The sequence below is a fragment of the Kocuria sp. NPDC057446 genome, assembly GCF_042802875.1.
Classification (GTDB): Bacteria; Actinomycetota; Actinomycetes; order Actinomycetales; family Micrococcaceae; genus Kocuria.
Window position 1 is genome coordinate 3109 of record NZ_JBHVDI010000002.1, and the last position, 57045, is coordinate 60153.

Annotated in this window: 52 protein-coding genes and 2 pseudogenes (1 of these 54 only partly in view); 31 read left to right on the forward strand and 23 right to left on the reverse strand. The window is 62.0% G+C overall.

Features of this window, described 5'->3' with window-relative positions:
* A partial coding sequence (locus ACFU0Y_RS00425) for a hypothetical protein (RefSeq protein ID WP_380212467.1) occupies positions 1-2969 on the reverse strand: 2969 nt, incomplete at its 3' end.
* 134 nt (positions 2970-3103) lie between these two features.
* Positions 3104-3553 (reverse strand): DUF4193 family protein, encoded by a 450-nt coding sequence (locus tag ACFU0Y_RS00430; protein ID WP_380212468.1) that lies wholly within the window; start codon positions 3551-3553, stop codon positions 3104-3106.
* Between the two features lie 25 nt (positions 3554-3578).
* On the opposite strand from ACFU0Y_RS00430, the gene ACFU0Y_RS00435 reads away from it, so the two are divergent.
* On the forward strand, positions 3579-3824 hold the full coding sequence (locus ACFU0Y_RS00435) for a hypothetical protein (protein ID WP_380212469.1): 246 nt from the start codon (positions 3579-3581) through the stop codon (positions 3822-3824).
* 91 nt (positions 3825-3915) lie between these two features.
* Here ACFU0Y_RS00435 and ACFU0Y_RS00440 read toward each other — a convergent pair whose 3' ends face one another.
* Positions 3916-4920 carry an excalibur calcium-binding domain-containing protein gene (locus ACFU0Y_RS00440; RefSeq protein WP_380212470.1) on the reverse strand — a complete coding sequence of 335 codons (1005 nt, stop codon included), beginning with the start codon at positions 4918-4920 and terminating at the stop codon, positions 3916-3918.
* Positions 4921-5308: 388 nt separating this feature from the next.
* Positions 5309-6157 carry a hypothetical protein gene (locus tag ACFU0Y_RS00445; protein WP_380212471.1) on the reverse strand — a complete coding sequence of 283 codons (849 nt, stop codon included), beginning with the start codon at positions 6155-6157 and terminating at the stop codon, positions 5309-5311.
* Between the two features lie 678 nt (positions 6158-6835).
* On the opposite strand from ACFU0Y_RS00445, the gene ACFU0Y_RS00450 reads away from it, so the two are divergent.
* Complete coding sequence (locus ACFU0Y_RS00450; RefSeq protein WP_380212472.1) at positions 6836-7405, forward strand: hypothetical protein; 570 nt, start codon at positions 6836-6838, stop codon at positions 7403-7405.
* Between the two features lie 597 nt (positions 7406-8002).
* Here ACFU0Y_RS00450 and ACFU0Y_RS00455 read toward each other — a convergent pair.
* Both ACFU0Y_RS00455 and ACFU0Y_RS00460 read right to left on the reverse strand, forming a co-directional pair.
* Positions 8003-8743 carry a cache domain-containing protein gene (locus ACFU0Y_RS00455; RefSeq protein ID WP_380212473.1) on the reverse strand — a complete coding sequence of 247 codons (741 nt, stop codon included), beginning with the start codon at positions 8741-8743 and terminating at the stop codon, positions 8003-8005.
* Positions 8740-9507 carry a FadR/GntR family transcriptional regulator gene (locus ACFU0Y_RS00460; RefSeq protein ID WP_380212474.1) on the reverse strand — a complete coding sequence of 256 codons (768 nt, stop codon included), beginning with the start codon at positions 9505-9507 and terminating at the stop codon, positions 8740-8742. Before ACFU0Y_RS00460 ends, ACFU0Y_RS00455 begins: the two co-directional genes overlap by 4 nt.
* Positions 9508-9689: 182 nt before the next feature.
* Between ACFU0Y_RS00460 and ACFU0Y_RS00465 the strand changes: the two genes are divergently transcribed.
* From ACFU0Y_RS00465 to ACFU0Y_RS00495, 7 genes are read left to right on the forward strand one after another with little or no spacing between them, the layout of a single operon-like run.
* On the forward strand, positions 9690-10862 hold the full coding sequence (locus ACFU0Y_RS00465) for an NAD(P)/FAD-dependent oxidoreductase (protein ID WP_380212475.1): 1173 nt from the start codon (positions 9690-9692) through the stop codon (positions 10860-10862).
* A gap of 11 nt (positions 10863-10873) precedes the next feature.
* Positions 10874-12415, forward strand: coding sequence for an aldehyde dehydrogenase family protein (locus ACFU0Y_RS00470; RefSeq protein WP_380212476.1), 1542 nt, complete (start codon positions 10874-10876; stop codon positions 12413-12415).
* Positions 12412-13596, forward strand: a complete 1185-nt coding sequence (locus ACFU0Y_RS00475) for an aspartate aminotransferase family protein (RefSeq protein ID WP_380212477.1) — start codon at positions 12412-12414, stop codon at positions 13594-13596. Before ACFU0Y_RS00470 ends, ACFU0Y_RS00475 begins: the two co-directional genes overlap by 4 nt.
* Positions 13593-14387 (forward strand): amino acid ABC transporter ATP-binding protein, encoded by a 795-nt coding sequence (locus ACFU0Y_RS00480; protein ID WP_380212478.1) that lies wholly within the window; start codon positions 13593-13595, stop codon positions 14385-14387. Before ACFU0Y_RS00475 ends, ACFU0Y_RS00480 begins: the two co-directional genes overlap by 4 nt.
* Positions 14387-15025: an amino acid ABC transporter permease gene (locus ACFU0Y_RS00485; RefSeq protein WP_380212479.1), complete on the forward strand. Its 639-nt coding sequence runs from the start codon at positions 14387-14389 to the stop codon at positions 15023-15025. The genes ACFU0Y_RS00480 and ACFU0Y_RS00485 overlap by 1 nt, the downstream gene beginning before the upstream one ends.
* The gene (locus ACFU0Y_RS00490; protein ID WP_380212480.1) at positions 15022-15678 is read left to right on the forward strand and encodes an amino acid ABC transporter permease; all 657 of its coding nucleotides are present in this window, start codon (positions 15022-15024) and stop codon (positions 15676-15678) included. Before ACFU0Y_RS00485 ends, ACFU0Y_RS00490 begins: the two co-directional genes overlap by 4 nt.
* A gap of 37 nt (positions 15679-15715) precedes the next feature.
* Positions 15716-16564 (forward strand): substrate-binding periplasmic protein, encoded by an 849-nt coding sequence (locus tag ACFU0Y_RS00495; RefSeq protein WP_380212481.1) that lies wholly within the window; start codon positions 15716-15718, stop codon positions 16562-16564.
* Positions 16565-16774: 210 nt separating this feature from the next.
* On the opposite strand, the gene ACFU0Y_RS00500 is transcribed toward ACFU0Y_RS00495, so the two are convergent.
* Genes ACFU0Y_RS00500 through mobC form a run of 3 tightly spaced genes read right to left on the reverse strand, consistent with a single transcriptional unit; the run spans position 16775 to position 19448 of the window.
* On the reverse strand, positions 16775-17545 hold the full coding sequence (locus ACFU0Y_RS00500) for a hypothetical protein (protein ID WP_380212482.1): 771 nt from the start codon (positions 17543-17545) through the stop codon (positions 16775-16777).
* Between the two features lie 2 nt (positions 17546-17547).
* The gene (locus ACFU0Y_RS00505) at positions 17548-19062 is read right to left on the reverse strand and encodes a relaxase/mobilization nuclease domain-containing protein (RefSeq protein ID WP_380212483.1); all 1515 of its coding nucleotides are present in this window, start codon (positions 19060-19062) and stop codon (positions 17548-17550) included.
* On the reverse strand, positions 19059-19448 hold the full coding sequence (gene mobC, locus ACFU0Y_RS00510; protein WP_380212484.1) for a plasmid mobilization relaxosome protein MobC: 390 nt from the start codon (positions 19446-19448) through the stop codon (positions 19059-19061). The genes ACFU0Y_RS00505 and mobC overlap by 4 nt, the downstream gene beginning before the upstream one ends.
* A gap of 214 nt (positions 19449-19662) precedes the next feature.
* Here mobC and ACFU0Y_RS00515 point away from each other — a divergent pair, with 214 nt between their 5' ends.
* From ACFU0Y_RS00515 to ACFU0Y_RS00545, 7 genes and pseudogenes are all read left to right on the forward strand, one after another.
* Entirely contained in the window at positions 19663-19992 is a 330-nt protein-coding gene (locus ACFU0Y_RS00515) for a hypothetical protein (RefSeq protein ID WP_380212485.1), read from the forward strand.
* A 761-nt stretch (positions 19993-20753) separates the two neighbouring features.
* Entirely contained in the window at positions 20754-20978 is a 225-nt protein-coding gene (locus tag ACFU0Y_RS00520) for a hypothetical protein (protein ID WP_380212486.1), read from the forward strand.
* Positions 20979-21179: 201 nt separating this feature from the next.
* A pseudogene (locus ACFU0Y_RS00525) lies at positions 21180-21407 on the forward strand (IS256 family transposase); the annotation flags it as partial.
* Positions 21408-21724: 317 nt separating this feature from the next.
* On the forward strand, positions 21725-25144 hold the full coding sequence (locus ACFU0Y_RS00530; protein ID WP_380212487.1) for a CHAT domain-containing protein: 3420 nt from the start codon (positions 21725-21727) through the stop codon (positions 25142-25144).
* 563 nt (positions 25145-25707) lie between these two features.
* Positions 25708-26037 (forward strand): hypothetical protein, encoded by a 330-nt coding sequence (locus ACFU0Y_RS00535; protein WP_380212488.1) that lies wholly within the window; start codon positions 25708-25710, stop codon positions 26035-26037.
* A 147-nt stretch (positions 26038-26184) separates the two neighbouring features.
* Positions 26185-27099 (forward strand): hypothetical protein, encoded by a 915-nt coding sequence (locus ACFU0Y_RS00540; protein WP_380212489.1) that lies wholly within the window; start codon positions 26185-26187, stop codon positions 27097-27099.
* A 2-nt stretch (positions 27100-27101) separates the two neighbouring features.
* A complete protein-coding gene (locus ACFU0Y_RS00545; protein ID WP_380212490.1) occupies positions 27102-30962 on the forward strand; it encodes a CHAT domain-containing protein in 3861 nt (1286 codons plus the stop codon).
* A 90-nt stretch (positions 30963-31052) separates the two neighbouring features.
* On the opposite strand, the pseudogene ACFU0Y_RS00550 reads toward ACFU0Y_RS00545, so the two are convergent.
* A pseudogene (locus ACFU0Y_RS00550) lies at positions 31053-31582 on the reverse strand (recombinase family protein).
* Between the two features lie 412 nt (positions 31583-31994).
* Here ACFU0Y_RS00550 and ACFU0Y_RS00555 point away from each other — a divergent pair.
* From ACFU0Y_RS00555 to ACFU0Y_RS00590, 8 genes are all read left to right on the forward strand, one after another.
* Positions 31995-32525, forward strand: a complete 531-nt coding sequence (locus ACFU0Y_RS00555; protein WP_380212491.1) for an NYN domain-containing protein — start codon at positions 31995-31997, stop codon at positions 32523-32525.
* Positions 32522-34651: an N-6 DNA methylase gene (locus ACFU0Y_RS00560; RefSeq protein WP_380212492.1), complete on the forward strand. Its 2130-nt coding sequence runs from the start codon at positions 32522-32524 to the stop codon at positions 34649-34651. The genes ACFU0Y_RS00555 and ACFU0Y_RS00560 overlap by 4 nt, the downstream gene beginning before the upstream one ends.
* 173 nt (positions 34652-34824) lie before the next feature.
* Positions 34825-36396 (forward strand): type I restriction-modification system subunit M, encoded by a 1572-nt coding sequence (locus ACFU0Y_RS00565; protein WP_380212520.1) that lies wholly within the window; start codon positions 34825-34827, stop codon positions 36394-36396.
* Positions 36393-37310 carry a restriction endonuclease gene (locus ACFU0Y_RS00570; RefSeq protein WP_380212493.1) on the forward strand — a complete coding sequence of 306 codons (918 nt, stop codon included), beginning with the start codon at positions 36393-36395 and terminating at the stop codon, positions 37308-37310. Before ACFU0Y_RS00565 ends, ACFU0Y_RS00570 begins: the two co-directional genes overlap by 4 nt.
* Entirely contained in the window at positions 37307-38545 is a 1239-nt protein-coding gene (locus ACFU0Y_RS00575; RefSeq protein WP_380212494.1) for a restriction endonuclease subunit S, read from the forward strand. The genes ACFU0Y_RS00570 and ACFU0Y_RS00575 overlap by 4 nt, the downstream gene beginning before the upstream one ends.
* Positions 38542-41643: a type I restriction endonuclease subunit R gene (locus ACFU0Y_RS00580; protein WP_380212495.1), complete on the forward strand. Its 3102-nt coding sequence runs from the start codon at positions 38542-38544 to the stop codon at positions 41641-41643. Before ACFU0Y_RS00575 ends, ACFU0Y_RS00580 begins: the two co-directional genes overlap by 4 nt.
* A gap of 83 nt (positions 41644-41726) precedes the next feature.
* The gene (locus ACFU0Y_RS00585) at positions 41727-42056 is read left to right on the forward strand and encodes an Lsr2 family protein (RefSeq protein WP_380212496.1); all 330 of its coding nucleotides are present in this window, start codon (positions 41727-41729) and stop codon (positions 42054-42056) included.
* Positions 42057-42406: 350 nt separating this feature from the next.
* Positions 42407-43522, forward strand: coding sequence for an endonuclease NucS domain-containing protein (locus ACFU0Y_RS00590; protein ID WP_380212497.1), 1116 nt, complete (start codon positions 42407-42409; stop codon positions 43520-43522).
* A gap of 104 nt (positions 43523-43626) precedes the next feature.
* On the opposite strand, the gene ACFU0Y_RS00595 is transcribed toward ACFU0Y_RS00590, so the two are convergent.
* The 4 genes from ACFU0Y_RS00595 to ACFU0Y_RS00610 form a co-directional block, all read right to left on the reverse strand.
* Complete coding sequence (locus tag ACFU0Y_RS00595) at positions 43627-44016, reverse strand: hypothetical protein (RefSeq protein ID WP_380212498.1); 390 nt, start codon at positions 44014-44016, stop codon at positions 43627-43629.
* A 32-nt stretch (positions 44017-44048) separates the two neighbouring features.
* Positions 44049-44840 carry a ParA family protein gene (locus ACFU0Y_RS00600; protein ID WP_380212499.1) on the reverse strand — a complete coding sequence of 264 codons (792 nt, stop codon included), beginning with the start codon at positions 44838-44840 and terminating at the stop codon, positions 44049-44051.
* An 82-nt stretch (positions 44841-44922) separates the two neighbouring features.
* A complete protein-coding gene (locus tag ACFU0Y_RS00605; RefSeq protein ID WP_380212500.1) occupies positions 44923-45252 on the reverse strand; it encodes a hypothetical protein in 330 nt (109 codons plus the stop codon).
* A gap of 79 nt (positions 45253-45331) precedes the next feature.
* Complete coding sequence (locus ACFU0Y_RS00610) at positions 45332-45595, reverse strand: glutaredoxin domain-containing protein (protein WP_380212501.1); 264 nt, start codon at positions 45593-45595, stop codon at positions 45332-45334.
* An 18-nt stretch (positions 45596-45613) separates the two neighbouring features.
* Here ACFU0Y_RS00610 and ACFU0Y_RS00615 point away from each other — a divergent pair, with 18 nt between their 5' ends.
* On the forward strand, positions 45614-45811 hold the full coding sequence (locus ACFU0Y_RS00615) for a hypothetical protein (RefSeq protein ID WP_380212502.1): 198 nt from the start codon (positions 45614-45616) through the stop codon (positions 45809-45811).
* Between the two features lie 133 nt (positions 45812-45944).
* Here ACFU0Y_RS00615 and ACFU0Y_RS00620 read toward each other — a convergent pair whose 3' ends face one another.
* The 5 genes from ACFU0Y_RS00620 to ACFU0Y_RS00640 form a co-directional block, all read right to left on the reverse strand.
* On the reverse strand, positions 45945-46112 hold the full coding sequence (locus ACFU0Y_RS00620) for a hypothetical protein (RefSeq protein ID WP_380212503.1): 168 nt from the start codon (positions 46110-46112) through the stop codon (positions 45945-45947).
* A gap of 464 nt (positions 46113-46576) precedes the next feature.
* Positions 46577-47836, reverse strand: a complete 1260-nt coding sequence (locus ACFU0Y_RS00625) for a Y-family DNA polymerase (RefSeq protein WP_380212504.1) — start codon at positions 47834-47836, stop codon at positions 46577-46579.
* 14 nt (positions 47837-47850) lie between these two features.
* Positions 47851-48291 (reverse strand): LexA family protein, encoded by a 441-nt coding sequence (locus ACFU0Y_RS00630; RefSeq protein ID WP_380212505.1) that lies wholly within the window; start codon positions 48289-48291, stop codon positions 47851-47853.
* Between the two features lie 128 nt (positions 48292-48419).
* Positions 48420-49523, reverse strand: a complete 1104-nt coding sequence (locus tag ACFU0Y_RS00635; protein WP_380212506.1) for a hypothetical protein — start codon at positions 49521-49523, stop codon at positions 48420-48422.
* Positions 49524-49793: 270 nt separating this feature from the next.
* Entirely contained in the window at positions 49794-50009 is a 216-nt protein-coding gene (locus tag ACFU0Y_RS00640; protein WP_047802221.1) for a hypothetical protein, read from the reverse strand.
* A gap of 249 nt (positions 50010-50258) precedes the next feature.
* Here ACFU0Y_RS00640 and ACFU0Y_RS00645 point away from each other — a divergent pair, with 249 nt between their 5' ends.
* Genes ACFU0Y_RS00645 through ACFU0Y_RS00660 form a run of 4 tightly spaced genes read left to right on the forward strand, consistent with a single transcriptional unit; the run spans position 50259 to position 52715 of the window.
* Positions 50259-50672 (forward strand): hypothetical protein, encoded by a 414-nt coding sequence (locus ACFU0Y_RS00645; protein WP_368797563.1) that lies wholly within the window; start codon positions 50259-50261, stop codon positions 50670-50672.
* Entirely contained in the window at positions 50672-51673 is a 1002-nt protein-coding gene (locus tag ACFU0Y_RS00650; protein WP_380212507.1) for a hypothetical protein, read from the forward strand. Before ACFU0Y_RS00645 ends, ACFU0Y_RS00650 begins: the two co-directional genes overlap by 1 nt.
* Positions 51670-52263, forward strand: a complete 594-nt coding sequence (locus ACFU0Y_RS00655) for a hypothetical protein (protein ID WP_380212508.1) — start codon at positions 51670-51672, stop codon at positions 52261-52263. The genes ACFU0Y_RS00650 and ACFU0Y_RS00655 overlap by 4 nt, the downstream gene beginning before the upstream one ends.
* 11 nt (positions 52264-52274) lie before the next feature.
* Positions 52275-52715 (forward strand): hypothetical protein, encoded by a 441-nt coding sequence (locus tag ACFU0Y_RS00660; RefSeq protein WP_380212509.1) that lies wholly within the window; start codon positions 52275-52277, stop codon positions 52713-52715.
* 55 nt (positions 52716-52770) lie between these two features.
* Here the strand turns inward: ACFU0Y_RS00660 and ACFU0Y_RS00665 are convergent, their stop codons facing one another.
* The 4 genes from ACFU0Y_RS00665 to ACFU0Y_RS00680 are packed head-to-tail and all read right to left on the reverse strand — an operon-like array spanning position 52771 to position 56141.
* Positions 52771-53355, reverse strand: coding sequence for a hypothetical protein (locus ACFU0Y_RS00665; protein ID WP_380212521.1), 585 nt, complete (start codon positions 53353-53355; stop codon positions 52771-52773).
* Positions 53352-54464, reverse strand: a complete 1113-nt coding sequence (locus ACFU0Y_RS00670) for a transglycosylase SLT domain-containing protein (protein WP_380212510.1) — start codon at positions 54462-54464, stop codon at positions 53352-53354. Before ACFU0Y_RS00670 ends, ACFU0Y_RS00665 begins: the two co-directional genes overlap by 4 nt.
* Positions 54464-55882, reverse strand: a complete 1419-nt coding sequence (locus tag ACFU0Y_RS00675; RefSeq protein ID WP_380212511.1) for a chromosome partitioning protein ParA — start codon at positions 55880-55882, stop codon at positions 54464-54466. The genes ACFU0Y_RS00670 and ACFU0Y_RS00675 overlap by 1 nt, the downstream gene beginning before the upstream one ends.
* Positions 55883-55898: 16 nt before the next feature.
* Positions 55899-56141 (reverse strand): helix-turn-helix domain-containing protein, encoded by a 243-nt coding sequence (locus tag ACFU0Y_RS00680; RefSeq protein ID WP_251356605.1) that lies wholly within the window; start codon positions 56139-56141, stop codon positions 55899-55901.
* Between the two features lie 170 nt (positions 56142-56311).
* Here ACFU0Y_RS00680 and ACFU0Y_RS00685 point away from each other — a divergent pair, with 170 nt between their 5' ends.
* Positions 56312-56935: a DUF6668 family protein gene (locus ACFU0Y_RS00685; RefSeq protein ID WP_380212512.1), complete on the forward strand. Its 624-nt coding sequence runs from the start codon at positions 56312-56314 to the stop codon at positions 56933-56935.
* On the forward strand, positions 56932-57045 hold the start of the coding sequence (locus ACFU0Y_RS00690) for a hypothetical protein (protein ID WP_380212513.1). Its footprint extends 186 nt past the window's final position; the window shows 114 of its 300 coding nt (coding positions 1-114); its start codon is at positions 56932-56934; the stop codon falls past the right edge of the window. Before ACFU0Y_RS00685 ends, ACFU0Y_RS00690 begins: the two co-directional genes overlap by 4 nt.

The following is a 57045-nucleotide window of genomic DNA, read 5'->3' on the forward strand; positions in this document are numbered from 1 at the left end:
TCTTCTGGGTGTGTTTGAAGCCATTGGTGGGTTTCCGTCACCAGATGGGTCAACGGGACCGGCGAGTCCTTACCGAGTCCTTCCACCACGCCCAGCAATTTGATGCGGACATAAAGGTCTTCTGGGTGTGTTTGAAGCCATTGGTGGGTTTCCGTCACCAGATGGGTCAACGGGACCGGCGAGTCCTTACCGAGTCCTTCCACCACGCCCAACAACTTAGTGCGCACAATAACATCTTCAGAATGTGACCGCACCCATCCATGAATATTCGTTAATACAATTTCACGAAAATTAATACAGGCGGAATCACTTAATTTAAGCGACAACATACCAATTAAGACCCGTTCCGAATCATCAACGGCGTCAGCCCAGCCCATAAAGTCGGCCATGATCGCCGACAATAAATCATTATTACATTTTGCCATAGACCTTGTGTACTTATCAAACACCCCCAGGCAAAAAAATACATTTTCAGGCGCGACATGGGCCTCTCCAACCCACATGCCCACTTCGTTCAATACGAACTCATGAACACTCTCATCCATCAAAGCATCCATTGATTTATACCAAGAAACCAACGCAAGGACACTCTCGTGACGTACTTCAGCATGAGAAAACCAATTTTTAAAATCAGTTAGGTGATTAAGCAATAACTTAGAATCAATGGATATTAGCCATGAGACTAGTGGGTCTGCAAGTTTCCACCGCGAAAGCCCAAGTAAAGAATCAATCATTTGTTCTTTTGCAACTTCAGTATAGTTTTTATTTCGAGCTACTTGTATCGCTATGCGGGGTTCACACGACAAGTTACCGCGGCGGAGATGGTATGGAAACTTCACTTCACGAATGTGGGAATGTTCTGAACTTCCCCGTCTTGCTATTCTTCCGAGTTCCCACGCAGCGAGCCAACTTTGTGCGTCCTCTCTGTTCATTCGCTTTCTCAACACATGTCGCAGTTGGGAATTAAAACGGTTATCAATACTCCGAGTAAGTCTACAAAGGTTACGCGTGGATACCGACATATTATCCCACCCTTGAGGAGAGAAAAGCTTACTAACAAACCCTCTGTCGTATCTGTCAGAAGTTCTGCTTCCCACGTTTGCAATATGTGCAAGAAACGGACCACTGTTAGATAACTTTAAGGAAGCTGGAATAACCCATTCCGCCACGTCAAACCCTTGAGACGGCCTTAATTCCCAAATGCGTTGAGCCACCCTAGCGTGGATGGTCGACACAACTTTGAGTTCGCCGTCAGGACCGTTCTCCGTAGTGATTCTAAAAATTGACCACCCCTCAGCCAATTCCATTTCCGATAATTGTTGTACGTAGTCGTCAAAATTTTCCATTTTGTCGGAAATGGACAATGATTTGACCAATAGCTCAACCGGGCAAGACATTGAAAATCTATGAAAATAAGCAACTACCATAAGTGCGCGAACCAGCCATAAAAGTTGGTCAGGTCTCACACGGGAGTCAATTACGTTACCATCGTTTAATGTAGACCAAATTCGAGCAATAATGTCATCAAAGGAGGTGTCCGCGGCAGCTTCCATTGCCAGGACTATAAAATCGTCCTCGCGGTTTTTAAAATAGGAAGGATCACGCCCAAATGCCGCAGCAAGATCCTCCCGTTCCGCCACGCTTGGCGCCTCGAGTTCATAGTTAACACGGTGTATATGATGGTCTCTAATTGCGTATCCGTATGCGTCTAATAAGAAAGTAGGACTGGCCGCAATAATACCGACTTCTACATGTCCCCGAGATTGAATTCTTCGAGCCAGTTTTTTTAGGAAATCTGCCCATCCCGAGTTGGCGAATAAGGGGTCGTCCATCAGAAGGATGACCGGACGTCCACTTTGGGCCATCATGCCAATGGCTTGCATGTAGGTTTTACTGTCCTCCGGAGAAATAGCTCCATGATTAACCCCTAAATCCATGACAAAAACTTCGCCTCGGGTAACCATGTCGGCTAGAACTCGTCTCACAATAGTTGATTTACCACTGCCTGGCGCGCCGTGCACAAAGAGTGCTGGAAGTCGCATATCTGTCTGCTCGAGAAGAGGTGCAACTATACAACGACGGACGACATCCATCAGGGGCTGAGTAGCGGCTCGTTCAATAAACCTACTACCTGGCCCTGGGCCTTGGACAACATCAGCCCAGGTAGCGGGACGAGCTTCAAATTGAATTATTTTCCTGCGACTTTCCGCCGTTAAAAACCCACGTTCAATGATGCGAAACGGCGGCGCGTCTCCAAAGTTTCGGGAAGCCAAGAAGAGAGCGCCTCGGACGTCATTCCGATCAAATTCGCTGAACACTCCTTCGGTGTCTGGTTGAAGAACACTCGAAATCAGGTTGCGTATAGCGTTTAGGGCATCTTGCACTCCTTCGGGATCTATTGAATTATGTGTGATTAGTTCTTGTATTGAGTGAGCTTCTGTGGAATTTAAGTTTGTAAGGTGACCAACATCCACACTCCTCATGTCGACATATTGAATGATGGATGAATTCCAAAATTCCTTAATTTTGCTTTCCGGCGCCGAAAACTGATTAAGACTACTACCGTGAGATGAAAATTCAGATAATGGAGGTAATTCACCATATAAGTCCACGAGCAGTTTGTGTTTTGGGTTTTCACTTTCGGTGTCCGCTATATACAGGTTTAACTTTAAGAATTCACCCCCATATGTTTCGTGCTGAAATTTATTGTATACTATTTCAGCCAATTTTTCACCGACGACTTTTTTTGAAAGGCCCGTGGAAAGCACGAAGTTGACCTGGGAGTCCGTTTCGCTTGAACGAACTTCGAAAGAGTTATCGCTTAGCTTTCGAAGCGTCCGCGGGTTATTGGATGTGCCCTCTCCCAAAAAAATGGTTACTAGTGACTGGAAAATAACAGTGTTGAGTAAATTGGAGTGAAAGAAGCTGTTGTTGCCGTACAGTTCCTCGGATGCAATCTGCTTATTCATATCTGTCCTTGGTCAATGTTGGACTTGCGGGAGATTGTACCGACGTTCATTTCAAATGGGCGACCAACGACTCAGGCCCCGGAGCATCCTGCGCCAGGGTCTGAGTCGTTGGTGCCGTCCGCAGCCGGTGTTGCTCAGGCTTTGCAGTCAGTGCAGTAGCCTGTCTCGCCGGCCTGGTGGGCGAGCTGGGAGCAGCGGCGGACCAGGAAGCAGGAGGCGCAGATGAACGCGTCGACTTGCTCGGGAATGACGGTCACGGTGAGTTCTTCATGCGAGAGATCGGCCCGGTCCGGTCGATGCCCTCGGCAGGGTCGACGCCCTCGGTGTCGATGACCGCGGTCTAGGTGGCCCCACTGGCCCGGACCTGGAACGCGCCCAGAGACTCGTTGGCCGGCTCGTCCTCGCCCCGGGCGCGCGCAGAGTCGTCGTCGGTGACCATGATGTGCAGGCGTCCTCCTAGAGCGGGGCGGGACCAAGCAAGAAGCTCCTGTCCCGAGAGACCAGAGTGCAGCCCCGTCTCGCCACAGCCTGCGGCGCCTCCGGGCCGGTGCCTGTGGGCCAGCTACGCTCGAGCTCACTAACATCCCACCTCAGCAGAGGAGCGCCCCCGTGTCCGTGGAGATCGCCGAGGGCGGTACTGTCGTGGCCGCCGGCCATCCTGTCGACTACGCCACCGCCTACACCTGGGCCGTGGACAACCCGGAGAAGATCACCGCCCTGGTGGAGGACACCAAGGCGTTCGTCACCGTGATCGCCGCAGCCGAGGCAGCACCACAGGAACAGCAGCAGGCCGCGGTGTACGAGGCGTTCACCGCTGGGCGCCCGAAGCGCCCCGGCGCCTCCTGGAGCGCCTGAGCACCACAGGCACGATGGTGAAGCCCTCGTCCTCCTGAGCCCATGGGGGCCAGGAGGACGAGGGCTTCACCGCACTCGTCGAACGATCCTGCTACTCGCAGGCGACCCCTTCACCGTCACGGTCCAGTTTCGGCGCGTAGCCGGGAGACCCGACATAGAGCGGCGCTGCCCCGGCCGGCCTGGCCGCGGAGCAGTTGGCGAACCCGCCGGCCGGGGCGGCAGGCGCCGCCGGAACCGGCTCAGGTGCCGGCGCGACCGGGGCGGGTGCGACCGGTGCGGGCGCCACGGGCTCCGGAGCAAGCGCCGGGGCGTTGCCGGCGATGTCGCCGACGGCCATGGTCGCTTCGGTCGGCAACTCCTGGCCCTGGCAGTCGGTGAGTACCTCAGTCATGGCGTTCTTCTCAGGGGCGCTCACCCACAGCTCGTACTTAGCCTTCACCGCGATCTGGATGGCGACGAACTCGCAGTGGACGTTTACGTTGTCCGGCAGCCACTCATCGGCCGGCTTGTCGGACTTCGCCTGGTTGGCTGGACCGTCCACCGCAAGCAGGTTCAGCGGATCGTTGGACAGCTCCACCCGCTGATTCTGGGAAAAATTCCGGGCACCGGTGATCCAGGCGTTGCCGAGCGAGACGACGTGGTCGATCTGGACGTCCGAGGAGGTCGCTGGCCCGCGCACGAAGTTGATCGTGGCCCCGGTGTAGGGGTCCGGGGCCAACACCCCGGAGTCGAACTTGCACCCGTCGGCGGAGACGACGTCGTCGAGATCGCGGGCTAGGACTTCCTGGCGGGTGTCCGCACAGTCACCGTTGGCATCGATCCAACCGCCGAAGGAGCTCTCACGGTCGTAGCCGGACATGGTGCCCCGGGCCGCGACCGTCAGCCCGTTGAGCGCGGTCAGGGCCTCGGAGGAGGCAGCCGCCGTCACCGTCTCCTGGGCCGGAGCCGTGGCGGTGGGAGGCTCGGCCGGAGCACTGGGTGCAGCGGGGGAAGAAGCCGCGGGGGAGGAGGTGGTGACCGTGCTCGCAGCAGTGTCGGGGCCACCGCTCGGTTCGCCCGGGGTATCGGCGCAGCCGGTGAGCAGGGCTAAGGTCATGGCCGCCGACGTCCAGTCCGCAACGGTGCGGCCACGGGCGTGGAGGGGGAGGGGATCATGTGACTCCTGGGGGGAAGATGCCGGGCGACCGCAGGGGAACAGATCCGCTCAGCACGGGGGATCGAGGCGGCTCCCATCCTCCTACCGACCAGTGACATAAACGAACGGAACGCCACTGTGACGGTCCCCCGATGGGGTGCCACGTGCTCGGATTCCCGAACAGTCATGAAACGGTCCTTCCAGACGGTGACGGAGACGACGGGGCGGTGTGACCCATGACCTCCCCGCATCCGACTCCAAGTCGTCCTCGATGGACCGCTGGCCGCGATCATGGTGTCGTTGTCAGCTTCCCACCCGTAGGGGCCTGCGTTGAGCTCTATGCCGGGGCCTACCGGTAGTTAGCCTCCAGCACCACGTCCCCGCGTGAACCGTCGCCACCCAGGGCCCAGCACAGCTTTTGAGGCGAGCCTTCGGTGCGCTCCACGTCACTGCTCTCATAGCACTCGTAGTCAGGGGTGATATGACTACGGGCGCCGGCGGGCTCCCCGGTGTCCATAGTTACTTGCATGATCGACTTGGCCTCATCGCAAGTGACGCCCTGCAAGTTCTCATAGGTGTACTTGGCACCCACACAGGTGCTTGCGCTGAGTTCTCCCGGTGGATCAGCGGGCGTCTCGCTTTCCACGGAGTTGTTCGCCTCACCCGGTGTGGGAGGTGATGAGGCGGTCAGGGACTGGATGATGGGGAGGATCTCGTTGCGGAACCGAGAGCTGGCCGCGAACTGTTCTGCTTCGGCTTCCAGATCGACTTGGTCATTGGGCCCCAGTTCCTGGATGCCGCTGAAGGACAGGAGATAGTCATTGCCCCATCGAAGGTCGAAGAGCGTGGTGTCCGCCCCGGTCCCTGCGGCCAGGCCGTAGATCAGGCTTCCATTGCCGCCCACGCTTTGGCCCGGTGTGGCCGCCACGATTGCTTGGGACGGCGTTCCCAACCCGTCCAGCACCCCGGGAACAGCACCCTGGGGCAAGACCGTGATGAGCGGGGGCGGACCCGCCGGTGCGGTCCAGGACCGCACAGTCAGCGCCAGCACGTCTTGACCGTCGGTGTCGCTGAGCGTCCATGTCTTATGGATGGTGTCCCGGTACTGCTCATCCATCGTGTCCGTGACCGTCCACCCGGTCGGGTAGCGGAAGCTCAGGGTGCCGTCCGGGGACGTGAACGTCTCGTCCAACGCCACATCTGACTCCACTAGGGCCGAAGGCGAAGGACTGTTGGTTGAGTTCGCAGCAGCAGTATTCGACGGCGGCGTAGGGGTGGCTGAAGGGGAGCTACTCGCCGGAGCATTGGCCTTCACCGTGCCTGTCAGTGCAACATCTGGCGTGTTCGCCCCCACATCGGAACACCCACTCACTGCCAATGCACAAGACAGCACGGCAGGGAGCACGAGGCTGCGGGGGGCGGTCATCATGGCAACAGTTTGGCATGTGCAACACCATGAAAGCGTTTCCTGGTGCCGACGACGGCGAGCACCTGTGTCGCCGCGACGCCCCTCGTGCCTCCGTCATCCGAACTTGGATGCGTTGCGCGCTGAGGTCCTTCCGCAGTGGGACATCGCCTCAGTTGATGAGCTCAGTGGATAGCGCGCAGCGGATGCCAGGTTACGAGAACAGCCACCTCATGGTGACGCCCGTGGCGGATCCGAAGGTGGTGCTGTCCAGTAGGGCATCGCCGTTGAACTGCGGGCTTCTCCTTCCTCGAACCGCCACTGTGGAACCGCTCTTCCTGTCCGGTGCAGTAAGCGTCGACCGGTGTCGGCCGCAACAGAGCCTCATGGGCGCGCCGCATGCACGAGGAGCAGGTTAGTGTCATGGGCGACAGCACACCATGGCCCTCGTGCCGCTGCCTGAAAGAGAGCATGACCCAGCAAACCAAGGTCCGGTTCCGCGACTATCTCGGCAAACCCCGCAGCCAGTGGACCAGAGAACAACACGAGCACGCTACCCGTGCTCTAGCCCTCCTCGTCGCTCTGCTCGTTCTCTACATCATCGGCTCAGCCATGACCAGCGGCGGGAGCTCACCAGAGAGCGCGCGCCAATCAGCTTCTGGTTCTCAAGCCACCCAGGAGGAGTTGAACACGTGGGTGACCGAGATGAACCAGTCAGCGCTGGACTTCACGGTCGCCAGCTCCTGGGACGAGCGGTGTGGAACCCAGATGCAGGCGATCCAGGCGGACATCAAGGACTTCGGGTCTTCCCACACAAGTCCATGGGCGTGTCAGAACCCGCAGTTGACTGTCAGCACCATTGGAGAGCTGGACGTGAGGCTCGATGTTGACGACGTGGAGATGGCTGAGGGCGCGTCCGAGTATTTGATGGCCTCTATCGGGCATGCCCGGGAGGATATCCAAGTGGTGCGTGTCTACGACTCCCATGGCGGGTTGCTCTCTGAAACAGAACGAGCTGACGTCCCTGCGTTGAATCTTTGATCACCTCATACGGGACAGTCAGAAGATGATCGTGGGAACCGGGATCCTGTCGTAAACAAGACTATCGGCCGGGACAGCCGCACCATCAGTCGTCATCTGACCTGGCTTGCCCGTGGGGGGGCGTAGCCGAGGTCCGCGCGTGCGACTGTGCAGTCGCTGATCGGCCTGTGAACACCGGATGCAGGGGCGACCCACTCCCTCAACTTTACATAATCACGATTATCGGCGTTAAAGCAGGACGAGTAGAAACAGGTGAGAGAACTCGTCCTCCTTGGCCTACGGGCGTCTGCCGAGGTAGCGACCGGGTGCGCGGCGGATCGGCTTGATCGCTGAGCCGGCGCGGTGCGGTGCGGTTCATCCGCGCAGCCCAGCATGGAGATCTCTCGTTTTCGCATGAGCTGCACAGCTCCCCATCGCTCGGCTTCACCGCGTTTCCGCGATGCACGGCGACTCGCAGAACTGCGCGGGACATCGGGCCCTGACCACGGGGGTGTTGCTTCGACGCTGGTCAGCGCATGACCCCAGAAATCACGAGGGGACTGCCTTACCGTGCGCATAGATGTCCCCGTCCGCCTGAAGTCTATGTAGCAGATGTCATCAGCTGTTCGGACTCGGATTGAAGCGCACAGCGGACCATTCGGCATAGGCGCAAGGGTGCCGGTCCCCCACGGTCTGGCTGGATCGACGCAAGAAACCACGGATGGGAATGCCAGGTGTCAGGACCGGAATCGAAGAGGCAATGACGCGATCTTCGTGATCGACGATGGTGATGTCTTCGCCGCGCTGCAGGATGCGGATGAGTTGGTCGCAGAAGTTTTCCGTTTTGAGGTCTGCAGCCACGACACCAAGGAATGTCCCGCCTGTAAACACTGGAATAGAGGCCGTCATGGTGAGGCTGTCGGTACCCCAGGCATCGATATAAGGAGACGTGATAAACGGGGCGGTGCCGTGCCGTGCTTCGCGAAACCACTGAGCGTTGCTGTAGTCATAGAACGAGTCGGATTCACGGTTGAGCACGTGCTGCTTTTGCTTGATGGCAGCACCGGATCGGATCCACCAGAGCATCCATGCTCCGATGGGGCCGGTTCGATCGATGTCTGCAACGAACCCGACCCCTGTGATGGGGGTATCGATGGTGGCGAGCACGTCCCGGCAAGGTTGCTCCAATGCTCGGTGCAGGGCATTGGCAAGTTCGTCATCCAGCGTGTGATCGCCCAGGACGGCAACAGTCGTCGTGGCTAAGGGTTGCAGTTGGTCGAAAATCGTTGCAACAGCAAGGTTGATCTCTTGGACGACGTCGACCATATGCTGGTCGACCTCGGCTGCGCGTCCGCTCATAGGTCAGCCCCCTGTGTTGCGAGAACCAATGCGTTTCGGAGAGTGAGCAGCTCATCTCCCACTGCTGCAGCTGCTTCTACCACGCTCTGCTGCGCCACTAATCCCTTGTTCTTTTCGACGGCTCCGACGGCGTTGGAAAGGCAGGTGGCAACCAGTGTTCGGGTGGCCGGTTCCGCATAGGCGAGGGTTTTGATCGGGGCGAAGTGCACTTGGAGCTCAACGGCTGCGGCACTGAGTCGGGTGGATTGCGACGCTACGGCAAGCTCAATGAGGAGGCGTGATTCGGCTCGACGGAACGGGGCTGCATCACTCGTGGTTGTCATCGTCTGGATGATCTCCGCTAGGACCCTCCGACTATGGTCGGAGGCCCGCTCAGCAGCCAGTGCGGCTGCATGGCCGGAAACGGCGCACGCCCAATCCGTCAGGTCGCGGATCTCGATGCTCGACAAGCCACGAAGAGAATCCTCCAAATAGCGTTGGCCGGCTTCCTGCAGCGGGGCCACGAACGTGCCCCCTTGCCGACCGCGGGTGGTGCGCACCAAGCCCTGCTCGCGCAACATCTGCAAGGCGTCCCGCAGCGTCACTGGTGAGACGTTGAACTGCCGAGCCAGGTCCACCTCGTTGGGCAACTGTTCCCCGCTGCTCAGCACCCCGAGGGTGATGGCTGTGCGTAGCCGATCAGCGACCGTCTCTGTCCGGCGGGTTTCGTCCAACGGCGCGAAGAGCACACGCCTGGTCAGCGTGTGCAGCCTGTCCGGCTCCATGCGTTGGTCCTTTCCCGTCACGGGGGCGTGGGTCGGGGTACGAGTTCTCATCGTACTGAGCGGGGGTAGTGACACAGGTCACGAATCATGTTTACATGTCCCTAACCTACAGAAGTATCGTTTATGTCTACATTTTAGACCCTTCGCGGTCTCCGCCTTCGACAGAGAAGAGAGCTTCGTCCATGGCACCTAGGGTCGTCATCATCGGCGCCGGCATCGCCGGCCTGACCACAGCACTGGAACTCCACCGTGCCGGCTATGAAGACATCACCGTCTTGGAGCAACACGGGCCTGGGTACGGGTCGTCGGGCAAGTCCGCCGGAGTCGTCGAGACCCAGTACCTGGATCGGGCTGGTATCCATGTGCGCGACTTCGGGCTTCGCTTTTTCGAGGACTTCGCCCGGGAGCACGGAGGCACTCTCGTGCGTTCCGGCTACCTGCGTCTGGGCGCGAGCACCGATGACCTGGAGATGTTCCAGCACAGCGTGGAGATCCAGCAAGAGTTCGGGATCACCGATCCGGTGGTGCTCACGGCAGACGAGATCGCTGCTAGGTGGCCGCGGCTCATCTTGGAGGACCGGCCAGGAGGCGTGTTCGGGCCCTCGGACGGTCACATCGACAGCTACGAATTCTGCCTGCGGGCAGCGGCCGTGCTCGTGACTCGAGGAGTTGTCGTCCACAACGGCGTCAAGGTGCTTGCCGCCGAGCAGACACCGACCGGCGGCTGGTGCATCACCACGACCAACCGCCAGATCAGTGCCGATGTCGTCGTCAACGCCGCCGGTCCCTGGGCTCAGCAGATCGGCCGTCTCTTCGGTGCGGAGATGCCGTTGAACAATCAGCTCCGCCCCAAGGTCAAACTCACCCATGAGGAGGAGCTTGATCCACTGTTGCCCTTCGTCATGGACTATGTGCCCGGGTCGGGCCGGGACGGCGTCTACTTCCGATCCGAGACGGCCAACGAGATCTTCATCGGCATCCACACCGACGAGAGCCTTCTAGAAGAGCAGGACCCCGAACGCCCGCTCGAGGAAGCCCCCCAGGAGTTCATCGATCGGGCCCTTCAGCTGCTGCCGACCCGTCTCCACTGTCCCCGCGGATTGCGCCTGGGGCGCACCTGGACCGGCCTCTACCCCATCTCCCCGGACAACAAACCGATCGTCGACATCCACCCTGATGCACCCAACGTCATCCACGTCATGGGAGCCGGTGGATCGGGAATCCAGCTGGCCCCGGCTATGGCGCGCATGGCCGCCGAACTCGCAACCACAGGCGCAACCCAGTCCTTCCCCGAGACCAACTGGTCACTGTCGCGACTGCATGGCAACGACCACCTGCAGTCCACCTCACGCTAAGGAGCACCATCATGGCCAAAGTCGACTACGCGTCCTCCTCCTTGGGCAACGAGACCCTCGAGCAGGAGTACGAGCGCCAGCTGCAAACGATCCGCGAGCAGCACCCCCCTGTGGAGGCCTGCCTGGTGGGCGGACGACGGATCACGTCCGGGCCCGTCTTCCACCGATTTGATCCGTGTGTACCCGACACCACTGTCGGGGCCGCCCATGCTGCAACCGAAGAGACGGTGCATGAGGCGGTGGCGGCAGCCCGGTCCCAGGCCAAGGCATGGCGGAGGACGGACTACCGGAAACGGAACGCGATGCTACGCGCCGTGGTGGAGGACATGGCGCAGGACCTCGCCCTCCTTGCTGCGATCATCTCGGCCGAGACCGGCAAGACACGTCTGGAAGCATACGGCGAGGCCCAGGAAGTCCTGGACATGATCGAGCACTACTGCGCCCAGGTGGAACAGCACAACGGATTCGTGGCACAGCAGAAGTCCACCGCCACCGAGAAGAACTACGACCTGCTGGTCCCCTACGGGACCTTCGCGGTCATCGCCCCGTTCAACTTCCCGGCAGCACTCACCGTGGGTATGTCCGTGGGAGCCCTCGTCACCGGCAACACGATCGTGGTCAAACCCTCCGACAAGACGCCCCGATCCGCCGCCTACGTCACGGACGCTTTCGCCCGCCATCTTCCCGACGGCGTCATCAACGTCGTGCACGGCGGCGCTGACGTCGGGCAATGGCTGGCTGCCGCCGACGTTGACGGCATCACCTTCACGGGTTCGGCTGAGGTCGGCTGGGACCTGTACAACCAGCGGGGGCCACGCGGCTTCCAAAGGCCCGTGCTGGCGGAGATGGGTGGGCAGAACCCCGCAGTGGTCGCCCGCAGCGCTGATCTCGACGACGCCGCCGCCGGCATCGTCCGTTCGGCCTTCGGGCTCTCAGGTCAGAAGTGCAGCGCCTGCCGACGCGTCATCGTGGACGCAGCCGTGGCCGAAGAGCTCACCCAGAAGATCATCGAGCGCGCCGAACAGCTCCGCGTGGGAGATCCCCTACGGTCCGACACCGGCCTGGGCCCGGTCATCGACGACTCCATCGCGGCACGCATCGACGAAGCCCTGACAGTTGCACACCGTGACGGCCGTGTGCTGACCGGCGGACGCGTCGAAGACCTGCCGGGGAACTACTACCGGCCGATCGTGGTCGATCGCCTCCCGCAAGACCACCCGCTGACTCGGGACGAGCTCTTCGCCCCCTTCCTCACCATCATCACCGTGGACTCCTTTGCCGATGCCCTCCAGGAAGCCAACGCCGTCGATTACGGGTTGTCTGCTGGCGTGTTCTCCGGTGACCCGGAAGAGGTTGAGCAGTTCCTCGAAGACATCGAGGCGGGGGTGCTGTATGTGAATCGAGCCGCCGGAGCGACCACGGGTGCATGGCCCGGCGTCCAGTCCTTCTGCGGGTGGAAGCTTTCGGGCACCTCCGGCAAGGGCGGCTTGGGCATCTGGTACCTCCCGGGATTCATGCGGGAGCAGAACCACACGGTGGTGACGGACGCATGAGCTTCGTCGACGACATCGTCGCCGAGTCGACAAACCTGCGGGAACGTGCCGTGAAGGTGATGCCCGGCGGCATCACCCGCAGCACCCTCTTTCTCGCACCTCATCCTCCGTACGCCGTGCGTGGGGAGGGGGCGGTGATCACCGACAACACCGGCCACCAGGTGATCGACTGCAACAACAACTACACCTCCCTGATCCATGGCCACGCCCACCCTGCAATCACATCGGCTGCCGTGAAGGTGATCTCCGAAGGAACAGCCTTCGGACTGCCCACCGACCGAGAGGTCGTCTTTGCTGAGCTTTTGGCCGAGCGAGTGGGACTTCCGCACTGGCGCTTCTGCAACTCCGGCACGGAAGCCGTCATGATGGCGATCCGGGCGGCCCGCGCCTACACCGGCCGAGACCTGTTGATCCGATTTTCCGACAGTTACCACGGCACTTCCGATGCTGTCGTCGCCCCCGACGCTGCCGGGGTCCCGACCGGCACCACTCGAGATGTGCTCGTGTTGCCCCAGGCAGATTCCGCGGCGTTCAAAGAGACCATGGCTTCCCAGGGATCTCGGGTGGCGGCTGTGCTGATCGATCTCATGCCCAACCGCGCCGGCCTAGTCCCAGTCCCGCAAGACTTCGCCGGCTTGGTACGAGAGCAGACCGACCGCCACGGGGCCTTGATGATCGTCGATGAGGTCATCACCCTGCGCCTTGGAACAGACGGACTAGCGGGGCGATACGGAATCCGACCCGACCTCGTCACAGCGGCCAAAATCATCGGGGGCGGATTTCCCGTCGGAGCAGTGGGCGGGCGAGCCGAGGTGCTCGAGCCTTTCAACCCGCTGGGCAACGGTTCAGTGAGCTGGGGAGGGACCTTCAGCGCCAACCCTGTCACCCTCGCAGCCGGCCTGGAAGCCATGCGCAGCTTCAACCGCACGCAAGTTGAGGCGCTGAACACCGCAGGTGATGAACTCCGCGCCACCCTGCACGCAGCCCATATCCCCGTCAGCGGCCTCGGGTCCTTACTCCGACTGCGCCATCCGGACCTGGAGCGGCTGTGGTGGAGCCTGTACGAACGCAACGTCATGGTTGGCACCAACGGCTTGATCGCTCTGTCCACGGCCATGAACGACACCCACCTCGACAACATCCGCGAGGCAGTCCTCGCCGCATATCAGGAGCTCTCATGACGAACAGCCCTGAGGCCGTCTCGCAGCGGCCCGAACAAATGGCAGCTCCGGCTCTGGCACTGCGTTCCATCCGGAAAAGCTACGGGGACCATGTAGCGGTCAACGACGTTTCCCTGGAATTGGCCAGTGGAGAAGTACTGGCCATCATCGGCCCCAGCGGGTCGGGAAAGAGCAGCCTGCTGCGTTGCATCAACCTGCTAGAGCGCCCTGAGTCCGGTGTGCTGGAAGTATTCGGCAAACCCATTCCCCTGGACCGGGACGTCCCCGCCAAGGACCTGGCGCTGCTGCGCAGAAACGTCGGGATGGTATTTCAGTCGTTCAATCTCTTCCCGCACCTGACCGTTCTACGCAACATCACCTTGCCTCAGGAGCGAGTGCTCAAGCGCAATCCAGAGAAAGCCGCCCAGCGGGCGCGTGAACTGCTGGAACGCGTCGGGTTGGCGGACAAGGGAGACTCCTACCCGGGCAAGCTCTCCGGAGGCCAGCAGCAACGGGTCGCGATTGCCCGCGCTCTGGCCATGGACCCTCAGATCCTGCTGTTCGACGAGCCCACCTCCGCCCTCGACCCGGAGTTGGGCCTGGAAGTACTGGCTGTCATGCGCGGCCTGGCGGAGGCCGGCACCACCATGGCCGTGGTCACCCATGAGATTCACTTCGCGGCCGAAGTGGCCGACCGCATGATCGTCATGGCGGACGGGCGGATTATTGAGCAGGGACCTCCGGAAACCGTCCTGGATTCGCCGACCTCGGCCCGCACCCAGCGATTCCTCAGAGCTGTCAGGGGACGCTGATGGAGTACCTGGAGGCCATCCTGCTGGGCATTCCTATGACCATCGCCGTGACCGTGGTCAGTTTCGTCATCGGCATGGTCCTGGCGGTCTTCCTCACCCTGGGCACCACCGCGAAACCGCCCCTGGTGCGAGGTCTCGCCCGTGCGCTCATTGATGTGTTCCGCGGTATCCCCCCGGTGGTGTTCCTCTTCATCATCTTCTTCGGCCTGGGCAACGAGTTGGGAAGGATGAGCCCGTTCACGGCAGCCGTGATCGGCCTCGGACTGATCTCAGCCGGGCACCTAGCTGAGTCCTACCGCGGGGGCCTCTCAGCGATCCATCGAGGACAGTTCGAGGCGTCTTCCGCGCTGGGGTTGAACGGTACGGACACGATGACGAGGGTCATTGCACCGCAGGCCGTCCGCGTCGCGCTACCGAGCATGACGACCTATGCCATCTCGTTGCTCAAGGACTCCTCGATCGTTTCCACGATTGGAGTCGCGGAGATCATGTTCGTCGCCAACCAGACCGCGCGCTCGAGCGCAGACGGATTGATGCCCTTTTTCATCGCCGCGGCGATCTACATCCTCCTGGGGCTGCCATTGGCATGGATCACTAAGCGGATCGAGTCCCGGCTTCACTCAAGGATCAGCAGATGAATTCCACGCTCACCATGATCGCAAGTTGGATGCCGCAACTGCTGGACGGGTTGCTCCTGAGCTTGCAAGTGACTTTCTTGGGCTTGCTCATCGGGGTGCCAGGAGGCCTCGTGCTGGCGGTGCTCGCCCTGTCGCCCAACCGGGCTCTTCGCATACTGTCCATGGTTCTGACTGAAGTCGGGCGTGGAACCCCAGCTCTGGTGATGTTGCAGTTCGTCTACTTCGGGCTACCGAACGTCGGCTTGTCCCTGGAGGCTTTTGCCGCTGCCTCGTTTGCCCTGACTCTCACCACCGCCGCGTACACCAGCGAAATCATTCGCGCTGGGCTCAAAAGTGTTCCTCAAGGCGAGCTCGAAGCCTCCGACGCCCTTGGCATCTCCCTCTGGGACCGGATGCGGTTCGTCGTCATTCCCCAGGGATTGCGAATAGCGATCCCGACCTTGCTCGGCTTTGCCATCCTCATGTTCCAGGCGTCCTCTCTGGCCTTCACCATCGGACTGCCTGAACTGCTCAGCCGGGCCTACTCGATCGGCGCCAGCAACTTCCGATACCTGGAAGTACTGGCCGTCGCCGGACTCCTCTACCTACTGGTCACCATTCCAGGAGCCTGGCTGACCCGCCGCGCCGAAAGCCGCATGGCCCGCCATCTCTGACCACTCCCACCGCCCACCATCAAACAAAGGAACCACAATGCTGCAGAAGAACGTCACCAAAATCCTTGTGCTTGGCTCGGCCCTGGCTCTCTCTGTCACAGCGTGTGGAGGCTCCGGTGACCCCGATGCCCAAGCCGCCGCGGACAACTGCACACCGGCACACGACTTCTCCACGGCCAAGGACGGTGTGCTGACCGTGGCACTGACCAACACCCCGCCCTACTCCTATGAGGAGAACGGCGAACTTGCCGGCATCGACAGCGATATCCTGCAGGACTTCGCCGCCCAGGAGTGCCTGACCATCGAGTACACGCCCTACACCTACGCGACCGCGGTGCCGGCCGTGCAACAAGGCCAGGCTGACGTTGCCATCGGCGGTTTCTACCGCACAGCCGCACGTAACGAGGTAGTCCGTCTCAGCGCCCCCGTGTACCTCGACGAGCTCACGGTCATCTCCAAAGAGGGCCACTCCACCGTCGACGAGATCCTGGGCAAGCGGCTGGGCACGGTCGAAGGATATCTTTGGGTCGAAGAGCTTCAGCAGCTGCCAAACACAGAGACCCGTACCTTCCCCGACTCCCTCAACCTTGCTCAGGACCTCAAAGCCGGTCGCCTCGACGTCGGGCTGGACGGCTACGGCGCCGCTGCCCGATCTGCCGAAGGCACCGACTACCAGGTGAAGGTTCTGGAGCAGGATGATCGTGTTCCAGCAACAGTCGAACCCTCCCAGACCGGATTCCTGATGGACCCCTCCAACACCGAGATGGGAGATGCCATCGACGAGACGATTGGAGGACTCCGAGACTCCGGCAAGCTGGCCGAAATCCTTGAGAACAACGGATTACCCGCTTCGGCTGCGGAGGTCGGAGACTCCCGTCTCATCTGACTAGCCCCCCCACTCCCCCGCGGAGACCAGATGAAGATGCCCTGAGGCCAACTCAGCATTGAACCATCGCGGTGCGCTCTCGGTCCCGGTTCCTCCAGCGCCCATCCTGGCGCTTCAGGAACCGGGACCCTCCGTTTCTTCCTAACCGCGGGCGTGATGCGGTCCGGCGGCTAATCGTCCGCGGCTAGTGGACGCTGGGCCGAGTTGGCCTCAGCCCAAACCCATGTCTCTCTCGCGCCCCGCGCCGCGCCCCGCGTTCTTGCGAGCCTTAGGCCCACGTTTGGTGGAGCGCACCGCGTCAACGGGAGGGGTGCTCTGGTCCCGTTCGGCAGCCAGGCGGGCCTGCACACCGTCGCGGCCTTCCTCGGTACCGCCGAGGGTTGCCATGAGCTTTTCTGCCAGGCGTGCTCGGCGGTCTCCGGAGTCCCAGAGTTCTTCGGCTTCGGCGGCCGCGTGGCGGGTGTCCGTGTCGTTGTGCAGGTCACCTTGTGCGGCCGCTGCGGCGTGGCGGGTGGCTTCGGCGTGGTCGCGCTGCGCGTCTTTCGCTTCGCGGGCGGCCAGCTCGTGTTCGGGAGAGTCGGTGCGCTGCTGTTGGGATACGTGGTCGTTCAGGTAGTCCTCCACGTCCAATCCGTAGCGGTCCTTCACTTCCTTCTCGATCCTCCCCCGGGCGGCCTTGGCGACGTCGTCGTGCTGCTCCCACTGCCGGGCCAGCCCGTAGTGGCCGACGATGTCCTCAACCTTCGCAGACTCCCAGAACCGGTCCTGGTCCACCGGCGCCAGTTCGGTGCGCATCACGGCGCGTTCGGCCTCGAAGCGCTCCTCGAGCTCGCGCCGCCGGTGCTGCTGTTCCATGACACGTTGGCGTAGTCGCTCTGCGCGTTGGCGGGCCATCATCTCGCCCCAGCGCCCGGCCACAGCCATCGCCGCCTGGAGGTCCCGGGAGAGCAGGTCGTTCACGCCGTCGGGTTGTGTGCTCACTACTACAGCTCCATTCCGTGCTCGTCTCGGGTGTGGTTCACGTAGGGGCGCACCGTGGCGGTGGGGCCCGGGGTCTCCTGCAGGACCCCGCGGTCCCGGGTGGGGCCGGCGTGGGAGGCCGAGCGTGTGGGGGCGGAGGGCTCCACCTCGGGCAGGGGTGCGGCCACGGCGGCCAGGTGCTGCTCGAAGGCGTCGTTGATCAGCCGGGTCTCGCGCAGGTCCTGGTTGGCCTGGTGCATCTCGTAGAACGCCTGGGTCATCCGCAGCATCTGATTCATGATCAGCGCCTGCGCCACCGGGGACGGGGCCTGGGTGGCCGCCAGCAGGAAGGCCGTGGTCCCACTGGTGCGCAGCGGCGCCTGAAGCGGGGTGGTGATCTTCGCCCCGGATCGGTGCGCGGACCGGGCCAGCACCCGGGCGGTGCGCCCCAGTGGACCTTGGCCCTCCTCGGTCGCATGGGACCACGCCGCGAACACCCCGGAGGCTTCACGAGCCGCGTGCGCCCACGACTGGTGGTCGTCCGGGGCGATGGTGACCAGCCGCCGGCGCACCTCTTTCAGCTCCCCGGCCAGCCGCCGGGCGGTCTCCTCATCCAGCACCGCACCGGGGGCGTCGGGGTGCACGATGCGGCGGTGCCGCTTGGCCGCCGCCCATTCATCCGACGTCTCCTGCGCCGAGCCTGGAGTGTCCGCCCAGCGGGTCCGCAGGGACGGCAAGGTGAGGTCCTGGGCGAGCTTGCCGCCACCGAACCACAGCGGCCGCATCCCCTTCGGCGGACGCTCCGCCACCGAGTACCCGGTCACCACCGAGTCAGTGCCGGCGGCGAACCTCGGGTGCACGAGCAGCTTCGCCCGACGCATCTGGCGCACGAACTGCGCCTCCGACTCGGCGGCCACCGCGCACGCGCGCACGGTGCGCTCCAGCGCGAACCGGGTCGGCTCCCTGGTGCTGTCCCGAGTGATCTCGCCCTGCTGCAGCCACCGTTCTGAGTGGTTGCCGAGCTGGATGAGGTTGAAGTCCTTCTCGATGCCCCGGGCGACCTTCTGCGCCCGGGAGAAGTCATTGCCATCGGCCCACTTCGTGCCGTCACTGCGGATCGTGGAGGCCATGATGTGGATGTGGTCGTTACCCTTGGTGGAGCGCCCGTGATGCACCGCAACCCACTGGCAGCCGGCCTTGGCCCCGGCCTCGGTGAAGTCCATTTCGTCCATGAATCGCTGGGCGATGTCCGACCATTCCTGATCGGTGACTTCACGGTCCTGGTACGGGATCGACAACGAGCAGTGCCAGATGTGCTTGGCGTCAGCGTCCACCCCGAAGGCGCGTCGGTTCAGGTCGATCTCGCGGGCGATCGACACCGCGGCGTCCTCGTTGAGCTGCACGTCGTCGTGCCACGCCATGATGAGCGGGGAGCCGCCCACCAGGTGCGGGTCGGTGTGCTCGTTGGCCCGGCCCGGACCCACCAGATACTTCATCAGCCCGACCGGCTTGTCGCCCTTGGTGATGTTCGGGATCACGGGATCAACTCTTCGATCTTGGCCAGTACGTCCGCTCCAAAGCGGCGGGCTTCCTGCAAGGTCTCGACCGTTTCGGGGAGCACTTCACCGGTGCTGTTGGCGTGCCGGGCGATCTGGTTCACGTTGTTGGCGATAGTGGCCATCTGGTGCCGCATCTGGATCAGCTCGGCCAACTGGTTCCGCCGCAGCTGCACCGCCACCGGATCCGCCGACCCGAACACCGCCTGCACCATCAACGCCGACGGCGACAGCCCGGTCTGCTGTTCCAGCACCATCAACTGAGCACGCTCGGCCTCCGACATGGACACCCGGACGTACTGGGTCTTGCCCTCGATCCGCTTACGCCTGGACTTCCACACGTGGCGCGGATTCTCCTGCTCCACCACAGCACCTCCCCTCCTTGCCGGCCCAGCGCAGCGCCCCACAACGGTGGGCCCCACACGACCAGTGTGCCACCGCAAAGACCGCAGGGCCAGCGGTGGACCCGTTTTATGGCACATAAAACATAGCTTTGCTCCGCTGGGGCACCACGGGTGCGAAGCGCCGGCGGAGCGCGTGGTGGTTCTGGAACGGATCGTGTGCGTCCGTTAAGGTGGGGGCATGGCGAAGCTCACCGACCCGCAGCAAGCAGAAGCAGCCGCCCAGCGGCTGCTCAACGACCGGATGGACTACGTGCGGCGGGCGATCACCGCGCGCGGCGCCCTCGACGAGGCCCGCGAGGCCCTCAAGGAGGCCGAGAAGAACGACGTCGCCGCGTTCCAGGCCGCCGTGAACAACGGCGGCTGGACCGCCGACGAACTGAAAAGGATCGGACTGGCTGCACCGGAGAAGGTGCAGCGCGTGCAGCGCCGTCGAAAGACGGCGAAGAACAACGCCAGCGCCGAGGGCGCCCAGGAGCAGACGGAGGAACCTGAGACCGCATCCTCCTGACCGCGATTGACCGTGGTGCAGTAGCTGGCCCCGTGCCCACATGGGCACGGCATAAGCTCTTTTCGCTCCGCGGCTTTTCCCGCACCCATGCTGGACACCGGGGCCCCCACCGACCACCCGACCACAGCCGGCAGCCCACCTCGCACACTCACGTGGCATCTCCGTAGCCGCCGACTGTGGACGGCATCCACTGACACACGGTCACCGAAAAGAGCCGGGGGCGCCCCGCTTCGACGGTGCACTCCCGAGCTCGTGCGCCGTCACATCGTGACGCTCTTCCGGTGCCTATTCTCATGCACCACCATCAGATCTAAGTTGGGGCCCACCATGTACCAACGCCAGGGGGGAAGCATGAGCAACTGGACATCGAAACTGAGCACCGCGACACTCGCCACTGCCCTCGTCGTAGGCGCCACCACCCTCGGAACCGCACCAGCTGCAGCTGCTCCACCGGACAACGCCAGCTGCACCGGACGCACCGTATCCAACGCAGCACAGAACGCCCCGGGGCCTTTCGGCGGCATCGTCCACCAGTACGCGACCTACTACGGCGATGAATGGGGCCAGAGCATCTCCCGAGAAGCACGCACCAAAGGGGTGTGCCCCCCGCCTCTGGACTTCCCACCCGCGGAGTAGACACAACGACAAGAGCACCAGCGCCCCTGCCCCCACCGAACAAGAGCAGGCAACCCCACAAGCACCCCCGGGCTATCCCACTTTTCTGCGGGGATCACAGAACACCCAGTGCAGACGGAGATGACATGAGAACCATCCACGGCATCGGCTCCGCTCTCGCCGCAGCAACGCTGCTTGCAACCGGGGTCACCGGATCCGTCGCCGCCGACCTCCGACCGCTCACCGACGACGAACGCGCCGCCGCTCGGGAAAAGGCAACGAGAGCCAGAACCACCTCGGAACAACCACAAGAGAGCACCTTCGCCTCCCTGCGCGTCAACGAGAAAGAACCCAGAGAACGGCTCCTGTAACTTCTCCCCACGCCCCAGCCAGCGACCCACCATCATCCCGACAGAGCCACCCCACGTCGAAGTCCACCCAACGGTGCATGCCCTCTCCGGAGGCGGGCACCGTTCGCCCAAGCTCTGCTCAGCAGGAATGCTGACAAAACGGGACTATCGCAGTAACGGTGTAAGAGGCCCAATCACCCCGTGAGGGGCTGGAGGGTCGACATGAGCAAAAGCATCGAGACACTGGTGGACGTGAGCCCACCGACACCCGGTGACGAGCCGGAAGAGAGCCCGCAGCTGAGCGCGGCCGACCAGGTCACGGTCCGGGAACTGGTCCGTGCCGACCGGACCAGTGGGGCGGCGTTGACCGGCCCCGGCGGGCTGCTGAAGCAGCTGACCAAGATGGTCGTCGAGGCCGCCCTGGACGAGGAGATGAACGAACACCTCGGCTACGAGCAAGGCGAGCCCGAGGGCCGCAACTAGCTTCTGCGAGCCACGTCGACCGACGAATGAGCCTTGGGTGACATATTCACTCAGTCCCTGTTCCAGGGCCCCATCCAGGCCCATACCCAGTTCACGACCTAACCGAACCGCGAGGACTAAACATGCATAACAGGCCTTTTGCCGAGCAACGTCAAGCAGTAACCAAATTCCTCCGGCATCGCCTTAACTCAAATGCCATGGCATTCCTCATATTGACATACCGTGGCAGAAAAGCTCTGGAACATGCATTAAGTACGGGAGATCGCGCTAGCCTTGACGATGCTGTGAACTTCCTCGAACGTGCCAGGGACAGTGTTGCCCACAGCCACCCCGCCCAAGTTGAAGTATCGGGTAACCTCGGGGTCGCTCTGGCGTTCCGATTTCAGCAGATGGGGCGCGGCGAAGACTTGGATGCGGCAATTGATTTTATCCGCCAGGCAGTCCGTTCCAGCCCACAGGACCACCCCGGTAGACCCGGATACTTGTCAAATCTCGGAAACGCCCTGAGTTCCCGGTTCGAACGTATCGGACACCTGGAGGACTTGCACGAGGCGATCGATCTCGCCCACCAAGCGGTCCACGCTACCCCGCAAAGCCATCCTGACCGGCACATATATATTGCCACCCTTGGAGTCGTCCTGCAACGTCGATTTGACCGCACCGGACAACTCAAGGATTTGGATGAAGTGATCGATCTCGTCCGCCAAGCGGTCCGCGCCACACCGCCGGATCACGCCAACTATCCCATGTACCTGTCCAATCTCGGAGTCGCCCTGCGATCCCGATTCGAGCACACCGGACAGTTGGCGGATTTGGACGAGGCAATCGCGATGGGCCATCAAGCGGTCGTCTCCACCCCGCCGGACCATCCCGACCACCTCGGCTATCTATCCAACCTCGGCGTAGCCTTTATTCGCCGCTACGAATCCGCAGGACAGATAAACAATTTGGACGAGGCAATCGAGGTGATTCGGCATGCCGTTAACATCGCCCCGCGCGATAACCCCAACCGCCCTGTATGCCTATCCAATCTCGGAATCGCCTTAAGGGCCCGGTTCGAACACACCTGTCAGGGTGAGGACCTGGACGAGGCCATCGAGGTGAGCCGCCAGGCGCTCGACACCATTCCGCAGGACCACCCCGACCGGCCCAGATATCTTTCTGGCCTCGGAACCACCCTGGAGACCCGGTTCGGGAACACCGGGCAGTTGGCGCACCTGGACGAGGCTATCGAGGTGAGCCGTCAGGCGGTCGCCGCCACCCCGCAGGACCACCCCAACCAATCGGCATACCTCTCTAACCTCGGGTTTATTTTAAGAACTCGATTCGAGCGCACCGGACAGTTGGCGAACCTAGACGAGGCCATCGAGGTGAGCCGCCGGGCGGTCGCCACCACCCCGCAGAACCACCCAAACTATTCCTCCGTCTACCTGCCCGTCCTCGGGGCCGCCCTTCTTCGCCGATTCGAGTTCACCGGACAGTCGACGGACCTGGACGAGGCCATCGAAGTGGGCCGCCAAGCAGTCACTATCACCCCCCAGGGTCAGCTTATGTACCCACCTATTCTCGGGTCCGCCCTTCTTCGCCGGTTTGAGCGCACTGAGCAGATGAACGATCTGAGTGAAGCGGTCGAGGTGGGTCGTCAGGCGGTCGCCCTCATCTCGCAGGACCACCCCAACCGAGCCGGTTATCTGTCCAATCTCGGGCTTATCCTCCGGACCAGGTTCGAGCACACCGGACAGTCGGCGGATCTCGAGGAGGCCATCGAGGTGGGCCGCCAAGCAGTCGCCACTACCCCGAAGAGCCAGCCCAAACGGCATATGTACTTGTCTAATCTCCAACTTGCCCTGCGGTCCCAGTTCGAGCGCAGCGGACAGTTGGCGGACCTGGACAAGGCCATCGAAGTGGGTCGTCAGGCGGCCCATGCAGCCCCACCGCACCACCCCAATCAGCCCATATTCCTGACCGATTTAGGAACCACCTTGCGGGTGCGGTTCGAGCGCACCGGCCAGGCGGAGGATCTGGACGAAGCTGTGGCGGTGTTTCGGGAGGCTGCTCAGGTAGCCTCGGCCCCGGTACATGACCGGATGCAAGCGGCCCGGGAGTGGGGGCGGTCGGCGGTGTTGGGTCAGCGATGGGCCGAGGCGATGGATGGGTACAGCGCTGCCATTGATATGGCAGGACTAGTGGTGTCCCGTGACCTGGGGCGGGCCGATCAGGAGCACCGTCTTCGTCTACTGGCTGGATTGGGCACGGAGGCCGCAGCGGTGTGCCTACAGGCTGATCAGCCCGGTCGGGCGGTGGAGGCGTTTGAGCATGGGCGGGCGGTACTGTTCTCCCAGGTGCTTGAGACTCGCTCAGATCTGACCGACTTGCACCAAGCACACCCGCAGCTGGCCGAGCGCTTCGCCCATTGGCGCGACGAGCTCGACCGCCCGGGACCACGCCTGCCCGGCCTTTCAACTGAATTTTCAACAGCAGAGGATGCCAGCGGAATTGCGGCGCGGATGGAGACAGAGCGGCGACGCGAGGCAGCCACTGAGCTCACCCGGGTCCTGGAGAAGATCCAGGCCCGTCCCGGTTTCGAGCGCTTCCTGAAACCTCACAGGGCGAAAGAACTGCTGCCGGCCGCGGCTGCCGGGCCGGTGGTGCTGCTCAACGTCGCAGAGCTCCGCTCGGATGCCCTGATCCTCACATCTGAAGGGATCAAGGTGCTGCCCCTCAAGGAGATTGATCCTCAATGGGCGTCTGAGCAACTGACGGTGTTTTTGGATGCACTGGACACGGTGCACCACTCCTCGAAGGCCCCACGCACCGCTGCGGAGGCCGCGCTGGCGAAGGTGCTGACCTCGATGGGTAAGCGGGTCACTGCTCCGGTCCTGGACTGTCTGGGCTACACCACCACCCCTGGTAAGGATCAAATGTGGCCACGGGTTTGGTGGTGCCCGTCCGGGCCCCTGTCTTTGTTTCCTCTGCACGCCGCGGGTCACCATCAGCTTCCCGAGGGGCCGCCAAATGCAGTGATCGATCGAGTCATTTCCTCCACCACTCCCACCGTCCGGGCCCTGTTGCAAGCCCGCCACACCCTGCCACCAGCCGAAAGACGGGTACTGGCAGTGGCCATGCCTTACACACCTAATCAAGATGAACTGCCCGGGGCCACCATGGAAGTCGAGACACTGCGCCAATTGTTCGGCGAGAGTGTGAGTGTATTGGGCCTGCCCGGTACCGGGCAGGCCACTCACGACACCGTCCTCGTTGCCCTACCCCAACACCCTTTGGTGCACTTCTGTTGCCACGGTGAGAGCGACCTGACCAATCCCTCGGCCAGCCACCTCTTGCTGACCGACTACCAGGCCCGGCCACTGACCGTCTTGGACCTCACCACAGCTCACCTGCACGGGGAGCTGGCGTTCCTCTCCGCCTGCACCACCGCACGCACTGGCATCACCCTGCCCGATGAACCCATCCACCTGGCCGCCGCGTGTCAGCTGGCAGGCTACCGCCATGTCATCGCCTCCCTATGGCCCATTAACGACACTGACACCGCAGCACTCACGGAGGCCTTTTACACCACTTACGCCAAGACATTCCCGGACACTGGTGTGGTGGCCACCGCGTTGCACCAGGCCACCCGCAACCTCCGCTCCGTCCACCGCACCCGTCCCAGCCGCTGGGCCCCCTACACCCACACCGGCCCCTGAACCCACCACCTAGTTGTATCCGGTCACTGGGTTGGTCGCAGACGGGTGATCGGCGGGAGCGCACCCCATCACCCGCGCACTGGGCGGGATCACCAAGGTGTGGCGCTTCGATCGGATGGCCACCGCCCCCCCCTGGGATCATCACCGCTACCTTAGCCGCGGTGGCCAAGCGCTACGGGGTCATGGTGGCAATCTGGCCACCGCACGCGCCAAGCGCAAAGGCGTGTGCGTTCGCCACGGAACCTCTACCTGATTAGGGGCCCATAAGACCGCCACCGGCCATGTCACCGCCGCCAGGAGTTCCTCACGGCAGATTGGTCCCTCTGAAAATCCCTTTGACGTAATGACATGTTTGTTGCTGACGCGTAGGGGAAATCAGCGCGACGCTTAATGCACATCTCCGGGTCCATGGACGGTCGAGGCGTGCGAGCTCGGGGCCGAACTTCGTTCAATGCATACACACATGTGAGGGGATGGCTGGGATGGATGAGGGAGTTTGGGCAGTGGCCCGGTGCATACGCCCATGCCTGGAAGAGTTGATTCTTCCGCAGCAGGTAGCGGAAGTGGACGCACAGCTGGCTCGGTTACTGAACAGCAGCAACCACGACGAAGAGACCGAGAAGCAACTCTGGAAGGTACTCACTGCCTACGATGCAACCCGCGAGTTTTCGGAAAGAGTGCTTCGAGATGCTCCCCATTATCGACCTCCCGGTGTGCTCGGCCGGAAGAGGAGGCAGAAAGGCGGCTTCCAGCTCATGCCCGGCTTCCCGCAACCAGTTGAAGAGGACGAGTTTGTCTGCCCGCAGGGCAACGACTACACGTGGTACCGGGATGAGGTGGGCGAAGTGATCCCACAGTGTCCGGTGCATCACTGCGTCCTCGTCCAAGCCTAGGAGGATTGCGTCATGGTAGGCGCCGTGTGGGACGCGGCGCTGAGGAAGGTCCCCGAGCAATGGGTGACTCTCGCAGCCCCGGCAGTGGTGTTCTGGGCCGGAGCCGTCCTGATGTGGGCTTCCGCCGGATGGCCGCGTAGTAACGAAATGACCACTTGGCTCACCGGGCAAGCCACGATCGTGCACCTTGCCGTCGGCTTAAGCGCCTTAACTGTTCTAGCCGCCTCATTAACGGTGGTCCGCCGCCTCACTCTTCCGGTTCTACGACTCCTGGAAGGCTACTGGCCCTCTAGGCTGAACAAGTTCGCCGCCCGACGCCGCCGCAAGATTCTTGACAGCAAGTCCGAGGACAAAGAAACTTCGCTCCAGCTGAGACGGGAGTGGAAAAATCAGCCTCCTGAAGAGCAACTACGATTGACCGCCGAACAACGGGCTGAGCGGGTGGAGCAAGCGGCGATACTACGCGCCAAACTGGCCAAATTTGAGAACAAGCGCCGTCACCGTCCCGTACAAAACGGCGAACTGTTGCCCACCCGGATTGGCAACATCCTGCGCGCAGCCGAGACCCGTCCCTACCACCGTTACGGGCTTGACGCAGTCGTGGTCTGGCCCCGGCTGTGGCTGATCCTGCCCGACCAGGCACGGACCGAGCTATCCAGTGCGCGATCCGCCCTGGATGCCTCCGTGGCAGCCGCCATTTGGGGCACCGCATTTATCGCGTTCACGCCCTGGGCCTGGTGGGCTGCACCAACATTTACCCCGTGGGTTTTGTGGGCTGCCCCGGTAGGAATTGCCGTGACAGTAGCTGCTATCCAGTGGTGGATCCCTGCCCGGGCAGAGGTGTTCGCCGATCTTATCGAAGCCACCTACGACCTATACCGGTGGGACCTCTACAAACAGCTACACCTTCCCATGCCTGATAATGCCGCCGACGAAATTTCCTCTGGCAAAGCCCTCACGAAGTACTTGCTACGCGGCTCCAGCGACCCCCATTTCCAATTCACACACGAGACAGCACCCGACTCGTTAGACGACAACAACGGCGTGCTCAGCAAGGAATGACCATGGACGAAAAGCCACGGACCACCCTGCGCCAACGACTCTCACGGTTCTTCCGCGACCACCACAGCTCCGGCCCTGACTTACCGCCCAACACGAGAACTGGCAACACTGAAGTACATGGATCCGGCACCGAGGCCCGGCCTGGCATAGAGCAGAACAAAGCCGTCGAGCCTCTCAACCCCGCCACAGCAACCTCTGCTGACGGACGCGCCGCCCGCGCTGAGTCACTTAACGGCATTGGAAAAGCTATGCGCGCTGGATTTGAGCAAAGCGGTCAGCTTGAAGAGTTGGGGAAAGCTATCGACACGGTTCGACAAGCTGTCGATCTTGCACCCGTTGGTTCCCGCGAACGACACAGATACCTCGCCAATTTAGGCAACCTCCTGCGAATGCGATTTGAACGCACTAATTATGTTGAGGATCTGGATGAAGCGGTGTCAATGTTTCAATCGGCGATCGATGCTACCCCGCGGGGTCACACCAACAAGCCCTTATACATGGTTGATCTCGGAAACTGTCTGAGCGTTAGATCCGGTCATGGTGGAGGAAAGCGAGACTTGGATGAGGCGGTGACAATATTCCAGAAAGCGGTGGAGATTTTTCCGGCGGATAGTCCCAATTCGCATGAATATTTACTCAATCTTGCTATTGCCCTTTCTCGTAGATTTGAATTAACCGATCAAGAAAGTGATATTGACGCGGCGGTTAGAACATTTCGGAGGGTGATAGACGCACTTCCACCAGGACATCCAGGCCACGCGGACTATCTATACCGCCTTGGGTCCTCACTGAGTCTCCGATATAGCCGCACTAAAAAATTAGAAGATTTGAACGAGGCGATCACGATTTTTCGTCAAGCAGTTGATTGCACATCTTTACATCATCCCGATCGGCCAAAATACCTGGTCGACCTAGGTATTGCTTTACAAGACAGTTTTCTGCGCACCCATAAACTTCAAATTTTGGATAGGGCAATTGATGCCCACTGTCAGGCAGTTAATTTAACACCCGAAAATAATCCTGAATATGTCAGCTATTTGAGTAATCTTGGCATTGCCCTTGGTTTTAAGTTTGAGCATACAGATGAAATACAAGACGTGGATAAGGCGGTAACGATCTTTCGACGAATAATTGATACCGTTCCCACGAGTAACCCCTCTCATTGCAGGCATTTACATAGTCTCGCTACAGCTCTTACACAAAAATTTCGTCGCACCAACCGGGTGGAGGATATAGAGGAGGCTATCGAGCTTGGCCGCAAAGCGGTCAGGCTCGCTTCGGAGGATGACCCGCTTCGGCCTAATTATTTGTTTATTCTGGGGACTACTTTGGGACAGCGATCCGATCGGTTTAATAATTTAGAGAATTATAACGAGATGATTGCGATGCTTCGTGAGGCTGTTATGACTACCCCACAAGATGACCCTAGCCTTCCTGTAAGATTATCCAATTTTGGGGGTGCTCTCACACGACGGTACGAGCGGACCGGCCAGCGGGAAGATTTAGAAGAAGCCATCCGTATCGGGCGCTGGGCGGTCAACGCAGCCCCTCAGGGCAGCATCGATAGACCCATGTACCTCTCTGTTCTCGGGGCTTCCTTGGGGTCTCGGTATATGAGCGGCGGTCAAGTGGAGGACTTAGAAGAAGCAATTCGAGTGGAGCGCCAGGCAATTGATGCCACCCCGGAGAAGGATAGATCCAGACCAGTATACTTAGCAAATCTCGGGGGCGACCTAATGCGTCGTTTTAATCGCATCGGTCAGCAACGAGACCTAAACGACGCCATCGCCGTTATCCGCCAAGCAGTCGATATCACGCCGAAGAACCATCCGGACTTAACCTTACGAATTTCCAATCTCGGACTCGCCCTGCAGTCACGATTTGAGCATACCAATCAAATAAAGGACCTTGTTGAGGCGGTAAAGTTTGGTCGTCAGGCGGTCAAAGCCACACCGGGGAATCATGTAGCCTTGCCCGGTCGACTCTCTGGCCTGGGAACCGCACTGGCTCGCCGGTACGATTTTAGCGCCGACAGGGAATATCTTGAAGAAGCAATCATGCATTTTCGAGACGCAGTCGAGGCTACTCCTAAAGGTGACCCTGACCGTGCCATGTACTTAACTAACCTTGGACATTCACTGCGGCGTCGCTTCTTACGGACAGGGCTAGAAAAAGATTTGAATGAGGCGATAGGCTTGTTCCGGGAAGCTGCTGGGGCCGTTGCGGCTCCTGTGCATATCAGGGCGCCAGCGGCGCGAGAGTGGGGACAGGTCGCGACGTTAGGCCAGCGGTGGGATGAGGCGGTAAAAGCGTATGCCACTGCTGTGGAATTGGCAGAACTGCTGGCTTCACGCAATTTGGGGCGTGCTGATCAAGAGTTTCGCCTTCGTCTGTTGAGCGGATTGGGGACAGAAGCTGCAGCAGCCTGCTTGCAAGCAGGGGAACTGGAGTGGGCGGTAGAAATGTTCGAGCACGGCAGGGCGGTGCTGTTTTCCCAGGCTCTCGACCTCCGCTCCGATATGACCCCTCTGCGACAGGCACATCCTGTGTTGGCCAAGCGCTTCAGCCACTGGCGAGATGAGCTTAACAGTTCTGACACACGTTTATATTCTTCTACGAGCGATGATACTGCCGCCATTGATACCAGAGAAGCTGTCGCCCGGGCTATAGCGGATCGGCGACGAAACGCTGCTACCGAGCTTGATTTTGTCCTGAAAGAAATCCGGACACAGCCCGGTTTCGAACGTTTTCTCATGCCCCGTACCGCCGAAGAACTGTTGACCGCTGCCGCGAAGGGGCCGGTGGTACTGCTCAATATTGCCGACCTACGATCGGACGCTCTAATTCTTACTTCAAAGGGGATTCAGACACTGACCCTAAAAGGGGCTACCCCCAACGAGGTGACTGCGCAATTGAATACTTTCTTGGACGCCCTCACCACAGCAGACCACCCCTCGAAAGCAATACGGGTCACTTCGGAGTCAACACTCTCTGGGGTGCTGACCTGGCTTGGTGAGCACGTCACCGGGCCAGTCCTGAACCACCTCCGCTATACCACTACTCCTAAGACAGAGGCAGTGTGGCCGCGCGTCTGGTGGTGCCCCTCCGGTTCGCTGTCATTGCTTCCCCTCCACGCCGCCGGCCACCACCAGCTCACCAACGAGCCGTCAGATGCGGTGATCGATCGTGTGATTTCCTCCACCACCCCTACGGTAAGGGCTCTGATTCAAGGTCGCCTAAACCTACCCCCGACCGAAAAGCAGAAGTTGCTCGTGGTTGCCATGCCCCACACGCCCGCCCAGAAAGATCTGCCCGGTGCCATCAAAGAAGCCGACACACTGAGCCGCCTGTATGAGAGCAAAGTGACAGTTCTGGGCTTACCCGACGGCACCGCCGCCACCCACGACACCGTCCGGGCCTCCCTCCCCAGCCACCCCATGGTGCACTTCTGTTGTCATGGCGAAAGTGACCTAACCAATCCTTCCGCCAGCCACCTGCTACTGGCTGACTACCAGACCCGCCCCCTGACGGTCCTGGACCTGTCCGCCGCCCACCTGCAGGGGGAGCTGGCGTTCCTCTCTGCCTGCACCACAGCCCGCACTGGGGTCACTTTGCCGGACGAGCCCATCCACCTGGCAGCCGCCTGTCAGCTGGCCGGCTACCACCACGTTGTCGCCTCGCTATGGCCCATTGACGACGATGACACCGCAGCACTGACCGAGAACTTTTACTCCACCTACGGCCAGATCTTCACCAATGCCGAGGCGGTCGCCACCGCCCTGCACCAAGCCACCCGCAAGCTCCGCCTGCTCCACCGTTCCCGTCCCAGCCGCTGGGCTCCCTACACTCACACCGGAACCTAAATTCCTCATGTGACATGAAATCATGCCATTCGTCCTATAGTTAGCAAATCTCATAGGACTTAAGTCGTGAGATTTCCAGCCTCGGTGAACTTAATTTACTGGAGCCGGTAATTCTTGGATGCGCCGGTAGAGAGTGGCCCGTGACATGCCGAGATGACGGGCGACCTGGGTGGTCGGCTCCCCCGAGTCGATCAGCCGCAGGACATTGCGGATCTGGGAGTCGGTGAAGGTGGGACGGCGCCCGCCGAGGCCTTGTTGGCGGCCCGGCGTTTGGCCACGGAGTCGGAGATGCGTTCCCGATTGATCTCCAATTCACTCTGCGCCAGAGCCGCCATCACGGTGAAGACCATCGATCCCATTGGGGTGGCGGTGTCCACGTCTCCCCCACCCAAGATCAACACCCGCAACCCAGCACCCCGTCCCCGAAGGGCCTCGGCAATTGCGAGCATGTTCTGCGTCTACCGCCCCAGCCGGTCCAACGTGCTGATCACCAAGGTGTCGCGATCCTCGACTGCTGAGATCGCTCGGTCGAACTGCGGACGCGATGCACGCGCGCCAGACGTTCCATGGTCGATATAAAGATCATCGTTCCGTACGCCAGCGGCTTGCAGGTCATGCACTTAAGGATCCGCGTCCTACTGCCGTGTCGACACACGCGCTTACCCAATCAACTTGCTCACGTCAACTCAATCTGTCTCACAACTAATGTCTAGTGCCCAATTTTAGACACAAGGATAAAACACATAGGTGCGAGACACTCCCGGCCGCGAAATTCCGCGGGCGCAAGAATTCTCAACGAGACGTCTCGCATCCATTGCCTTGAGAGACGCGGCGTTGATGGGAGCGCCACCTCAACATCACATTTCACTGCTTCCCCGAGGCCGGTTGAACGATCGGGGGAACCTGCTGACACACTGGTTTACATCGTTAACTTGACAGAGGATGTGTTACGTAAGTACAGTGAAGCTCATTGGTAGGGGCAGGCAACCTCAAAAGGAGGGACCCCAGGTACGAGAAAGTGACGGGCAAGATATGAGCAAGGACGTGGGTCGGCAGGCAACCTGCCAGGACATCTTCGGGCGGACGCTGTTCGTCGTCGACATCGAGAACATGATTGGGACCAGCGCGCCGCTCACCCCGGCCCAGGTCGGCAGGGCCCAGGCCCGCATCAACGCAGCCGTCAGGTTTGAGGCCGGTGATCACACCGTCATCGCCTCTAACAAGGTCAACGCCGCAGCGGTCTGTTTTACCTGGAGTGGTCCGACCAGCCGCAGGATTCGCTCTGGCAAGGACGGCGCCGATCAAGCCCTGCTTGAGGAGCTGCGTGATCCGATTTGGGTCGCTGCCCGCTACGACCACGTCGTGATCGCCTCCGGAGACCACGCCTTCGCCAATGCCGTGACCGCGCTCAAGATCGCCGGCTGCCCAGTCACTGTCATTTCCCCCGACGTGGGCCTGTCCAAGCGCATGCGCCTGGCTGCCGGACCCGACCTGGTCCACCTGGGTTCGCCGATCCCCGCCAACGTCATCACCCTGTTCCGCACCGTCAAGGAGGTCGCATGACTACCACCGGCTTGAGCCTTAACAAAGCCCAGATTGCCGAGCTCGGCGGCGTGAGCCGCCCCGCGGCCGCCAAATGGGTCAAAGACAAGGACTTCCCTAAGCCCGTGCCTGGCCTGGGCACACCCAACAGTCCCCGTTATAGAGCGGAAGAAGTCCGGGCCTGGATGAAGGCCAACGGCAAGAAGATCGTGGGCGACGACGCCCCCCGCGCCCTGTGGGCTGCGATGAACGCGTGGCGCGACTATGGGCTCGACTACCGCGAAGGCGTTAACGTCGTGACTTCCCTGATCGTGTGGCGCTACGTCTCCGACCCAACCTCTCCCGGGTTCTACGAGGACCTGCCGGCTCAGTATCACTGGCAGTCGTGGCGCGACTGGGCAACCAGCCATCCGCTGGCTGAGATCGAAGAAGGCATGAACCACTACGAGCGTGAGACGAACCGTCTGGGCCTGTTCGACTCTTTCAGGTACAGCTCGGTTGCGCGTAACCCACGCGACCTGAAGGGATCGTTCTACGCGGTACTGGATGCGCTGGGCATGATCACGCTCGACGAGTTCACCAAAACCTTCGAGGCTTTCTACGACCGTGTGGCTGAAGCCACCGGTAAGACGGCCGGGGAGTTCGCCACCAGCAAGGACCTAATCGACCTGGCAGCTCGAGCCGTGGCCGACGTCCCTGGGCCGGTCTATGACCCGGTGGCCGGCACTGGCAGACTCCTGCTCGTCGCCATGAAGGAAGGCATCAACCGCAGCCGCGTGACCGGCCAGGAAATCACGCGGTCCAGCCATTCTATGGCTCTACAGCGCGCGCTGCTCTGGGGCGTGGACAACTTCGACGTGCACCTGGGGGACACGCTGGCTGATGACACCTTCCCCGAAGGCCACGCCCAAGCCGTAGTGATGAATCCCCCATACGGTGTGCGCAACCCCGTACGAGACCTGACCTGGGACCCCCGATTTATCTTCGGGGCACCGAAGCGAATGATGGACCTGGCCTGGCCACAGATCGGTATCTGGCACCTGGGTGCCGGCGGGCGCTGCGTGTGCTATCTGCCCTCCAGCTGTCTCTTCCGCGGTGGCGATGATGCCCGTATCCGTCAGGCCATGCTCAAGGCCGGCAGCGTCGAGGCTATCGTCGCCCTTCCCGCAGGGATGGCCATCGCCACGTCTATTCCACTGACTATGTGGGTCCTGGCCCGTCCGGGTGAGGCCGCCGATCCTAGCCGGGTGCTGCTCATTGACCAGACTGATCAGGGCGAACGCCTGGGCCGGACGGCGGTCACCGTCGATACCGCAGCCATCGCCGAGGCGCTACAGGCCTGGCGGGGCCACCAGGCAATACCCGAGGACATGCCTGCAGCTGCCGTGAGCGTGGAGGAACTACTGGCCACCGGAGGCAACCTCACGCCACAGCAGTGGATGCAGTCATCCGTGGAGGCCCCTGAGGCTAACAAGGTGCGCGAGCAGATCGCAGCACTGGACCAGGCCACCATGGAGCTGGCCGGTCTGCAACGGCGGAACAGGGTCGAGGTTAGAGCCCGCACGGCACCTGTCGCCCAGGCGACAGTGGGCCAGCTGATTAAGGAGGGCCGTATCGAGCAGGTCCGCCCCAAATATCGGGTTCCCGACTCTGACCTCTCCGACACCGAAGGCCTCCCCGTGGTCACCGGGGCCTGGATTCGCAGGGAAAAGCCCATCGACAAGTTCGTCAACCCTCTCATGGTCGAGGCCCCGGTCGTTACCCGCCCCGGAGACGTGCTGGTGCAAATTTTGGGCGGCCTGAATGCCCGCGTGGATGAGGAGGGCGACAAGGTTCTCCACACCTCTACCTACTCGTTGCTGCGCGTAGTCGATGACAACCTCGACCCGGAATACCTGGCCGAAATTATCGCCACCGAGCACAACTGGAACTCCTACGCCCAGGGCATCTCCCATCGACGAGTCAAAATCGCCGACCTGCCCGTCCCGCTCCTACCCCGCGTCGAGCAGGAAGCCCTGGTGGCAGTGCTGACCGAGGCCCACGCTCTGATCGAAGGATCGAGAGCACTGGCTGCAAAGGCGCAGGCAACCCGCAACGTCCTAGCCGAAGCTGTCGCTGCCGGAGCCCTCCAGGTCGACGAGGTCTAGTACTAAGGGCTGGAAGGTCTTCAGCATTAGGCTCCTGAAATGCCAGTCGCCTCAGGTGTTCAGACGTGGCGCACCCTGCTGTCAAGCAACATCCGTGGCCGCTGATAGCTTTGCAGCAATTACCCAGGAACCCGACATAAGCGCGCTCAGGCGCAAGGAGCACAGACATGACCATGGCTGGAGCCAATAAGGAAGCGCAGCGCGCTGAGTTACACAAGACGATCTGGCGGATCGCGAACGATTTGCGCGGCAGCGTCGACGGTTGGGACTTCAAAAGTTATGTGCTCGGGATGCTGTTCTACCGGTTCATCTCAGAGAACCTGACCGCCTACCTGAATGAGAGTGAGCGATCAGCAGGCCACGCCGATTTCGACTACGCCACGCTACGGGATCATCAAGCCGAGTTGGGACGGAAGGAAACTGTCGCGGAGAAGGGCTTCTACGTCCTGCCTTCGGAGCTCTTCGCGAATGTCCGCAAGCAAGCAGCACAGGATGAGAACCTCAACGAGACTCTTGCCGCCGTCTTCAAAAACATCGAGGGCTCGGCGACGGGCACGGACAGCGAGGACGACCTCAGAGGACTCTTCGACGACCTCGACGTCAACAGCTCGAAGCTGGGCACCACCGTCGAGAAGCGCAACAAGAAGCTTGTGAGGCTACTGGACGCCATCGGTGACCTGCCGCTCGGCAACTTCCAGGACCACACGATCGACTTGTTTGGTGACGCCTACGAATACCTGATGCAGATGTACGCCTCACAGGCCGGCAAGTCTGGTGGTGAATACTACACGCCGCAGGAAGTCAGCGAGCTGTTGGCGCGGATCGCCGTCGCGGGAAAGACCTCCGTAAATAAGGTGTATGACCCGGCAGTCGGATCAGGTTCACTGCTCCTCAAATTCGCGAAGGTGCTCGGTAAGGACAACGTTCGCCAGGGGTTCTTCGGTCAGGAAATCAACCTGACAACCTACAACCTGGCTCGGATCAACATGTTCCTGCATGACATCAACTATGAAAAGTTCGATCTTCGTCACGGGGACACTCTCACTGACCCCAAGCACTGGGACGACGAGCCGTTCGAGGCGATCGTGTCCAATCCGCCCTACTCGATCAAGTGGGAGGGTGACGCCAACCCACTGCTGATCAACGACCCGCGCTACTCCCCTGCTGGGGTTCTCGCCCCGAAGTCGAAGGCCGATCTGGCCTTCACCATGCACATCCTGTCCTGGCTGGCTGTCAATGGCACCGCCGCCATCGTTGAGTTCCCTGGGGTGCTCTATCGCGGAGGAGCCGAGCGGAAGATCCGCAAGTACTTGATTGACAATAACTACATCGACACCATAATCCAGTTGCCGCCCGACTTGTTTTTCGGTACGACGATCGCGACCTGCGTCGTAGTGATCAAGAAGTCGAAAAGGGACAATTCAGTCCTCTTCATCGACGCATCGAGAGAGCTCAATCGAGTCGGCAATAAGAATAAGCTTTTGCCAGAGACCCAGCAGAAGATCCTCGACGCGTTTATGAGCCGTGAAATTGTTGATCACTTCACCACTCTCGTGCCGAATGAGAACATTGCCGCGAACGACTACAATATCTCAGTGTCGTCCTATGTCGATCAGGAAGACACACGGGAAGTCGTGGACATCAGGGAACTCAACGCTGAGATCAGCCGAATCGTTGCTCGTCAGCAAGAACTTCGTTCCTCGATCGATGAAATCGTGTCGGATTTGGAAGACTCCGCACGATGACAAACATGCCCACGTGGGAAGCGTTCATGATTCCGACGCTTCAGGTGATGAGCGACGGCGCTGTTCGCACGCGACGCGACCTCAACCCCTTGGTCGCAAAAAGCACACAGCTCAACGACGCCCAGACGAAAGAAGCTCTGTCGTCCGGTCAGCTGACTTACGAAAACCGCATCGGCTGGGGACTCTCCTTCTTGACAAATGTTGGTGCCCTGGTGCGCCCTTCTCGGGGCAACTACGTAATTACCGACGCTGGCCAGCAGCTACTTGCGCAGTTCCCGAATGGCGTCCGTGAACAGGACGTCAAGGCGCTGGGCGATGACTCTTCGTCCCCAATCCGCCCATATGCAAAGACGGCAAGCAGGCGCATCAAAATTGAAGAGCCGCTGGCCGAATCAGCTTCGTTAACACCGACGGAGCAGGTACAAAACGGCGTTAAGCGCATTCATAGTGAAGTGGCAGACGAACTGCTATCGAGACTCCAAGACGCACATCCATCCTTCTTCGAAGACGCTGTCGTGCAGTTACTCGTCGCCATGGGATACGGCGGCACGACGGGAAGCGGATCTGTCACACAGCTCTCCAATGATGGCGGAATCGACGGCGTGATCGACCAAGACATACTTGGCCTAAGCCGAGTCTATATTCAGGCAAAACGGTACGCAGACAACAACGTCGTGCAACGCCCAGAAATACAGGGTTTTGTAGGCGCTCTACACGGCAAGGCTGACAGTGGCGTCTTCATCACAACCAGCCGCTTCTCGAAAGGCGCTCAAGATTATGTATCTTCTTCACCTACGAGAATCGTTTTAATCGATGGGAAGCGCCTTGCCGACCTAATGATTCGCTTTGGCGCAGGGGTCCAAGTCCGCGAAACCTACAACATCGTCGAGATTGATGAGGACTTCTTCGCATGAGCCGCATTGATGAACTAGTAAAAAAACTCGCCCCGAACGGTGTGCCGAGGGCAAAACTCGGCGATATCGGAGAATTCATCCGAGGCAACGGACTGCAAAAGTCCGACCTGACCAACGATGGCGCGCCTGCTATCCATTATGGCCAGATTCACACTCACTATGGTGTCTGGACCAATTCGACTAAATCTTTCACTGATCCATTGCTTGCCGCAAAGCTTCGTCGCGCTCAGCCAGGCGATCTCGTCATTGCAACGACCAGTGAGGACGACGCAGCTGTGGCAAAGGCCACAGCTTGGCTTGGCGACGGTGATGTCGCTGTCAGTGGTGATGCATATATTTTCCGACACACTCTTGAACCGCGCTACGTTGCATACTTCTTTCAATCCACAGGCTTTCAAGACCAAAAACGATCACACATTATCGGCACAAAAGTTCGTCGCATATCCGGTAAATCGCTTGCACAGATTGAAATCCCCATCCCACCCCGCGGAGTGCAGCGCGAGATCGTGCGAATTTTGGATCACTTCTCTAATCTGGAAACGGAACTAATAAATGAGTTGCAAGGGGAGCTCGAAACCCGCCGCGCGCAGTACGAAAAATGTCGAACCCAAATTTTTGCTGAAGCCTGGGGCGTTGCTGACACCATTGAACTGGGGCAGCTAGGCCGAATCGTCACTGGTCGCACTCCGAAAGCATCGGACGCATCAGCTTGGGGGTCAATGGTCGATTTTGTGACGCCGTCCGATATCAAGAATGGCGTGAAGACCGTCTCGACGCCTTCGCGTCGGCTGTCTAAAGCGGGTGCGGAGAAAATGCTAAGTGCGATTATCCCGGCCCGCTCTTTGCTCATCACATGTATCGGCGCCGATATGGGAAAAACGATTATTAACGCAAAACAATGCATCACAAATCAGCAGATTAATGCGCTTATTCCAGACGCAGACGTCGACGTCGACTATCTATTTCATGTTCTCACCTCAATGAGAGACAGACTCCGGGTTCAAGGGGAGCGCGGTGGAGGAACCATGCCGATCATCAACAAGAGTGATTTTGCAAAAATTGCGGTACCAATACCTTCAATAAATGCACAAAAAGCTATCGCATCAAAGCTCGACAAATTAGATGGCCTGGTGAATGACCTCAACCACGGCCTTCGAGCTGAGCTTGCAGCTCGTCGCAAGCAGTATGAGTATTACCGCGATCGTCTCCTGACATTTGATGAGTCCACGGCATGAGCGATTCACCCGCACGCAAATACGACCCGATCGCCGTCTCGTCCGAGAGCACGGTTGTTGCCGAATACGTCCCTGACACGCAGTCCGCGAACGCGTACCAGTCGGAGGCAGACCTCGAGCGCGAGTTCATCAGGCTGCTGGAGTCGCAGGCGTACGAGTATTTGACGATCACCTCGGAGGACCGGCTAGTCGCGAACTTACGCCACCAGCTTGAGTTACTGAACAATGTGAGGTTCTCGGATGACGAGTGGCAGCGGTTCTTCAGCGAACGGGTCGCGGGCGCGAACGAGGGCATCGTCGAAAAGACCATTCGAATCCAAGAAGATCACGTTCAGCTCTTAACTCGCGACGACGGTTCGTCGAAGAACATCAGTCTTATCGACAAGAAGAACATTCACAACAACCGGCTCCAAGTGATCAACCAGTACGAGGTCGGTCAAGGGAGCAACGGAGGCAAGTACGCCAACCGGTATGACGTCACGGTGCTGGTCAACGGCCTGCCGATGGTGCACATCGAGCTCAAGCGCCGCGGCGTCGACATCCGTGAGGCGTTCAACCAGATCAATCGGTACCAGCGCGACAGCTTCTGGGCCGGCTCGGGCCTGTTCGAGTACGTGCAGCTGTTCGTGATCAGCAACGGCACCCTGACGAAGTACTACTCGAACACCACCCGGCGCCAGCACATCTCGGAGGCCACCCGCGCGAAGAAGGCCAAGCGTCCCACCTCGAATTCGTTCGAGTTCACCTCTTGGTGGGCCGACGCGACCAACCGCCCTATCCAAGACCTGACAGCCTTCGGCAAGACCTTCTTCGCCAAGCACGCGCTGCTCAACATCCTGACCCGGTATTGCGTGCTGACAGCTGACCGCATGCTGCTCGTCATGCGTCCCTACCAGGTTGTGGCGACGGAACGGATCCTGCAAAGAATCGAAATCTCCACCAACTACAGGCAACTCGGCAGCGTCGCGGCCGGCGGGTATGTCTGGCACACCACCGGGTCGGGCAAGACGCTAACCTCATTCAAGACGGCGCAGCTGGCCAGCGAACTTGAGAGTGTCGACAAGGTGCTGTTCGTGGTCGACCGTAAGGACCTCGACTACCAGACGATGCGCGAGTACGACCGGTTCGAGAAGGGCGCGGCCAACTCCAACACATCGACCGCCGTGCTCAAGAAGCAGCTGGAAGACCCGGGCGCGAAGATCATCATCACGACGATCCAGAAGCTGTCGACGTTCATTAACGCCAACAGGGGCCACGCCATTTTCGACGGGCACATCGTCATCATCTTCGACGAGTGCCACCGGTCGCAGTTCGGGGACATGCACACCGCCATCACCAAGGCATTCAAGCGGTACAACCTGTTCGGCTTCACCGGGACCCCGATCTTCTCAGCCAATGCCGGCAGCGGGGGCAACCCCCGCCTGAAGACGACCGAGCAGGCCTTCGGCGACAAGTTGCACACCTACACGATCAAGGACGCGATCTACGACAAGAACGTCCTGCCCTTCAAGGTCGACTACATCAGCACGATCAAGGTCGGTGCACCTGATGACAAGCAGGTCTCCGCGATCGATACCGAACGAGCGCTGCTGGCGTCGGAGCGCATCAAGCAGGTCGTCCAGTACACGCTCGATCACTTCGACCAAAAGACCAAGCGCTCCAGCGGATACAGCCACTCGGTGATCACCAACGTCGAAGACCTCCTCGGGCGCAATCCGAAGGCTGCCGAGGAGATCAAGCAGAGCAGGCGGGTCAAGGGCTTTAACGCATTGTTCGCGACGGCTTCGATCGAGGCGGCGCGGCGGTACTACAGCCAGTTCCAACAGCAACAGCAGGCGCTGACGCCGGACCGCCGGCTCAAGGTCGGGCTGATCTACTCTTTCGCTGCCAATCCAGACATGGAAGACGGCGCGCTCGATGAAGAGGACTTTGACACCGGCGCGCTGAGTGGCGACGCCCGCTCGTTCCTAGAAGACACGATCCGGGACTACAACGAGATGTTCGGCACCAGCTACGACACCTCGGCCGACCGCTTCCAGAACTACTACAAAGACCTGTCCCTGCGAATGAAGAACCGTGAGATCGACCTGGTCATTGTGGTCAACATGTTCCTCACCGGGTTCGATGCCACCACGCTCAATACGCTGTTCGTCGACAAGAATCTCCGATCACACGGCCTGATCCAGGCCTACTCGCGCACCAATCGGATCCTGAACTCGATCAAGACCTATGGCCACATCGTCACCTTCCGCGACCTGGAGGAAGAAACCAACGACGCGATCGCCCTGTTCGGCAACAAGGACGCCAAGGGCATCGTGCTCCTGAAGCCCTACGGTGACTACTACAACGAGTACACCGAGAAGGTCGACGAACTGCTCGCCCAGTTCCCGCTCGGCACCCCGATCGAGGGAGAATCCGCGCAGAAGGAGTTCATCACGCTTCTTGGCGCCATCCTGCGGTTGCAGAACATCCTGACCTCCTTCGATGAGTTCTCCGGGAACGAGGTCTTGACCGAGCGGCAGAACCAGGACTACCGCAGCATCTACCTGGACCTGTACGCGGAGTTCCGCAAAGATGGCGACTCGGAGAAGGAATCGATCAACGAGGACGTGGTCTTTGAGATCGAGCTGGTCAAGCAGGTCGAAATCAACGTCGACTACATCCTCATGCTCGTCCAGAAATACCGTGACGAACGCGGCGACGGCGACGACAAAGAACTGCGCGCCGAGATCATCCGCGCCGTTGACTCCAGCCCCACACTGCGCAACAAGCGCGACCTCATCGAAGACTTCGTCGATCGCATATCGTCCAAGGGCAATGTCGACGATGCGTGGCAGGCCTACATTGCCGAACGCCGCGAATCGGAACTCACCACCATCATCCATGACGAGCAGTTGCGCCCAAACGAGACCAGAAACTTCGTGGAAGCCTCGTTCCGCGAGGGCTCGCTCCGCAGTACGGGCACAGCTATCACCAAGGTACTCCCACCGGTCTCACGCTTTTCCGCCGAGGGCAACCACGGTGAAAAAAAGCAACGCGTCATCGCAAGGCTGGGGACATTCTTCGAGCGGTTCTTCGAACTGGGTTCGGGGAACTAGACGAAATGAAGATTCGGCAGGGTATTCCGACTGTGTATATACTTTGGCGCAAGTCATGATGAAATCAATGAAAAGGTGCTGAGTTGGCGCAGAGCGTGAAAATCATTCTGGAAGACGACCTCGAGGGCGGCCCGGCGGACGAGACCGTCCAGTTCGCTCTGGACGGCCGGCAGTACGAGATCGACCTGGCCACAGCTAATGCCGAAAAGCTGCGGGAGGCCCTGAGCCCCTACGCCGCCGCTGGCCGTCGGGCCCAGAGCAGGTTCGCCCGACCCACTACCTCCCGTTCCTCCACCGGTGGTAACCCGGAGACGGCGAAGATCCGGGCGTGGGCGAAGGAAAACGGTTACGAGGTCTCCGACCGCGGTCGCATTCACCAGTCCGTCAAGGACGCCTACTACGCCGCCCAGTAGGCCCCCACTCCCCCACCCGGATGCGTCCTCGGGCCTGTCTGCGTGATTCGCGGCAGCCGAGCCTGGTGTTCGAGGGCCACTGCTGTGCCATAGCAACGGGTCCTTTCGGAACAGGGTTCGTGCACCTAGGCCTTTTGCTGGAACCCTGCCACATGGTGAGCAGCCGGTGACAGGCTGATGGTCCATTTCTAATCACGGTGCCGAAGGCGATGCCCTGCGCGAGCCTGGAGGGAGCTGGTCGTTCCTTTGGCTCTGGACATTGGCTCTTGCTGGGGGTGGCCCTGGTGATCATTAGCGGGGCCAAGCGTGCAGGGTGTCCCTGAAGTTCCGTTGGAGCGAAAGAGGTTGCAGTGCCGGTCGAGATGGGTATGTGGCGCATCGACGGTGATTCACCGCGGCGTCTTGCACGAGGCGTGCTGCCGTCGGAGGCAGCCCTCGAGGACTTTCTGGAGCGGGACCCCTCCCTGTTGGGTGAGCCTTTGCTGGTGATCGGCCGCCAGGTGCGAACCCCCTTCGGGAAGATGATCGATCTGCTGACGATGGATGGAGAAGGGAATCTTCGCGTTCTCGAGCTCAAGCGGGACCGCACCCCGCGGGAGGTCGTCGCCCAAGTGCTCGACTACGGGTCCTGGGTGACCGGACTGGACCGGGACAGGATCATTGAGATTGCTAACAATCATCTCGATACGCCGTTTGAGGAGGCCTTCGCCGAGGTCTTCGGCGCCCCGGCTCCGGACGAACTCAACACCGAGCTGCAGTTGACGATCGTGGCCACTGAGCTGGACGACAGCTCCGAGAGGATCGTCGGCTATCTTCGTGACTTCGGCGTGCCCATCAATGCCGTCTTCTTCTCCTATATGGAAGACGACGACCGGCGATACCTGGCCCGCTCATGGCTGGCCGCAACCAACCAAAGCGCCGGCCCTGCACCGACCCGGAAGCACAGCAAGAAAGCCGACTGGAACGGTCGGGACTGGTTCGTCACCTTCGGTGAAGGGCCCCACCGAGCCTGGGAAGATGCACGCCGTTACGGGTTCGTCTCGGCCGGCGGCGGCGAGTGGTACTCCAGAAGCTTGCGCCGCCTACCCGAAGGGGCTCGCATCTTCGTGCACATTCCCAAACACGGATACGTGGCTGTCGGGGAGACCTTGGGTGAGGCGAAGCCCTTCGACGAGGCCCTAGTGCGGTCCGGGGAGCAGTGGACACGATTGGCTGACTGTGACCTCTCCGCACCCTACGAACACCACGAACCGGGCGAGGAACCGGAGGAGGACGACACCGAGTACGTAGTGCCGGTGCGCTGGATCGTCAACGTGCCGCGGTCGGAGGCCTACTGGGTCAAGGGCATGTTCGCCAACCAGAACAGCGCCGGGAAGCTCCGGCAACAGTTCACCCTTGAACGCCTCACCGCGCACTTCGGCGTCAACGACGAATCGGACGAGCCCAGAATGACCTACTCCCCATAAGGTGTGTCGCGCTAAGAGGCTTGTACAACTTGGGCATCCTCACACAAACACACCCCATTTACCCCATTCACTTAATGGAGTAAATGGGGTGTAAGGATCCTTGGCTAGTACTTCGGGGGGCGGCCCCGGGTTACGGTGCCTGCACCGCCGAAGGGCCGTCCGTCGTTGACTTCGTCGCGGTACTGGTGGATCCGGTCGGTGATGATGCCGGCGACGAAGTCACTGAGGGTCTGCCCACGCTGGGCGACGTGGTTGTAGGCCGAGCGCAGTTCGGCGAGGTCGTCGATGTCCATCTGGACCTGGAGGCGACGGCGGGTGTCCGTGGCGATCCCCTTCTTCTGCTCGGCCGCAGGCGCCGGCGCCGTCTCCTGTGGTGCGGCGGGTGCTGCGGCCTCCGGCGCCGGCGCGGGGGCGGTGGTGTCGGTGATGGAGGGGGCGACGGCGTCTTGGCCGGTGAGGAAGGTCGATTTCCGGCGGCGTCCTGTGGTGCTCATGGTCGGGGTCGTTCCTTTCGTGCCGGCGGGTCTCAGCGGCTGGTGATCTTGGCCAGGTGGCGGGTGTAGAGCTCGGCCATGGACTGGCCGCCCTTGATGCGGTCCAGGGCGTCGCCGGTCTCGATGGCGTCGCGGATCACCGCGCGTTTGGGGATGGGCGGGTCCAGCAGCTGCTCCCCCAGGGCTTCTTGGAGGGTCAGGCGCCATTCGCGCCCGGCCAGGGTCGTCGGCTCCCACTTGTTGAGCAGCACCCCGCGGATGGTGAGGTCGGGGTTGTAGTGCTGCTGGACGGAGCCGATGGTGTCGCGCATCAGGGCCACTCCGTCGGCGGCGAACAGGCCGGCCTCGGTGACCAGCACGGCCCCGTGGGCGGCCACCAGGGCGTTGACGGTGAGCATGCCCAAGTTCGGCGGGCAGTCGATGATGACCAGGTCGTAGCGCTCCCCCACCCCCTGAAGGGCGCGTTGGAGGGTCCGGGCACGTTCCTCGGTGCGGGGGGCCTGGGTGAGTTCTTGCTCGATGATTGCCAGGGCCCGCCCCACCGTGGGGGCCAGGTCCACCCCGGGCCAGATGGTCGCCACGATGACGTCGGCCAGGGTGACGGGCTCCTCCCCCGGCGCCTGCTGGGGGTTGATGACATCGGCCAGGCTGACCTCGTCCAGGGGTAGCCGCTCGGGGGTCAGGGCGGTGGTGAGGTTGCCCTGCGGGTCCATGTCGATGGCGAGCACGCGCTTGTCCGCGCGCTGGGCGGCGCGGATGAGGTGGTAGGCCGTGGTGGTCTTGCCCACGCCACCCTTCTGCAGCACGGTGGCAAGGATGTCCATACGGTGCCTCCTTTGAGTGTTTGCCTCAGTTTAGTAAATGGAGGCGTTGAGTAAATGGAATGCATGGGTGTGTCGACGGGTCTCAGGCGGTGATGGAGAAGTACACGCGGTAGAGGTCGTCCCGGGCGCGACAGGCGGTGGTGGTGACCTCCACCAGGTGCTCCCCGTCGAGGTGGCCGGCGTTCAGGCACGCCTCGGTGGCGGCATCGGCGAGGCGCTGGGCCTTCCGCGCCAGCACCTCGAGGCGCTGGGCGTGGTGGGTGAGCCACTGGGTGCACTTCTCGTTGTCGGCAGCGGCTTGGGCTGCCGCGCGCAGCTTCTCGATCTCGGCCAGGACTTCCTGGGCGGCGCGGGCCGCTTCTTGGGCGGTCGCCCGGTGCTTGCTGGTTGGGTGTTCAGGCTGGATGGTCATGGCGTCCTCCTGGGGGGCGGGTGGACTTCGCGGGGTCCGGGCGTGGGGGGGGGGGCGCCGTGGATCTGCGGGCGACGGGTTAGGTCAGCTGGGTTCGCTGTCGCACCAGGGCGTGGAGCTTGTCCGGGCGCAGGCCGTGCCAGTGGTCGCAGACGGTGCCGTCGTCGTCGCGGACGACGGTCACGGGCACTCCCTGGTAGCCCAGGCCGCGGAGGAAGTCGGCGGCCGCGGGCAGGGAGGCGACATTGATCAGGCCGAAGGGGATGTCCTTGCGGTCCATGGCCTGGCCGGCGGCCTGGCAGTCCACACACCCGGGGAGGGTGTAGAGGGTGATGGTGGTCATGATGCCCTCCTGGGCTCAATGGAAGAGCAGTTCCTGGACGTAGAGGCTGTGCCCGGCGACCGCACCGTCGTCGTCGAGGACGGCAACGACTCCGGCGGTGCCGGCACCGGGAACACCGTGCGGGTAGAGCACGTGGGCGATGTCGAAGTAGTGAGGTCATCCTCGCCAACCGGTCTGACTTCGATACTTTTACCCTCATTTTACTCCATTACATGAATGGAGTAAATGGCGTTAATGGATGATTTCTAGGAATAGGTTTGGAACGATCGGGCGGACAAAAGCCCCCACCAACGAGCAGTCGGCTGGGAGCGTCAGCATCCGCGTGGACATCACGCGTAAGGGCGGCCGTCTAAGAACCCCTGCGGACGCGGAGTAGCTCGAATCCCTCGGAGATGGACACGAGCAGCTGCTCGCGGGCGGCAACGTAATCCTTGCCCTCCGCTTCAACCTCCTGGGTCGCCGTGGATTTGATCAAGCAGACGAGCTTCATGCTGGGCCCTTCTTCGTGCAGCGACATGCCCACCCTGCTAAAGCTTCAGCGGGGTGGGCATGCGTCAAAGCGCGCGGATGCCGGCTCACCCCACCCTGCTACTTCTCGTGGACCCCAGTGCTCAGAGAACGACTGAATCGTCGGAGCTTAGAGGGCTAAGCGGACACCCAAAGCTCTCATTTTCCCTGGACACCTCTACCCACTCACACCACCGAATCGGAGTATTAGCCTCAATTTACTCCAAACCATCCTTTTACCTCATCACAGTTGTAGGCCATCTCGACCGCCAGCAAGGTGCTGATAGTGATCGCGGTCCAGTCCGGGCTCGGAGGTTCCCGAGGCTTCCCTTGGGCAATCATTTTGGAGGCCCGCCAGGGCCGAGGAAATGTGCGGCAGCCATCGTCTGCCAACCCAGTCCCAAGGACGACTGTCGCTTCGATCGATTGGGGGAGTAGGTCAGTCCTCGTGCGGAGCAGCCAAGAAGCGCATGTTCAGGAGACGGTGCGGAGCTCGTTCCAGTCGGTGGTGTAGCGCGGGGAGAGATCGGCTTGGCGATTGGTCCAGGGGGCGGGGGAGTGGGCGCCGTGTCGGCCCAGGGCGAGGGTGCCGGTGCCGAAGCGGCGGTTGACCGCGTCGATGAGCTCCCCGATCGGTGCGGGTTGCTCGAGCACCCCGGGCAGCACGGGCACCGCCCCCTCGGTGGCGAGGTCCGTGCAGAGAATGCCGGCTCGCATGTACTGCATCCCGTGCATGAGCTTGGGCACCAATGCGGCCCGGGCCGCGGCCACCAGGGGAGTGGGCTCGTTCGTGGGCACAGCCAGCCGCACGTGCGCAGAGACATTGTGCGCGGGTCCGGGCCGGTGCGGGGAGGTGCTGGCGAAGACGGTGAGGCGCCCGGTGACCTCGCCTTCCTTGCGCAGGCGGCGGGAGGCTCGCTGGGCGAACTCGGCCACCGCCGCCCCGACGATCTCCGGATCCCAAATAGGATCCGGGAACGATCGGGAGACCAGGATCTGGACCTTGGTGGCCACCTCATCCTCGACCGGGATGGCGGGGAAGCCGTTGAGCTCGAGCACGGTGCGCATCTGCACCACGGAGAACTTGTGCCGGATGGCCACCGGGTCGGCATCACGCAGGTCGGCGATGGTCTCGATGCCCATCGACTCCAGCCGCTTGGCCAGCCGCCCCGCGATGCCCCAGACCTCGGTCACCGGCAGGGCCGCCATGAGCTTCTCCCAGTACCCCTCGGGGGCCTGGTCCCAGTGGACCACCCCACCGGTGACGGGCAGCTTCTTCGCGGTCTCAGTGGCGATCTTCGCCCGCGTCTTCGAACTGGCGATCCCAATGCTCACCGGCAACCCGACATTGCGGGCCACGGTGGCCTGCAGCCGGCGCGCCCACCGCACCTGCTCGGCCGCGGTGCCCTCCGGTGGGAGCAGGAAGCACTCGTCGATGGAGTACACCTCCTGCCCCATCGCGTGGCGGGCCAGCAGCAGCATCACCCGCTCGGACAGGTCCGCGTAGAGCTGGTAGTTGGAGGACCGCTTTTCCAGTCCCCACCGGGCGGCGTCGGCGCGCAGCTGGAACCAGGGATCCCCCATCTTGATCCCCAACACTTTGGCCTCAGCGCTGCGGGCGACGACGCAGCCGTCGTTGTTGGAGAGCACCACCAATGGCTTGCCGGCCAGGGAGGGCTCGAAGAGGGCCTCGCAGGAGGCGTAGAAGTTGTTCACGTCGACCAGGGCGATCACCGCAGACCACCGTCCTAGTGCAGCTTCCGCTGGTTGATGTGGCGGATGCCGTAGACCACGACACCCCAGATGTGCAGGGTCGACAGGGACGGGACCTCCACGTCGGGGTAGGCCGGGTTCTCCGGGTGCAGCACGACCCGGTCGGGGTGGACGTGGAGGGTCTTGATGGTGAAGTCCCCGTCCAGGACGGCGATCACCACGCTGCCGTCCTTGGGGGTCAGGGAGCGGTCCACGAGGACTTCGTCGCCGGAGTAGATCCCGATGCCTTCCATGGAGTCTCCGGTGACGCGGAAGAGGTAGGTGGAGGTCACGTCTCTGATCAGGACCTCGTTGAGGTCGATCCGGCCGTCGTCGAAGCTGTCCTGGGCAGGGGAGGGGAAGCCAGCCGGGACTCGGACCAGGACCGCAGAGACCAGCGCGGGGCGGTCAATGGTGAGCGGTACTGGGTGTCTCATGCCGCCAGGATAGAACACATATTCTAAAGCTCAGCCCATAAACACAATAGACCCGTACAAATATACGGTTTGGCTAGTGTTGATGGTGCGGATTCTCCCCCGCCGACCGGACACGCCAAGGGGCCCGGCTACGGAGCCGAGGCGACCGCATTAGCGGCTTGGTTCTGGCCGGCGGCGATCTGGGCGGCCCAGCGTTGCCGGAACGGCTGACGGGGGCCAGGGAAGGGGGATGACGCGGGGACGGTCGCGGCGGCCGCCGTGCGGGCGGCGTAGCGTTCGGTGGCCGCGCGTGCTGCCGCGCGGCGCTGGGCGGCCTCGGCGGCGACCCGCTGGTCGCGGGAGCGTAGGGGGGTGCCGTCCGGGTGGGTCCAGGTGCGCATCCGGGCGGCCAGCCAGGCTCCAGGGTTGTCGATGCCCTCCACGGTGAGGAAGCCGTAGCGGGTGCCCTGAGGGGTCCAGTCCAGGGCGGTGAGCACATCGGCGATGGTCCATTCGGCCTCGAAAAACGGGCGGCACACGCTGGTGACGTGGGCGGTGGTGAGCTGGCGCAGGACGATGGCCTCGTGCTGGAGCTCCAGGGCAGCCGCCCGCTGAGTTTCCTTCCGCGCCCGACGGGTCACCCGCTTCGTCAAAGGCTCTGTCGTTGCATGACGGGGCCACAGCGGGGCTGTACGACGGCTCAGGGCGGCGACCACCTCGCGCCGCTGCGCGGCGCGCTTTCGGCTGGGTCGCGGCGTAGCCGCGTCCTTCGGGGAAAGCTTTTCGCGCGCGTGCGGGGAAAAACTCTCCCACTTCGTGGGGACCGGGGTGTCAGTTAATTCCACAGGCTCCGGCGCCAGCTGAGGGGTGTTGTGGATGAGGGCGTAGACGGGGGCCTCGCCCTGGATGCGGCCGGTGGAGCGCGGGGTGCGCCCCGCGCTGCGGCCGGTGGCCACCACGGCCAGCAGCCCGCAGTCGCGCAGGTGGCGGATCACCCGCGCCACGGTGGAGCGGGAGCGATCGATCTTGTTGGCCACCCAGTCCCAGGTCGTGCGCCAGGTGCGCGAGGCGGGGTCCTGCTGGCGGCAGATGATCTCCACCACGGCCAGCAGGTTCGCCCGGGCATCGGCACGGATCAACTCCAGGCTGGGGTGCTCCAACACGGCCCGCCGCCAGGCGGCAACGTGCTTGGCGAGCTGGCAGCCCTTGGGCACAGCCCGCAGCACGACGGCCTTGGACTGCTCGTGCTCCACCCGCACCCGCCGGCGGCGTGAGGGGAACTCCCCAGCGGCCTCGAGGGCAGCGTCAGGGGCGGAATGTGACCGAAAATCGGCGTGACTGAGTGAAGAGGGGTCCATTTGCGGACGCGCCTCAGGTACACTAGGGGACACAACAGTCCCCTGGTATTGGATTCATGACAGGTTCCGATTCAGTTAGCTGTTGGAACGGCTGTCGCGAGTTTGGCGACCTGAGACAGCCGAATGACTTCGACGGCCCGCCCTGCCAGGCGGGTCGTCAGTCGTTTAAGCGGAATTAGCCAGCGGTAGGCGCGGCTCCTCCCTGTTGTCGAGCTTGTTGGACCTTCCAGCGTCGCGGTCGATCAAGGCGCCGATGTATTCGGCCATGCTGAGCCCCGCCTGATGCGATGCTTCGATCGCCGCGCGGTGTTGTTCTGGAGACACACGCGCCATCAGAGCCACCTTGTGGCCCTGCAACTTCGGCTGCTGGTACTCGGTCATGGGTCGATCATGGCATATCGACACTGCTACCGATAGCGGTATCAGGTGTGTCTCGGTGATTTTTCATCCCTCCGGTACACGAGGCAAGCAGCGATGGCCTGAATCATCTACGGCCGGGCGCAAAGTGCCGCGCGGCATGCATCCACCCTAATACATGTTGAACATGTTCAACATAAACATGTTCAAGTTCCGGGTAGCCTGGAGGGCATGTCTTGGCTAGGGGGAACTGTTTCCCGTTCCGACTCCGATGTGCTGGCTGAGCTGCCGGACCATCTCACCTGGGAGGGTCTTCATCTGGAGGTGCAGCGTCGGCACGGCAAGCCCATCCACATCGAGCCGGCCCCGGCGTGGTTGGGTCAGGACGTCACGGGGTTGTGGTTGGAGAAGGCTGAGCGGTCCTGGATTTTCCATGCTGCCGGAGAGAGCGAGCTGCTGCGCCGGCACGTGATCCTGCACGAGTACGGACACATCCTCCTCATGCACGGTGGGTGCGAGCTGACGCTGGGGAACGCCTTCGCCCACATCGGGGGCTCCCGGCGGATCAAGACCCTTCTCGGGCGTTCCTCGACCTGGACGGCCCAGGAGATCGCGGCAGAGAACGCCGCCACGAGGTTGGCCGCCCGACTGATCCAGCAGGTGGATCCTCTGCTCGAGGCCTTCTGATGAGCCTCGGAGCGGTGTTGAGTCTGCTCAAGGCCGTGGCGTTCCTCTTCGCCGCCGTGGCAGTGGTCGTTCGTCTGCCACGAGTGGCGCGACGACGCCGAGTGGACTTCGTGTGGGTGGGCACGGCGTTGGCAGCGCTGGCCTTCTCGGCCAACGGGGTCATGGTGCCCGAACGGAGCGTGGATGCGTGGCTGGGCGGGGAGAACCTCTTCCACCTGGTGCGCAACCTGCTCGCGCTCAGCGCCGTATGGTGCCTGCGGGCGGCCCTCGTCCAGTCCCTGCAACGCAGGGACTGGAGCCGGTCGCGGACATTGCGGGAGGCCGCCATAGGTAGCGCCTTGCTGCTGGGGCTGACGGCAGCGTTCTTCTCGATCGACCGGGGCCCGACCTCGGGAGCGTTCATTCCGGACCACCTTGCCCAGGGCGGCACCCTGGTCTACACGCTGCTCATCATGGTGATGGGAGCCTGGAACGCCGCCGATGTTGCCCGTGTCGCCTTCCGGGAACTCACCCTGCGCCAGCATGGGCACGACCGCCTGCTGTGGCCGGGGCTGCTCGGCCTGGGTGTGGGAGGTTCTCTGCTCGTGCTCGGCTGCACGCTCGAGGCCGGCTACGCAGTCCTCGGGTATTCAGGCACGTGGGATGCTGTAGCTGTGGCCCTGCGGGCCTCGTTCGGCCCGGTCTTCCTGCCCGGGGCCGTGCTGGTGTGCTTGGCCGTGGCGTGGCTGGGTCTCTACGCCCAAGGCCGGCGCCTGAAGATGGGTCTGCGCATGGACATCCTGAGGATCGCCCCGGTGTGGGCCCAACTCGGCGCGGACCGGTGGAGCCCTGGTGGACGCCCTCCGGGCTGGTCCAGCGCTCTGTCGGCTGATCCCCAGAAGGTTCTTTACAGTGCCGTCATTGCCGTCGAAGACGCCCTGCGGGCCGAAAACGCGGGCCTGTCGGAAAAGCAACGGTGTGCCCTGCAGGCCGCCGAGAGGAGATTTGAACTCACATCATGAGCACCTCGATAGTCGTCCCCCGCTGGGAGAGAACCGCCACGGAAGCCTTCCAGCCTCCGGTGCTGCTGGCGGCACTGCTCATCGCGCTGCCCTGGGGGGCGAACCCATCTGCGGCCTCGCTGTGGTGGGGAATCAGCGCGGCCCTGATCGTGTGCGGGGTTCCGCTGGCCGTGGTCCTCATGCTGGTGCGCCGAGGGGTGCTCACCGACCACCACGTGAGCGTGAAGGAGCACCGCCGACCGGTGATGGCCGGGGTGCTGGTGCTGGTCCTCAGCTACCTCGCGGCGGCGATCCTGCTGCAGGGACCGATCGAGATCGTGGCGCTGCTCGTGGCCACGTTCCTGGCCGGGCTGGTGATCGCTGTGGTGAGTCCGTGGTGGAAGATCTCCGGGCACGGCATGATGATGGGCGGAACTATTGTTGCCCTGACAACATCCTGGGGTGTTGTCGGGCTGCTGTTTGTTCCGGTGGGCCTGGCGGTGTGCTGGAGCCGCATCCGACTCCAGGACCACACCGGTCCGCAGGTGATTTCAGGCTTCATCTACGGGCTGGCCTTCCTGGGCAGCATCTACGCCTGGATCGTGCCATGAGGAGAAACCACGTGGGGGACGCCAACCGGGAACGCTCAGCCCAGATCTTGGCCGACAAGATCAACCTGCTGTTGGATACCCTGCGCACCGAAGCCGGCCAGCCCTACGACTTCACCACGATCCAGCAAGGCCTCAAAGACCGCGGCGTGGCCATCTCACGGACGAAATGGCATTACCTGAAAACAGCCGACATCCGGGTGCGTCCCGACGAGAAACTGCTCCGGGAGCTGGGGGAAGTGTTCGGGGTGGACCCGAGATACCTCGTGCAGGAAGATGGGCCGCTCCCTCGGCAGGTTGAGCAAGAACTCCACACGGTCCGCGCCCTCCGGCGAGCCGAGGTCCGCAACTTCGCCGCCCGGGCCCTCGGTCAGATCGATCCTGAAGGGCTTCAGGCGATCCTGGACGTCATCGAGAAGAAGGAAAGTTCCTCTCAGGACGACTCCACACAGTAGGTAAGGGAGGCTGGCCCCGCCACAACGGCAGGGCCGGCCTCCTTCGTTCATCTACCTACTCGGCGTCACCCATGTCGCGGGACTGATGGCCGACGACTTCCCATTGGCCGTCGTGCTCCTCGAGGTAGAGGGTGACCTGCCGACGACCCGTTTCGTGGACGGTGGCCCCGTCGCGGGTATTCCAGGTCCATTCCACGGTGTAGGCGCGGATGGCCTTGTCCAGAGCGACGTCCTGATTGACGTCGCCGTGGACGGGGACGATGGTGGGTGCGCTGTACCCCTGGTGCTCAGCGGCCGCGAGCCACGGGGCACCTGCTGCGTTGCGTTCGGGCTCGACCTGATGCGCGGCCCAGTCGGCGGACATCAGCGGCTTGGCCCGGACCGCGGCAGCGGTCTCGGTGCGATCGGTGGCGGTGTCCCACAAGTGGAGCATCAGGGCGGCGACCTCGGCAGTGGAATCCACGTCGGTGCGGTCAGCGTCGTCCGGGGTGGCGAAAGTTCCCTCGCCCAGCTGTGGCGGCACGGTAGAGACAGTGGCTTCTGGGGAACTTTGCCGGGCCTTGCTGGGCGAGTCACAGGCGGCAAGCGGCAACGCGCACAGCAGCAGTGCTGCGGCGAGGCTGAGTGGATGGCGCATCATCTCGGCCACGCACCTTTCTCTTTGAGGATGGGCTCGGGGTCGAGGTTGTGCCCTTGGTAGGGGAAGACGAGGTCGGGGGCGCCGGGCTTGTAGATCTCAAAGTGCAGGTGGGTGGCCATGCCGAAGCGTCCGTGGTTGCCCTCGATGCCAATGATGTCCCCGCGTTTGAGCTTCTGGCCCTTGGTCACGTCCCAGGAGTGCAGGTGACAGAACGCGAAGCCGAAGTCGGGGTCAGACCCGTCCTCTTTGGCGATAACGCAGCCATCGGCGGCGTTGAACCCGGTGATTCGCAGGCTGGTGGGGGCAACGACGACTCCGCCGCTGCCGTTGCCGGCCCCGGGGGTGGCGATGTCCACGCCCACGTGCTGGTTGGCCCAGGACGGGACACCGGCCAGGGCGCGGCCGCCGTAACCGGAGGTGAAGACACCGCCGGGCAGCGGGGTCGTCCACTGCCCGTCACCGAGGTCGCCGTCCCAGGCCCTCGCACCGGTAGGAGCCTTGCAGCCGGCGGAGAAAGTGCCCTGGGCGCCGTCGAGGATTTTCTCGATGTACTGCTGGGTCTCCGGGTAGGGCGGGACGCCGTGGTGCTCCTGCACCGCACCGGGTCCGGCGTTGTAGGCGGCCAGGGTCAGGCGCACGAGCTCGTCCGGATCATCCCCGGCGATGGGCTGAACTTGGCTTTTCAGAGCTGCCATGTAGCGGCCCAGGGCAGCGATGGCATCTTCGGGATCGAAGGGGTTGCCGCCGCGACCGTAGGTGTCCCAGGTCGCGGGCATGAACTGGGCCAGGCCCTGGGCGCCGACGGGACTGGTGGTGTCCGGATTCCACCCGGATTCCTGCGCCAGTTGTGCGGCGAGCAGACTGGTCGGCAGTTCGGCTTGTCTGGCGGCCGCGTCCACGAGCGGCCCCCAGCCATTGGGAACGGACACCACATTGGCCTTCTCGTTGGTGCCGACGGCGGTGGCCGTGCAGCTGGTGGACAGGCCCGCGGCGTCTTCATCCTCGGCCAGGGTGGCCACGAGCATGGTCAAAGCCATGGTCATGCCCACCGGCAGTCCAAGGAGCAGCAGGGCCGCGCCGCCGAGGGTTCGGGGGCGGGGTCCGGCCATCAGAATCCTTGTGAGACCAGGGCTGCGGCGTGCAGCCAGGCCCGTCGGGTGGCGGGGCGCAGTTGTCGGTGGTGGATGCGGCCCTGCACCAGGTGTGGGTCGAAGGGGACGATGGTCACCTCACGCACGAACGGGGCGTACTCCTGGGCGATGGCGTGGGCCTTGGTGCTGTGCGAGGGCATCAGCTCGGAGATGACCACCACGGCATTGCGGGCCAGTTCCCCGGCATGGGGGCCTCCGGCGTACAGAGCTTTGAGGGCGTTGACTCCGCCCTGGGCCTTGTCGGACTCGGTGGTGGTGGCGATGACGATCTGGTCGGTGTGGGCGATCATGTGCGCCCAGTTCTCGCCTCGGGTGGAGTTGCCGCTGTCCATGATGACGAGCCGGTAGTACTTCTCGGCGACCCGGTGCAGGGCGTCCACCTCGGCCCCGGTGATTTCGTGGGTGTTGGACGGCGATTCGTCGGAGCGCAGGACGTCGTAGGCATCCTGGGCTTGGTGGTGGACGAAGGCGGCCAGTTCGGCCGCTTTGGCTTCGGCGGTGAGGAAGTGATTGGCGTGATGGAGAAGGTCCAGTGCGGTGGAGTCATGGCCGGCGCCGTCGGTGCGCCAGCCCAGGGAGCCCATGGCTTCGTTGTTGTCCCAGGCGAGCACGCCGGCCCCGCCGTGGCGGGCGAACTGGGCGGCGAGCAGGGCAACGGTGGGGGTCTTGTTGGCACCGCCCTTCTGGTTGACGACCGCGATGGTGCGGGAGCCGATCCAGTGCCGTGAGACCGCGGCCAGGTCTTCTCGTTCGGCTACTTCCTCAGGCCCAGGGGTCAGGTGCATCCCGATGCGGTTGAGCATTCCGCGCCAGCCGTGGGTGGCTGGTGCATCAGTCAGGGAGCTGTCGGTGGCGATGAAACTGGGGGCGGAGTCGATGTCCCAGACTGTCGTGTCCGATGGTTGCAGCGCCGGGGCGCTGGAGGACGTTGACTTTGCCTGCATGGGACGGGGCTGCGACGCGTTCTCGAGAGTCGGCGTGACGATGGTGGAAGGCATCGGCTCGGCTTCCTCAAAAGAGGAACTTTCGGGCTCGGTCAGCGTGGGCTCTGGGGCCGACTCGGCGGGCACGAGCTCATCGAGGCTGACCGCACGGCTGCCTCGACGCCCGGGCCGAGGTAGGGGAGTGGCCGTCCCGTCGGTGGAGACCTCCCCGTCAGGCCCAACGACCAGGTAGGTCTCGAGTTCGCTTCCCGAAGACGGGTCGATGGCTACGACTTTGACGGGCCGACCCAAGATACGCGCAGTCTCGGTTAGCTGAGCAATGGCATCGTCCATCGAGTTCAGGGGGGTCACCACACCGTCGATGGAGACTTCAACGGTGTCGTCGTCGGTGATCGTTGCGGTGCATCGCGGACGGTCGAGCGCCTGCGCCATGGGGATGCCTTTCGTATCAGTCGGTATCCCCCACTCCGAGGTTGGGCTGCTGAGAGACGTTGTAGTGAGCACGCAGGTGCTCTTTCACGTCGTCCCGGAGGATGATCCAGTGCGAGCCCAGCTGTATGGCTGGCACCCGCCCATCCCTCAGCCACCGGTAGGTCACCGTGGTGCTGGACAGCCCCAGAACCTCGGTCAGCTGGGCCACGGTGAGTCGCTCGGGCAGCCCGTTGAAGAGCCTGTCCAGCGACTCAGTCATGGAGAGCGCTCCGGCAATCACGGCGGCTCCGGTACATCGAAGTGGGAAAAAGTTGCTTACGGTTGCACACCATAGCTCGAAACCGCCTATAGTTGAACATGTTCAATTCGTTTCCGTGGGTGACCCACGGGGATGCACCTCGGTGCATTGGATTCAACTTAGGAGCCTAGATGGGCAATCGGTGGACGGGGTTCGTCGCACCCGGCACGAGGGCCCAGACGGTCTCGCTCCTGGAGGAGACCCATCATGAGCCGCCCCCGGTGCTTCGGGGGGCGCAGGCGCCCCAGCAGGGTATTTCCGCACCGGACGGCGACAGACGGCTCGAACGGTTCCCCACGTCCTCCGGTGGTCCGTACTGGTTAGGCGCCCATGGCGGAGCGGGAGAGACCACCTTCCGGGAGCTGCTGGGCGGTGTCGAATGCCATCACCGCTGGCCTTCTCCCACCCCAGAGGCACCGTCTCCTGTCGTTGTCCTTCTCGCCCGACAGACGCATCGCGGGTTGGAAGCAGCTCGACACGCCGCCCAGGACTGGGCCTCCGGGCAACACCCGGAGGTAGTGCTCGCGGGGTTGGTGATCGTGGCCGGCACCCCGGGCAGGGCCCCGAAACCCCTGGCAGCAGCGACCCGCGTGATTTCCGGTGGTGTCCCCTCCACCTGGGTGGTGCCGTGGATCGAAGAACTCCGACTCACCGGAGCCACGGACTGGGAGTCCATGGCCCGTGAGCCGAGGAAAGTCCTCACCGCCCTCGGTGAGGCAGTCGATGAACTCATCTCCGAGAGGACCCCCCAATGATCGACCTCGTACTTGCCGCCCAGGACACCGTGCTGGCGCTGCCGGCCAACCTGCCCGACTCCAACCCCCTGGCCCCTCCCGGCATCGGCGACACCTGGAACCGCATGGTC

Excerpts from the sequence above, each read along its gene's own strand:
- ACFU0Y_RS00430 (WP_380212468.1), bottom strand. The coding sequence starts at position 3,553 with ATGTTAGTGAGCTCGAGCGTAGCTGGCCCACAGGCACCGGCCCGGAGG.
- ACFU0Y_RS00440 (WP_380212470.1), bottom strand. The coding sequence starts at position 4,920 with ATGACCTTAGCCCTGCTCACCGGCTGCGCCGATACCCCGGGCGAACCG.
- ACFU0Y_RS00450 (WP_380212472.1), top strand. The coding sequence starts at position 6,836 with ATGACCCAGCAAACCAAGGTCCGGTTCCGCGACTATCTCGGCAAACCC.
- ACFU0Y_RS00455 (WP_380212473.1), bottom strand. The coding sequence starts at position 8,743 with ATGAGCGGACGCGCAGCCGAGGTCGACCAGCATATGGTCGACGTCGTC.
- ACFU0Y_RS00460 (WP_380212474.1), bottom strand. The coding sequence starts at position 9,507 with ATGGAGCCGGACAGGCTGCACACGCTGACCAGGCGTGTGCTCTTCGCG.
- ACFU0Y_RS00465 (WP_380212475.1), top strand. The coding sequence starts at position 9,690 with ATGGCACCTAGGGTCGTCATCATCGGCGCCGGCATCGCCGGCCTGACC.
- ACFU0Y_RS00470 (WP_380212476.1), top strand. The coding sequence starts at position 10,874 with ATGGCCAAAGTCGACTACGCGTCCTCCTCCTTGGGCAACGAGACCCTC.
- ACFU0Y_RS00475 (WP_380212477.1), top strand. The coding sequence starts at position 12,412 with ATGAGCTTCGTCGACGACATCGTCGCCGAGTCGACAAACCTGCGGGAA.
- ACFU0Y_RS00480 (WP_380212478.1), top strand. The coding sequence starts at position 13,593 with ATGACGAACAGCCCTGAGGCCGTCTCGCAGCGGCCCGAACAAATGGCA.
- ACFU0Y_RS00485 (WP_380212479.1), top strand. The coding sequence starts at position 14,387 with ATGGAGTACCTGGAGGCCATCCTGCTGGGCATTCCTATGACCATCGCC.
- ACFU0Y_RS00490 (WP_380212480.1), top strand. The coding sequence starts at position 15,022 with ATGAATTCCACGCTCACCATGATCGCAAGTTGGATGCCGCAACTGCTG.
- ACFU0Y_RS00495 (WP_380212481.1), top strand. The coding sequence starts at position 15,716 with ATGCTGCAGAAGAACGTCACCAAAATCCTTGTGCTTGGCTCGGCCCTG.
- ACFU0Y_RS00515 (WP_380212485.1), top strand. The coding sequence starts at position 19,663 with ATGGCGAAGCTCACCGACCCGCAGCAAGCAGAAGCAGCCGCCCAGCGG.
- ACFU0Y_RS00520 (WP_380212486.1), top strand. The coding sequence starts at position 20,754 with ATGAGAACCATCCACGGCATCGGCTCCGCTCTCGCCGCAGCAACGCTG.
- ACFU0Y_RS00540 (WP_380212489.1), top strand. The coding sequence starts at position 26,185 with ATGACCACTTGGCTCACCGGGCAAGCCACGATCGTGCACCTTGCCGTC.
- ACFU0Y_RS00545 (WP_380212490.1), top strand. The coding sequence starts at position 27,102 with ATGGACGAAAAGCCACGGACCACCCTGCGCCAACGACTCTCACGGTTC.
- ACFU0Y_RS00555 (WP_380212491.1), top strand. The coding sequence starts at position 31,995 with ATGAGCAAGGACGTGGGTCGGCAGGCAACCTGCCAGGACATCTTCGGG.
- ACFU0Y_RS00560 (WP_380212492.1), top strand. The coding sequence starts at position 32,522 with ATGACTACCACCGGCTTGAGCCTTAACAAAGCCCAGATTGCCGAGCTC.
- ACFU0Y_RS00565 (WP_380212520.1), top strand. The coding sequence starts at position 34,825 with ATGGCTGGAGCCAATAAGGAAGCGCAGCGCGCTGAGTTACACAAGACG.
- ACFU0Y_RS00570 (WP_380212493.1), top strand. The coding sequence starts at position 36,393 with ATGACAAACATGCCCACGTGGGAAGCGTTCATGATTCCGACGCTTCAG.
- ACFU0Y_RS00575 (WP_380212494.1), top strand. The coding sequence starts at position 37,307 with ATGAGCCGCATTGATGAACTAGTAAAAAAACTCGCCCCGAACGGTGTG.
- ACFU0Y_RS00580 (WP_380212495.1), top strand. The coding sequence starts at position 38,542 with ATGAGCGATTCACCCGCACGCAAATACGACCCGATCGCCGTCTCGTCC.
- ACFU0Y_RS00595 (WP_380212498.1), bottom strand. The coding sequence starts at position 44,016 with ATGAGCACCACAGGACGCCGCCGGAAATCGACCTTCCTCACCGGCCAA.
- ACFU0Y_RS00600 (WP_380212499.1), bottom strand. The coding sequence starts at position 44,840 with ATGGACATCCTTGCCACCGTGCTGCAGAAGGGTGGCGTGGGCAAGACC.
- ACFU0Y_RS00605 (WP_380212500.1), bottom strand. The coding sequence starts at position 45,252 with ATGACCATCCAGCCTGAACACCCAACCAGCAAGCACCGGGCGACCGCC.
- ACFU0Y_RS00610 (WP_380212501.1), bottom strand. The coding sequence starts at position 45,595 with ATGACCACCATCACCCTCTACACCCTCCCCGGGTGTGTGGACTGCCAG.
- ACFU0Y_RS00615 (WP_380212502.1), top strand. The coding sequence starts at position 45,614 with ATGGAAGAGCAGTTCCTGGACGTAGAGGCTGTGCCCGGCGACCGCACC.
- ACFU0Y_RS00620 (WP_380212503.1), bottom strand. The coding sequence starts at position 46,112 with ATGTCGCTGCACGAAGAAGGGCCCAGCATGAAGCTCGTCTGCTTGATC.
- ACFU0Y_RS00630 (WP_380212505.1), bottom strand. The coding sequence starts at position 48,291 with ATGAGACACCCAGTACCGCTCACCATTGACCGCCCCGCGCTGGTCTCT.
- ACFU0Y_RS00640 (WP_047802221.1), bottom strand. The coding sequence starts at position 50,009 with ATGACCGAGTACCAGCAGCCGAAGTTGCAGGGCCACAAGGTGGCTCTG.
- ACFU0Y_RS00650 (WP_380212507.1), top strand. The coding sequence starts at position 50,672 with ATGAGCCTCGGAGCGGTGTTGAGTCTGCTCAAGGCCGTGGCGTTCCTC.
- ACFU0Y_RS00655 (WP_380212508.1), top strand. The coding sequence starts at position 51,670 with ATGAGCACCTCGATAGTCGTCCCCCGCTGGGAGAGAACCGCCACGGAA.
- ACFU0Y_RS00665 (WP_380212521.1), bottom strand. The coding sequence starts at position 53,355 with ATGATGCGCCATCCACTCAGCCTCGCCGCAGCACTGCTGCTGTGCGCG.
- ACFU0Y_RS00670 (WP_380212510.1), bottom strand. The coding sequence starts at position 54,464 with ATGGCCGGACCCCGCCCCCGAACCCTCGGCGGCGCGGCCCTGCTGCTC.
- ACFU0Y_RS00675 (WP_380212511.1), bottom strand. The coding sequence starts at position 55,882 with ATGGCGCAGGCGCTCGACCGTCCGCGATGCACCGCAACGATCACCGAC.
- ACFU0Y_RS00680 (WP_251356605.1), bottom strand. The coding sequence starts at position 56,141 with ATGACTGAGTCGCTGGACAGGCTCTTCAACGGGCTGCCCGAGCGACTC.
- ACFU0Y_RS00685 (WP_380212512.1), top strand. The coding sequence starts at position 56,312 with ATGGGCAATCGGTGGACGGGGTTCGTCGCACCCGGCACGAGGGCCCAG.